We start from the raw sequence: 57,671 nt of genomic DNA on the forward strand, positions 1-57,671 counted from the left end.
GGGAAGAATTCGATGGCGCGATTAAAGAATTTCTCAACACGTGCCTGAAACTTTTCATTCTTAAGAGATTCAAATTTAAAATCTAATTCAAATTTATTAGATTTAGTAATCTTATAAGTTGTTAAAGTGTGAGCATTATCAAGTGTCACACTCAGTGAAGGATTAGAAGGCAGTTGCTCCCCATATTTCCCCCAGTACTTGATTAATGCAATATTTGAAGGGCTCTTTACTGTGAAAGAGCGGCCTTCATTTAATTTTTCTATATTATAATTCGTTAACTTGAAATTAGTGGACATTATTAGCTTCAACTTTTGGATCATTATCGACAATTAAATCACGGTAAGGAATGATAACCTTTAGGCCTTTTTCCTCAAAGTAATTTGAAACGTACTTTCTATTATTCATTGTTGAAGCAAGAATGAAATCTCCACCCCATGCACCAAGTGATTTGATTTCTCCATCAAAGTCACTAAACGCCTCTTGCTTAATAGGTTTAAGCTTTAACTGCTTTCCAATGATTTCTTCGTGAGCACGAATTAAGAAATTAAACTCTTCTTGTGTCTTTGCCGCAGCAATCTGATTTGAAAGTTCACTAATTGTATTAATTACTTCCGGTGAATGCGGACGTAATTGATTATAATATTCAATAGCGTCACGAGAATTTTTCTTATGACCTAGATAAATAAAGTATAAATTATTTTTAAATGATGGATTAAATTCTACAGGTGACCACTTTGGCCCATCACCACTTTTTTGATAGATAATTGGATCATCACTTTGCGCACAAGCAATGTCATAACCTGATCCACCTAAAGTATTAAATGCTAACTCAAATGGTGAAACCATCGCCCAATCAGCGATATTATGAATTAATGTCGATGAAGACCCAAGTCCCCATTCTAGAGGGAATCCAAGTTGTGTTACAACATGAACATCAACACCATCTCTTAGAAAGTGCTTATTCTGTCTTCTGGCCTGTCTAAGCATTTGCTGTAGAACCATCATCTCTTTCGTTGGGTTTTCATTTAAGATATTGAAGTGCCAAAACTCAAAGATAACTTCAAACCATAATTTTCCGGCCGGATCATATGACTTCCAATATAACTTTGGGTCAAAAGAAGCCGAATATTGTACGCGAAGAGATTGTCCAACAGTTGTTGGTAGACCAAGTGCTTGAGCACCATCTAAAACAAAATACTCTCCAGATAGAAGTAGTTTTCCATGTCCAAAATATAATTGGCCATTCTTTGGAAGTTCAAGAAATTGCTCTCCTTCCAAATACTTTAAAATTGTGTTGCTTGTGTGTGTTGTGTTCATAATTTAGTTTCTTAAACTCTCTAGTTGTTCTCTCACTGCACTAAACGAAACAACCTTGTCCGCAAAGTATTCAGCAATCTTTTCTTTCTCTTCATTATTAGCTTCAAGTTGTCCCAATATATTCATTAGGTGCATTTTCATGTGTCCTTTTTGAATACCACTTGTCACTAAACTCTTTAGAGCTGCAAAGTTTTGAGCAAGTCCTACACTTGCTGTAATCATCATTAGCTCATTTGCACTTGGACGCTCTAATATATCAAGAGACATCTTCGCTAGAGGATGTAGCTTTGTTAATCCACCAACAGTTCCCAATGCTAATGGAATTTCAATTTCAAATAAGAACTTATCCCCTTCAACCTTACAATTAGTTAATGAGCGATACTGTCCATCTCTTGCAGCATATGTGTGCCCACAGGCTTCAACTGCTCTAAAATCATTTCCTGTCGCAATAACAACTCCGTCAATACCATTGAAGATACCTTTGTTATGAGTTGTTGCACGATGCGGATCGATATGAGCGATGCGAACTGCACGTGAAAATTTTTGTACAAAAGTCTTTGCATCCATTCCAAGACTCTTTTCATTTAAGTCTTCAATTGGACACTCTACCCATGCACGGGCCTTACAATTAGGCGTATAATTAGAAAGGATACACATAATAACTTGTACATGCTCTCCTAGCTTTTCTTCTAAATATTTACCAACAGCTTCTAAAACAGAATTAATGAAGTTTGCCCCCATTGCATCACAAGTTTCAAATGCCATTTTGATTTGGTAGTAATTCTCTTCTTTATCAGTTAGATCAACTAATTCAATCGAGCGAATTCCACCACCTCTCTTATCCATATTAATTGTTAATGGAGTCAGAGAGTTTAAAATATCGATTTTTCCGTTTTCAAAGAACTCTTTAAGTTGCGCCTTCTCACCTTCGTAAACAAAGTGCACTTGTCCTATCTTTTCACTTCCAATAATTTCGGCCTTGAAACCACCACGAGAACTCCAAAATTTTGCAGCTTTTGAAAGAGCAGCAACAACAGAGCTTTCCTCAATAACCATTGGAACGTTATAAACTTTTTGATTTAATACAAAATTTGGAACCACACCATATGGTAGGTAGAAATTTGAGATGGTATTCTCAGAGAATTCATCAAAAGTATTTTGTAATTTTTGATCCTGATGCCAGAAAGAGAGAATTTGTTCCTTTGAACCTGTCTCGAGATTTTTGGAGATAAAATCAACTTTCTGCTCTTTTGTTAGTTTTGAAAAACCTTGAATCAATTTCAATTTTCACTCCTTACACTAAGGTATGAATTAGCAAATGCTAGACCTGCTTTAATTTGTGTAACTTGACGACTTACACTTTCATAGTCAACCATGGCCGTCTTTAAAAATTCACTGGCCATACCAAAAATGGCATTTCCTTTTGAGAGTTTACAAAGGTAGAAACCATCAAGATATGACTTAATTCCACCTGAGATAATAAAGTTCTTACACCTTACTTGCTCTCCTAATTGATCGATAATCTGATTGCTCATTTTTACCATTTCTAGGGCAGTATGGCCAACATGACACAGAGGTTCATGAATAGATAAGTCATTGGAATTTCTAATATATTCAAGTTTAGAAAAATTTGTTCCACCAAAGGCAGCAAATTCTATTGCGGCCAGATCCATTTGCATAAGGGCGGCCAAAGATTTTGGTCCCATTCCCTGTCCAACTTCTTTAACAATGATAGGAAAATCAAACTCTTCTAAACATATTTTTATAATTTCTAACGGCGAGCGCTTGATGATATCGCCTTCCGGCTGGAACCATTCTTGTGCAGGATTAACGTGAATAATTAAACCATTTGCACCAAGAGATGAGACCACATCACTTGCTTTATTAAGTGCACCTTCATCAATCAACTCTTCTAGTTGTGCCACACCAAGATTTGCATAGAAAGGAGAATTTCCACAGTGTTTTGCAATATCAAAATCACTGAAGAACTGACTACGACTGTCTTTTGAAAGAAGCTTTCGACAAGAGCCAAGTCCGATACCAATTCCAAACTCTCCACAAGCACGTGCTAAATTTTCATTAATTTTTGCAGCGATGCCCGTTCCTCCAGTCATAGAAGAAACCCAAATAGGTAGATCTAACTTATGACCTGCAAAGTCTAGACTAAGATCGGGCACTTCTCTATTTCCACTAAAAAGAGGTTCATAGTAAAAGCGCTTATCAGCTAAGATGTGAGCTGTCTGTGCAGCATCTGTTAATTTGATATGCTCAAGCTTACGATCGCTTGTTGCCTGAGCGTCTAAATTGTCTTTTTTCATGTACATACCTAATGATTTAGGCAATTTAGCAGATTTTATTCGAAGCAACAACATTCCATTTATGCTTTGGAAAAATCTATCTGATTTGCTTGGCCTCTAAACAATTACTTTATGATAAGAATGAACTCTTTCTTTAAACCAGAAACTTCTTTGAGTAATTTCGACAACTTACCATATTTTAATTCTTCTTCCTCACCATTAAGTTCCATCCCAACAAAGCCAAGACGCTCACCAAATACTTCAACAGACTCTTCAAGAAGTCTTGTTAAGCGATAGGGAGTATCCATTAGTATCTTAGGCATATCGACTTTTGCTAATTTCTTTAGAAATTCTTTGCGCTCCTCTGGTCTTCGAGGAGGGAAACCAGCAAAGGTGAAATTTGCACAATCAATACCAGATAGCGCTACAGCTAGTGAAATAGAATTACTATGAGGCGTACAAGTGACACGAATACCAAGTTCATGACACCTTTTAACTAGTTTTTGACCTGGGTCACAAAAGGCCGGAAGGCCTCCATCGCTCATTAAATAAGCGTCTTTACCGCTTTGGATCTTTGAGATGAGATCGTTTTCTATCTCAACTTGAGTGTGCTCATTGAAGAGAATAAAGTCTTCAATAATCTCTCGCTCAAGTCCAAATCTTATCCAACGTCTACGACAAGGCTTTAAGTCCTCGATTAGAAAAAGACTTTGCTCACGCTTTTCAATAGCAGACTTTAATAAATTTAAAGCTGTAGTCTCTAGCGGGTTTTGCTCATCAATAGGAGTTGCAATTAAATATAGAGTTCCGTATTTACTTTGTTTGGCCATATCATTTATATATGATCAATTGGTTATAAACTCAAGATCGTGTATATAAATAATATGCAAAAAGCTTCAAAAATTTACGAATTATTTCTCTCTGTTACTCCAGGACTAGAAGTCTTTGCCAAAGAAGAGATAAAAGACTTACTAAGTAGCGAATTCTTCAGTGAAGTTGAGCTTGATTTAGAAGATGGATTAACACTCAAATCCAGCGACTTGTTCGTGCTTCTTACCATTATTAAATTTTTAAAAATTCCAACGAGAGCACTTCTTAGAATTGAAGAATTTAAAGCAAGAGATCTTCCTAAACTTTATAAGAAACTTACTAAAATAAATTGGAATGATTATATACCGACAACTGAGATTGACTTTAAAGTTAGCTCTCATAACTCGCGTTTATTTGATGATCGCAAAATCATTAAGGCCACAAAAGATGCAATAAGTGACTATCAAAAGGCCCAGCCTTTTAAAGCGAAGTACTCACAATTAGAATGGAGTCATCCACCGATAATCTTTTTACGCTTTGAAGAAGATATGTGCCAATTATCAATCGATTGTTCAGGTGAAAGATTAGATAAGAGAGGACATAAAATCCTCAGTGCCAAAGCACCGATGAGAGAATCTCTTGGAGCCGCCTTAATCCGTTTTATCAACGAAAATGAAGACAGTGACTATCCCCTGCTTGATCCAATGGCCGGCTCTGGCACAATTGTCAGTGAATACCTCTTACAAGACGAGCTTAATAATAAGAGAGCTTATAATTTTGAGAACTTTCCAATCTTTAGAAAACTTCCAGCAAAGAAGATAGAGATGGCACCTATTGAAATTGCCAGGAAGGCCTTTGCGAATGATATAAACCAAGACAATATCAAGGCGATCAAAAAGAATCTAGAGCAATATAATCTAGAGGTTACTCATGGCGATTTCTTTAAGATGAAAGAACTTAATCATGACAATATCATTATTGCTTGTAATCTTCCGTACGGAAAAAGAATTAAAACACAAAAAAATATCCACGACTTTGTGAATGACTTTTTCTCAAAAGCACAACAAATTGGCGCCAAAAGCGCCTATGCTGTTATCCCAGAGACATTTATCATTGATAAGAAATTTAAGATTCTAAGATCACAAAGGATCAACAATGGCGGAATCTGGATTCAATTTGTAAGAGCTAGCTTTATTTAATTTTTATAGGCCATTGTCTTAACACTTACACCACTAACGTGCGCAACAAGAATTAAGTCTCCAGTCTTAGCAAACTCTGTTTCTGTTCCATTAGTATGTGTAATTTTATGAACTCTAGTTGTTTTAACTTTTCCATCAGGCGTTGTTAAACGAAGCTCATCTCCTACACTTAGGGCGCGATCCTGCCCACGCATTCCCTTAATAAGAATGGCCATATGAGACTTTTTCACAACATCAACGACTTCACCTAAAAAGCCTTCGTCTTGACGTTGAGTGCGCTTATTTTTTAGCTTCTTAAAAAGTACATCAGACTTATTTACGTGAAAGAAACCACGAGTAGTAGAGTTGCCAAATTGTTCTTTAATTTCTTTTGCTTTATTCTTATCGAAGTCATTTACTAAAGAGATAACATCAGAAAGAAGATTATTATTTTCAAGATGGCGCGTATCCACTCTTAAATCATTAACTCCACACTCTTTCAGTTCATCAATATATTCTAATAGAAATTGATCCTTCGTATTAAACATAAATGTTCCATGTTGATTTTCAACAATTGGAAAACCTTTATGCGGAGATTCTTCACTAGAGCCACTCACTTCAATATAGTCGTCTTCTAGTTTCTCATCTGAATACAAAGGAGAGACAAGATTACGAGGTGTATAGAAAAGTAAAATGCGACCAAATACAAGAAGCTCAGTTTCTACGCCCCAAGATTTAATTTCTGAGCAAAACTCTTTAACCACACCACTTGATAACTCAATTGATAAAACAATCTTTCTTAAACGCTCACCAATTAGTTTCTTCCAAACCTTGATTGAATGTAGGTTATGATGTCCCCCCGTATCGAGAAGAAGATCAATATCAAGTTCTGGATATTCATTTAGACAAAAATTGATTGCTCCAGGATCTCTTAAGCGAATACTTTTAAATTCAAGATCAGCATATTTTCTAAATTGTTCTTTATACATGCTAAAGCGAGATTCAGTCATTAGAATATCCCACTCAAGACAATAAGAGATTCCTTCAGACTTTAAAGAATCGATGGCCTGGGACATCTCTTCAATTGTTAGTTTCCCAACTTGAGAAAACAGACGAGTCGCTAGAATAACTTCACTAATTGTTGCCTTATTAGCGATAATATTAGGAAGATCATTTAAATTATTTAGGTATGTTGTTGTCTTCATTAGCTAACAACCTTTGCACGTACAAGGTTGTTTACCTCAACACCTGCAACATAAGGGATTTTAAAAAGTGCACCAGGACGTGTACGTTCAAAATTCTCCCCCGCAAGATTTGAAATATGATCAACTCTTACATCAACATGAGCATTAGAAAAAGGCATAATCTCAAGAGACTCTCCTAGTTCAAATGCACTTCTAACATCAACGACGATAAATTCGTTATCGACAACTTGAGCAACTTTACCAATTGCCCTGTATGTTTTGTCCTCGTGTTCACGATCGTTATATATTGATGTTTCATCAGCTTCATCAACTAAAGAAGCTTGCGTATAAGCACGGTGAGTAACTTTCGTAAGTTCCTCTTCCCATTTTAAAAGATCATCACTTAAGAAGTTTCCATGCTCTTTGTAATAAGCAAGGGCCCCTGAATAAACCATAGAAATCGTTCCAGCATACATAGGAGACTTCATACGTCCTTCTACTTTTAGCGAATCGATTCCTGCATCAATAAAGTCTTGTAAAAGTCTAATACCTTCAAGATCTTTAGAACTCATGAAATAACTATTAAGCTCTTTTTTACCGTCTTCGATTTTGTATTCAAAGCGACAACTGTGAGCACAACCACCACGATTAGAGTCACGTCCTTGCGTATAATTTGAAATGACACAATTTCCGGAATAGGCCATACACATTGAACCGTGCACGAACATCTCGATTTCAACACCGGCTTCTTCTTTGATCTTCTTGGCATCCGCAATTGAAACTTCACGGCCAAGAACAATCCTAGTTACGCCAAGTTTTTTCCAAAGCTTTGCACTTTCAACGTTTAAACAGCTTGCTTGTGTTGATAAGTGAACCTCGAGATTAGTATTTTCCGCGATATAATTAATAACGCCAGGATCAGAAACGATTACCGCATCAACGCCAACATCATCGAGCTCTTTGATAAAATCAAGTAGGCCGTCAAAATCCTTATCATGGAAGAATGAGTTTAAGACGACGTAGACAAGAGCGCCACGCTCGTGAGCAAACTCAACCCCTTCACGTATCTCATCAATAGTGAAGTTATCGGCCGCTTGGCGAAGTCCATATTTTTGACCACCAAGATAAACGGCATTTGCACCGTAACTAATGGCCACTTTCAATTTTTCTAGGCTACCTGCTGGAGCTAAAAGCTCGGGTACCCATCTGGTGTTTTTTGCATCTTTCATAAGGTCTTCTATGTACCAGAAATTACGTATATAATAAAGTCATAGGGAAATCTTGATTAGTTTTTATGAAAAAAATATTTAACATCATATTTTATTTGGCCTGTGCGTTCATTATCACAATTTTGGGACTTCTAAGTTACCATTATCACGAAGCACCTCTGCGTGAAACGCCAGCACCTTATGTCATGGCCCCTGGAGTCTTTGGCCCAGATGAAGTTGCATCAAATGCAGATGTACTTATTGTTGGCGATGAGATGGGTGTCTCAATAGGTCCATTTATTAACGATATTACGACTCAGCTTTCAAAGAAGCTTGCTCGTCCGTTATCAATTTATAATATTTCCACTAAAGGTGAATCACTTTATCGCACGATTGAGCGAGTTGCTGCTTTAAAAAAAGTTCCAAAAATTCTCATTCTTGCTTCTGGATATTCTGAATTACAAGAAGATATTTATCCGACTAAAAAAGATGCCATAAAAGTAAATAATCAGAATTTTAAATTATTTAGAAATCTGTACATCCAAAGTTTAATAAAATTACACCCTAATCTTTCAAGATTAATATTTTTAAACGAAAATCTTAAGCAGTTAACCTCAGAGATTGAACAAATTGATTTCGAGAACCTTTCACCTGAGAGATTTAGAAGTATTCTAGAAAAAGAGCTACTACTCTATGATATTCGCCTGGAAAAATTCTTCAGAAACTTAAAATCACAGGGAATCAACATCCTGACAATAATCCCTCCAATTAATATGGAAGTTAACGATTTAAAAATTTGTCAGGATACAACAAGTGTTCTATTTGAAGATGCCCTAAGTAAGCTTGAGACATTACTGTCAGAGTCAAAAACAAAAGAGGCCCATGTCCTTGTACAATCACTTGATAAGAATATTTTGGCCAACACAAAGTTTCATCAACTGAAACAAGAATTTTTTGAGAAGCAAGGTGAAATTACAAAGGCATATGATCAGGCATTACAAAAGGTTGCCTTTGCATGTGAAGTAAAGTCATCACATCCTCTTTTTATAAAACAGTTAGAAAAGATAGCGGCCCATCAAAATGTCGACATCGTAGATTTTAACGAAGTTCTTAAGCAAAATTATACAAGAAACCCTTTATTTATTTCTAATAAAGCCCCACAATCTATCTATTACCCTAAGCTTGTAAGTGAATTAGTCATTAAGCTCAAGCAAATTACTCAATTAAAATAAGAGGCCATATGAGAATTGTTCATAATGAAAATACTATCATCATTAAACAAGGAGACTCTTCGGACACAATCTATCTAGTGGAGGAAGGAGAATTACTTGTCTTTGTTGTTGATGGCAATAAGGTAAGTCCAGTTGCAATAGTTGGCCCAGGGGAGATGATTGGAGAGATGGCCTTTTTTGCAGGCACTCACCGCGCAGCTTATGTCATGGCAAAGTCAAAGGTAACCCTTATGGAAATCGATAGTGAAACGATCAAAGAACAACTACCTGATTGGCTATTTAAGATGACAAAGAATGTGGTTGATCGTATTCATCATCTCGATAAAGTTATTGCTAAAAGTGGAATCAAAAGAAAAAAAGCTGACACGATTAAACCACTTAGTATTGAAGAACAAAGAGAGATTCTAACTCTCATAAAATAAATTCAAGAAGGGCGAGTATATGAAAAAATACAATAGCCTATTCTATTCTAAATGCAGTGACATCGATGTTTCAACTTTACTTGAAACTGATATTGAAAAAGGTCTCACACATCAAGAGGCCCAAAAGAGACTACGTCTCTATGGACCAAATGAACTCTCTGTAAAAGTAAGTACATCCAAAATTACAATACTCATTCGCCAATTAAAAAGTATCATCGTTTTATTACTACTAATTGCGGCCCTAATATCTTTCTTTATTGGTCATATTGTAGAAGGCTTCACTGTCGTTGCAGTCTTAATTATCAATACAGCTTTGGGATTCTTCACAGAACTTAAGGCCATACGCTCAATGGAGGCCTTAAAGAAGATTGGTGTAACGAGATGTGGAGTAATACGAGAAGCACAATCGTTACATCTTAATACGAAAGAGTTGGTACCAGGTGATATTGTCTTGTTTGAAGCAGGAGATATTCTGGGAGCAGACCTTAGAATAGTTCAAGCAAATAACTTAAATGTAAATGAGTCTCTTTTAACGGGTGAGTCCGTACCAGTAGATAAAATAAGCGAAGCTCTCCAAGACGACATGATTATTGCCGAGAGAAAAAATATTCTCTTTAAAGGAACCTCCATAACAAGAGGATCAGGTCGCGGTATTGTTATAGCTACGGCAATGGATACTGAAGTTGGTATAATTGCAAAAGAAGTAGAAAAAGATAGAAAAGATAATGATGAGACCACCCCACTTGAGAAACGACTAAATAAACTAGCAGGTCAAATTGTTTGGTTCTCATTAGTCATTGCCGCCGTCATTGCAATTAGTGGTATTACAGCAGGAAAGCCGCCTATTCTGATGCTTGAGACGGCCATAGCACTTGCCATCGCAACAATACCTGAAGGACTTCCTATTGTTGCAACTCTTGCCCTGGCAAAAGGTATGTGGAGAATGGCAAATAACAATGCTCTTATTAACAAGCTTGCTGCTGTTGAAACACTAGGTGCTACCTCAATTATCTTCACCGATAAAACCGGAACTCTAACTGAAAATAAAATGACTGTGCAGCTCTATAAGTCTCAAAACAAGAGCTATGATATGAACGAAGTGGAAAATCAATTCATTGATGATGAATTAAAACGACTTCTCCAAATTGGAGTTCTTTGTAACAACTCAGAAATTAATCGCAAGCAGAAGGGCCATAATATTGGAGACCCAATGGAGATCGCTCTACTTGAAGTAGCGGCCAAGTTTAAAATTAAAAGAGCTGAAATGATCCAGCAGATGCCTGAACTAAAAGAGGTCCCCTTTGATAGCTCAACTCTTATGATGGCCACATATCATCAAGTGGCCAATTCAATACTCGTGGCAGTTAAGGGTGCCCCTGAAGCAGTTTTAAAGGCGTGTACGTCTATTCGAAATATTGATGGAGTAATTGAGTTTAATGAAGAATTAAAAAAAGAATGGAATCAAGAAAATCATAAGCTTGCCAGTGAAGGTCTTCGAATCTTAGCACTTGCGACAAAGGATGTTGAGAATATAGATAACTTTCCCTACGATCAACTCACCTTCTTAGGACTTGTTGCTTTACTTGACCCAGCACGCTCGGATGTTAAAGATGCTATCGAAAAATCGAAACAGGCCGGAATTAGAACAATTATGGTTACTGGAGATCAAGAAGGTACGGCCCTAAAAATTGCAAAGGATATTGGCCTAATTGAAAGTGATAATTTCTTTTCAATTAATGGAAAAATTTTGGGGCAAAGAAAAGATTGGAACAAAGAAATCGAAGAGAAGATAAATCGTGGACAGGTTTTTAGTCGAGTTGGGCCATTACAAAAACTTGATCTCATTAAACACTTTCAAGAAAAGAATGCTGTTGTTGCTATGACGGGTGATGGTGTTAATGATGCCGCGGCCTTAAATCATGCTGATATTGGAATTGCAATGGGAAAAAGAGGAACTCAAATTGCAAAAGAGGCTTCAGATATGATCCTACAAGACGATCAGTTTAATACAATTATCTTGGCCATCAAGCAAGGACGTATCATCTATAGTAATATTCAGCGTTTTGTTGTGTATCTACTCTCATGTAATATAAGTGAAATTCTTATTGTATCAATTGCATCACTTATGAATATGCCATTACCTCTACTACCACTACAGATTCTCTTTTTAAATCTAGTAACAGATGTTTTCCCGGCCCTTGCCTTGGGAATGGGAGAAGGAGATCAAAATTATCTAAAAGCAGCTCCAAGGCCAAGAGACGAACAAATTATAACAAAGAGAAAATGGGCCCTAATATCACTATACGGATTCATTTTAACAACGAGTGTCCTTACAGGATTCTTCTATACCCTATCAACAACTCAAGATAGTCAAAGCGCCTTATCAGTCTCCTTTCTAAGCCTAGGTCTTGGTCAAGTCTTTCATGTATTCAACATGAGACTTGAGAGTTCAAATATATTAATTAATGAAATAACGAAGAATATTCACGTATGGGGAGCTGTACTTCTTTGTATCATACTATTGTTAGCTACAATTTATATTCCAGGATTAAGAAGTATCTTGAACTTAAAAGTGATTGGTTCAAAAGAATGGACTATTGTCGCTTACTCTTCTTTAGCGCCACTTATAATTATTCAATTATTAGCGAAATTAAAATTGGGGATAAGGATTTAGGATATAAGGTGCCCGCAAGATCTCAAGCAGGCACCTTAATATAATTAAACTAGACCTAGTTCTTTTACAGTATTTCTTTCAGCGCGAAGCTCTTCAAGAGTTGCATTAAACTTTTCTTGTCCAAATGCATTGTGCTCTTGTCCTTCAACAACTTTAAGCTCACCGTTTTCAACACGACATGGGAATGAGAAGATTAGCCCTTCATCAACACCGTATTGTCCCTTAGATGCAAGACACATAGAGAATGTCTCACCTGCAGGAGTATCGTGAGTTAAAGCGTAAACACCGTTTACACAAGCATTTGCAGCAGAAGCAGCAGAAGATGCTCCACGTGCTTTAATGATAGCTGCACCTCTTTTTTGTACAGTTTCAATAAACTCACCTTTTAGGTAATCTTCATCAGTGATAACTTCAGCCGCTGACTTTCCACCAATTTTAGCATTGTAGAAATCTGGATATTGAGTTGCTGAGTGGTTACCCCAAATTGTCATATTTGTAACTTCTGTTACATCAACACCTGCTTTTTGAGCCAGTTGAGTCTTAGCTCTCTTCTCATCAAGAGTCGTCATTGCAAAGAAACGAGACTTATCAAGTCCTGAAGCTTCCATTGCGATGTAACAATTTGTGTTACATGGGTTACCAACTACGAATAATTTTGAATCTGGCGCAGAGTGAGCGGCCATGGCCTTACCAAGTGGACCAAAAATTCCACCGTTCACCTTTAGAAGGTCAGCTCTTTCCATTCCGTCTTTTCTTGGAACGGCACCGATAGCAAGAATCCAGTTTGCATCTTTAAATGCAACTTCCATTTTATCTGTGCAAACAATATTTTTTAATAATGGAAATGCACAGTCATCAAGTTCCATTTTTACACCTTCAAGTGCACCTAGAGCTTGTGGAAGTTCAAGAAGTTGTAATTCTACTTCTGTTTCTGGACCAAACATTTGACCAGAAGCAATTCTAAAAAGAATCGCGTAACCAATTTGTCCCGCTGCACCTGTAACTGCAACTTTAACTCTTTTAGTCATATAATTTCCCCTTTTTAAAAAATTAGAGAGTTGTTCAATTGAAATTGGCCAATTTTATCATAGGTGTTAGACAAGTTGTAGCTTTACTTAGCAATATTAGGGGCTATAATTAAAATTAAATCTAAAAGTTAATAATCTAAGGAATCATAATGGAGCAAGGCAACAAGAACGCCTCAAATTCATCATCAGCATCTTCAGACAAGCCGCAAAATCGTGGGAACAGAAGTCGCTCGAATAATCGCAGACGTCGTAAGCGTCCAGCAAATGCAAGTGCAGCGAATCCTAATAAAGCTCAACAGCCTCAACAAGGGGCAAACAAGAGTGCTCAATCGGGACAAGCAACAAATAAAAAGCCGTCTAATAAATCTTCTAACCGAAATCGTAGACGTCGTGGACCAAGCAAGAATCGTCGACCGAATCCACAACATTTAAGTGGCGAAGACTTTGTCATTGTAAAATACTTCAATTTACTTGAGCAGCACATTATGGCCAGACGCAAGTACTTTGATAACTTTGAGCGCGTTGGTGAGAAGCAAAGAGAAAAGCTTGAGCGCAATTTTATTGAAACACAAAAGACTTTCTTGGCCTTTAAAGAAAGACTTAAAGAAGAAGATCTAAAAGTATTTGAAGAAAAATTTGAATCGTTAAAAATGGATCTAACTTACTCTTCAAATCACGAACTTCCAGTTGGTGAAGTTGAGCCAGAGGTTACAGAAGAAGAAATTGAAGATCCACACTATCTTCAAACTCAAGTTGAAGCAAATTATGCAGATGATACTGAAGAGTCTGTTGGTTCACTTGAAGATTACAAGGCATATAAAGGTTTATAATTAAATTTACTACCATTTGAGGAAGGACTCTGTCGGCTTCGGCTCCTGCCTCTCGCCGACATACTGTTCATCCTGAACATAAAAAAAGGGAGCTTTCGCTCCCTCTTTTTTTATCAATATTTTCTAACTAACAACCTTCGAAAAGGTAATCAGATTAGTAAACGAAGTTTGAAGTCGTCGTTGCTTCAGCACCAGTTGTTGCACCAACAACACCTGATCCATCCTTTAGATAATTATCTAAAGTTTCTTCGTGATCTTTAATGATAGCGTCTTTTAATTCAGCTTCATTAATGTCTAAGATTTCACAAACTCTACGTAACATCTTTAGTGGGATGTTGCAAAGAGCACGTTCAACGTTAGAAATGAATTGACCATTCTTGTAACCAAGAAGGTGTGATAATTCTGATTGAGAATATCCTTTTGGATGTGCTGTTCTCTTTTCTTTAATTAGTTTCGCGATGTGACTAAAACTTCTCATGTATTTCTCCTAAGTATTATATTCAAGCACTTACGATTCGTATCTTAATATATTCTAAAGCAATAAAATATTTTTGTAAACATATTAACAGATTTGTAAGAAAACTTTTTACAATTTTCTCGTAATTTTATTGTCGATAGCCGATATTGTTCAACATCATCGATTTAGCCAGCTTAACTGTCTGAAATCACATTGCCGTTATAATACGTCGCTTCAATCAAATCCACGTATAAGGCCCTATCTTTGTTAGGCCTCTTAATCAATTTCTTAAGTTTTTCCTCAGTCGTTAAGCTCGCGCTCATTTTTTTGTCACCAAGGCTCACAAAATGTAGCTTTTTCCCAACTTCGAAATTCCCACTTTCTTGTTCTAATTTAAGGGAATTTGCTCCAGCAAGCGTCGCGCGGTAGAGACCTTGAGTGTAGGAAGTATCGCGGTGGCCTCTTTTATGGTTTTGCATAACAAATGAATTGATTACATCAAGCATCGAAAGGAAAGGTCCACCACCAATATCACTGGCAAGCGCCCAGTGAACGTTGTAACGATTTGCTCTCTTATAATCAAAAAGTCCCGAACCTAGCCCTAGCTCCTTTATTGGAGCATTGCTTGTTGGGCAATGTGCAATCATCGTTTTCTTTTCACCTAAAAGTTTTAACTCTTTTGGAGAAAGATAAATACCATGCCCCATGATTGTCTTAGGAGTTAGAAGTCCAACTTTGTCGTAGATTTCAGTATAAGTTTTTACTTTTTCAAATCCCTTAATGTCCTTATAGATACTAAGTACAAAGTCGATTTCATTTTGTGTTTCACTTAAGTGAGTTTGAATAAAAGAGCGATGTTTCTTAGCAGTTTTACCACCTGCGGCCATTGTTACAGGATCTGTTGTAATGGCAAATCGAGGTGTCACTGCATATTTATCTTTGTATTCTTTTGCAAGAGCTTCAGTTTGTGCAATTGTCTCCTCTACGCCCATTGTTAGGTACTCTGGCGAGTTCATCGTCATTTGAACATTACCTAGAATATAATCACCCTTAAAATTTTTAAGTGCTTCTGAGACAGAGTGTGAATGAATTGAGCCATAACATGCTCCACCAATCGTTCCGTTATTAGCAATCTTTGAAGTAAATTCTTTTGCTTTTTTACGTGCAAAAGCTAGCTTCTTAAAATTTGCTTCATAAGGCCAAGTGTAATTTTCAAGCCAGTTAAGAAGATTGGCCTTTGGCATTTCACAAACGGCATCTTGTACCCAGTGAAAGTGCGTATCATAAAGACCAGGGATAATATATTGGCCACTCTTGTCGATCACTTCAACATTCTTCTTACGCGCTAAATAGTCCGTAAGCTCTTTCTTAGGCATACGATCGATGATTTTGTAATCACCTTTTGTCGTGCGCTTTGCAACAATTGCATAATCTTCTAAAAATTCACATTTTTTATCATTTATAGGATTAAAAAAATGAGCGATAATTACTTTATAAGTAATATTATTTGATGACATGAAATCTCCTTTAATAAGCAGGTCAACATATATGAAGAAGCATATCATTACAAGTTTTGTAGTACTCTTTACTCTATTTTTAACGTCATTCGGCGCAGTTGCAGCGGATAGCTTTAACCAAGCCAAAGAAGTTAATATCAATAAAATCGTTGCGGTTAATATTGAAGAGGCCATCACTCCGGCCACTTTAAATTACCTTCAAAAAGCCTTTCAAAGTATTGAAGGCGAAAGAGAAAGCGCGATCTTAATTAAGATAAACACTCCCGGCGGATTAGTTAGTGTTACTAAAGAGATCATGCACCTAATTGCAAATAGCGAAAACCTAGTGATTGGATGGGTGGGGCCTAGTTCAGCATCAGCAACAAGTGCTGGAGCAATTATTGCAAGTAGCATCCCAGTACTCTACATGGCCGATGGAACGCGAATTGGTGCAGCAACTCCAATTTCAGGGACATCAGATATTAAAGAAGGCGATATGAAAAATAAAATCGTCAATGATCTAGTAGCTCTCGTAAAGTCTCAGGCTTCCGCAACTGGAAAAAATGAAGAAGTATTCACAAAGATGATTACTGAGGCCAAGAGCTATACTGAAACAGAAGCACTAAAAGAAAATGTCCACAACGGTATTGTTGATACAATTCAAGGTGTAGGCGGTCTTATCAGCACAATTAACAACAAAACTTTTCTTTCACATCATAAACCTTTTAAGGTTGTGATTGCTGATAACTATGTTCTTACGACAATGGAGAAAACACTTGGGCAAAAACTTTTAAGCTTCTTCGCTTCGCCAGATATGGCCTATATTCTTTTTCTCATTGGAGCGGCACTCATCTACGTAGAGTTCCAAGCTCCAGGTGGATTTATTGCAGGAAGTGTAGGGGCCGTGGCCATACTGATAGCAGGAATATCATTTAATATTCTTTCATTAAATACTGGCGCGTTTCTACTTATTATTGCGGCCTTTGTTCTCTTTATCTTAGAAATATATATTACAAGCTTTGGCCTTCTGACCTTGGCCGGGATAGCCAGTTTGATCTTTGGCTCCATGTTCTTATTTCAAACAGAGGAATCATATCTACAAATTTCATCAACTGTACTCTTCTCAAGTATTGGTGCGATTCTTGCCTTCATTGGTGTTATTGCCTATGTCTTTTATAAGTCCAGAAAAAGAATTTTCTCTGAACCAGAAGATCCGTACACAGGAGTTGAGATTACAGTAACAGATATTGATGGTGATAAATTCTTTTCACGCTACAATGGAGAATTGTGGCAACTTACGGCCACTGGCGATATGTCAAAGCTAAAAGTTGGTGATAAGGTAGAGGTCATAAAAAAAGACAACCTAAAGTTACAAGTAAAAATATAGAGGTATAAAATGAGTCAAAGAAAATCTTTTCGCCAATTAATGAGTTTAATCTTTTCAATGTGTCAGAATGAGCTACCAACTAAGAGCGATATTGACTGGGTAAGAAGAGAGATTAAAAAATTCTTGTGGCTTAAATAATTGAAATAAAAGAAGAAAAAACTAAGGGGACGTTGAGGGACGATTGATTTTTGACAAGGAAGAGAGAGAGTTTATTAAAAATCTCCCCTTAGTTTTCTTAATATAATATTAAACTCTCAGTTTTTTTTAGAGTCAGTTAAATGTAAAGTTTTTGTCAATTCAACGGAGGATATATGATTAATTTTGCGCCTTACTTACCATTTATAATTCTACTATTAATTTTATTGTTCAACACTGTTAAGGTTCTAAAAGAATACGAACGTGGTGTCATCTTCTTTCTAGGACGCTTCACAGCTGTTAGAGGGCCAGGTTTAATACTGCTAATTCCAGGTCTTGAGAAAATGCATAAAGTAGACTTAAGAACTGTCACAATGGATATTCCATCACAAGACATTATCTCAAAAGATAACGTTACACTTAAAGTTAATGGTGTTGTTTACTTTAGAGTTGAAGATCCAGAAAAGTCAGTTGTTGCAGTTGAGAACTATCTACTTGCAACAGGACAAATTGCTCAAACAACTCTACGTTCTGTTATTGGTCAATTTGAGCTAGATGAAATTCTATCTATGCGTGAGCAAATCAATGCACGTCTACAGTCTATTTTAGATGAGCATACAGAGCCATGGGGAATTAAAGTATCAACAGTTGAAGTCAAAGCAATTGACCTTCCAATTGAGATGCAAAGAGCGATGGCAAAGCAAGCAGAAGCGGAAAGAGATAAGAGAGCAAAAGTTATTTCAGCTCAAGGTGAATTTGATGCAGCATTAAAACTAGCAGAAGCTGCAAAGGTACTTAATGAATCACCAAATGCGATTACTCTTCGTTATCTAGATACAATGAAAGAAATTTCAAGCGGAGATGGTAAGTCGACAACTTTCTTCCCGCTACCTGTGGATTTTTTAACAAATATAATGGGTAAAGGTAACTAACAAATTAAGAACAAAGTCATTTATGATTTCAAAATATTTTAATTTAATTCCATTTGCTGAAAATGATCTTGATCTCGAAGCTTCTGCTGAGATCAAGGTCATTGACGGCCATGTTAACTTTCACTTCACACTAAAGGGAGACCTCTCTCCTATTTACATTCACCGTGACAATGGAAAGATGAACCGAGTTATCGGCCTTTGGACACAGACTTGTTTTGAATTCTTTATTCTCAATAAGACAGATGGTGAATATTTTGAATTTAACTTTGGGAGTGATTCAAGTTGGAATTGCTTTATCTTCAATTCATATCGCTCAGAACTTACCGAGTATAATGACATTGAACTTGATAATATTGTCATCAAATCAGAGGATGAACTCTTTACACTAAATTGTCGCTTTGAACTTAAGAAGCTTGGTCACAACTTTGAAGATCTTTCTAATCTAAGAGTATCTCCCACATGTGTATTGACGGCCGAAGGTGACAACACTTATTACTACTCAAATAAGCACCCAGATACTTCACCAAACTTTCACCACCCTGATAGTTTTGAGGATTTGATCTCTTAGTACTCGCTTAAATCGTCTTTTTCTTCTTTAACTTCGATATTCTTTAGAATGTAATCGAGCTTAGCATCGTCATCTTTGAAGTCGACTTCGCCAGATATTTGATAATCAGCAAGATCCCTCTCTTGCTTCTTTCTCTCTTTCTTCGTCTCTATTTCAATTTTTGCCTTGAGATCATCTTTTAAAACTTCATCACGATTTGAAAATGTTTTTCCAAACTTCTTCTTAGCAAAATCATAAAGACTAAATAGTTGAGCTGTTTTGTAATTACCTTTTTCAAGATAATAGATCATTTCACGATAGAAAGCTTCATTTTCAAGCTCATGTGACCAGGCACTATAAAGTAGTGCCATCCCCTTGTATTCAAACCTCTTCTCATACTTAAGCTTTCTAAACTCATTATACATCGCTAGAGAACTCTCCTCATCACGAGAAAGACTAAGCTTTAAATTCTTAACAAGTTTATCAAGGACAACATTATGATCTGGATGATTCTTATTATAGCGAATTGTTTGATGGTACAGACGTCCCTTTTCATAGAAGTAGTTTTTTAGAATACCAGAATTCTTTGGGCCATCGAAAAATTGCATTATATGGAAAGGACCATTTTGCACAATCTTCTTTGCATCTTTTGAAAAAATTTGATTACGAATCTTATAGATATAAAGAAAATAACCAAGCTTTGGAAGTGAGTAATTCGAAAGAAGATACTTAATATTTTTATAACTATATAGATTTAATTTTTTTATTTTAATATTAAGGTTTAAAACATCTAGCCAAACAGCTTGATTTGAAGAAGATTTGATAAATTGAGTAACTACCGGAAGATTAAAAATTGGGTCCATCGGTATAGCGGCCTTAAATTTTTCAATTTCAAAATCATAAACACTCAACACACGTCTATTCTTGTGATCAACAATATCAAAATACGGTAAAGCACTTAACTTATCGACATTTGGACGTGGAAATAGCTTAAAGCTTACATCATCAAAAGGAATATCAAATTGAAAGTTTTGAAAGTGTATCGGTTTCCAAAATAAAGTCGCACCTCGAGATTTTTCATAGGGAGATAGTCCACGATAGAGCCACTCATATCGATTAGTGGCAATAAAGTAGTCCGATTGAATCCCTTCATCTTGGAAGGTATAATAAAATCGGTACGGCATCGTAATGACAAGATAAACACTTGATAATACGAGTACTAGAATGGTCATTAGGAAGATAAGCTTCTTCATTATGAGATTTATCGGTTAATTGACCATTAAACTACATGAAAAAATTAATATTTTTTCAAAATTACCGATAAGTTAGGTGATTAATTCGGAGAATTGAATGAAAAAACTAATTTTTATCACAGCAATCATGGCCCTTACTTCTTGTGTAGCACCAAGAGAGACACGCTCAATCTATGATACGAATAGCTCTGGTTCAGGCTCTAGTGTTGGATCAGGAGGAGGCTCTTCAGTCATTGATATTGATGATTCAGGAAGTTCAACTTCAAATGGTTCAAATGCAAATATTCCAAGTGCAATTGCTCACTGTAGCTGGTCTCTTGATGGTCAGACAGGATTTGCAAATACTTCAAATAGTCACCTTGGACCAAATACAATTTGTCAGTCTCGCACTAACGAAACTCAAATCTATGTCCAACTAAAAAACCCTGATACAAATTCTAGAGTTTGTGTCATACCAACTTCAGAGGCCTCAGGAAATTCAATTTATCTTGGTTCTGCCCAATGTAAGTACATTAATAGCTCTGGGACAATTTCATTATTTAACTTAACTAAGAATCGTGATTACGGACGCTATCAACAATTTAGAATCAACGGTGTAATGGTCATGAAGGAGAAAAGCTATGAATTCCCTTCTCCATTTAATCGTGAGCTAATCTCTTACGATGCCTACTTCATGTGTTCAATCAATGTTGATCTATACAACGATAGAACATATTGTGACGCCTTTAAATCTAAGGGCGAATATTTCTACAAATCATTCTAAAAAAAATAATTTAATTAATGGGCAAGCTTATTTCCATCAACGAGCTTGCCTGTTTTATATGAATTCGACAAATCCCCATCAATCGTTGGAAATGAAATAATTGGAACAATCAAGCTTTGCTCTTCTTTTTCTATTTTTGTACAAAGTGCAATATAGAAGAAGCTAACACCACTTTTTTCGAAGGCCTTAAAGTATGCAAAGGCCTCTTCATCATCTTCGTCTTTGAAAACGTAAAGCTCATCGTAAGACTCAATTGTAGGCTTTAAATAGTCCATATAAAGAGTGAAATCTTCAAATGGTATATCGAACTCTTTTCGATGAATCATCATCTCAGCGAGTAATTTAGACTTTTTAAGTTCAATATGCTCAAAATCTTCTGAGTCTAAAATTGAATTACTCTCTATTTCACGGTGGTAATCTTCAAGTGATTCAACCTCTTCTCCAACTTGAAAGTCTTGCACAAAATAATCATTGGCAGTTGCCGTTAATGCCAACACGAATGAAGGCGTATGATCAAAAACAAAGCAAATGGCCATTAAATGGATATCTTCACCTTTATGATTAACTTTAGAAATAAAAGTAAAAATTTCTTCTTTAAGATCATTTTCTAAGCGCCATATCTCATCAGGTTTATGTAGCACACGATCAACAAAAGCAGGATTTTCAAGGGCCTCTAAAGCAGGCTCATCAACGATATTAAGATCTTTTCTCTTCTTTTCAATCTTACCTGTGAAGTAGTCAATTAGCGGTGAATAAAATTTTTCTATACATGCTTCACTACAAAAACTTAGATTAGAACCATCTTCAACAAAGAGTAAATCTTCGATAGATGGAACAACTTTTTTACAATTCTTGCAGTAGTAAATATTATCTGAAATTAACAATGAAGTATCCTATTTTTAAATTGATAAATTAAGCCCAGCAAATAGCGTATTCCCGTACAATACAGGAAGATCCCAAAGTTTAGTCGTTTCATTTAAAACAGAAGTATCTGGACGACTCACCTGAAAACCTGCTCCCATATTTAAACGAACAGAACGTGACATACGAAGAAACATTTGAGGCATTAAGTATGAATATTTTAAGTCAGAATTTAGAGAATTAGCAGTAAAGAAATCACTTGAAGAGACCTTTACTTCCCCATAAGTCAAAAGGAATTGAATTTCATGTGAAACCATAATTCCAAGGTTGGCCTTAATATGTGAGATGTCACCAACGGCCATTTCTTCGTCATTATCAAGAGTGTCTGCAAAAACTCTTTCATAATCAACACCAAGCGCAACGGCACCAAAGCGTTTTTCTGTAGAAACTCCTAAAAGACGATCATTTCTTTGTGTTGAAAATTCACTATCACCTTTAAATCTCATCCCTAGGTATGTATCGATAATGAGCTTATTATAATCATTACCAATTTCAAGCCAATTGAAGCCAAGCTTAACACCTGAATTGGCCTGTTCAAATTCAGAAGTTTCTAAAGACTGAGCTCCCCTAGCAGATAAGTCGATAAAGATGCCGTGAGCAAATCCCATCTTTAAATTAAAATTTACAAAATTTATATTTTCATCAGTAATGAATGATTTATTTGCAACATAGCCTAGTGAGAAATCATAATACTCTGGTAAAAAGGCCCAAAAATCAGAGCTAGAGCTAGATGTTTGTGCACGAGAAACACTTCTTTCACTTCTAGCAGGAGCACTAGGTCTTGTTGTCACAGGATTATAAGAGCCACCATTACTAGATGATGACTTTGGTGAATAGTCCACCAATGCGAGAGCAGAAAAGTTGAATAAAATTGCCAGGGTTGCAGCTGTTAAGATATTCATCAAAAACATTCCTTGTTCATTGAAAATTTAACGCCTTCTTAGCGTCTACTTAATTGTATCTTTATATTTTCTTAATTTCAATGCGTGCATAACCTACCGCAAGCATCAAGTACTTTAAAAATAACAGTAACTTGCCCGAGCGCGTTCATAAATTAACCTGAAAATACGTATAGCATCAAAGGAAATGTATGCCGTCTGCCAAATAGTCCCTAAAATTTATAAAATAACTCTAGAGATTTTCACGAAAAATTTCAAAGCGAAATTCAGGAGGAATGAGTTGATCGAGTTAGGATTTTTAAAACGCTATGATTCAATTAAGAGATTAATCGACTTTGGTGCAAATGGATATTTCCCATTATTTGAAGATATTGCAATGGGAAGTGATTTCGAAGAGATTCGAATGACAAAAGCTCAACGCCTTAAAGCAAAGTCCCTGCTTAAGAAAATTTCATCACACAATAACCTAGAAAAACAACGCGTTCTCTTTTCAACATTTGATGAGATTGACCAATACATCGTCGCTCGTGCATTAGTTGAAATGGTAGAAGGAAAGATCTTAGATGCTAACCCACAGCTTCAATAAGCTATTAATCATTGCAACAATCGCTCTAAGCGCTAATGCTGAATACCGAGTCTATCAGTACATGGTCTCTTCACGTCTAAATCCGAGAGGGCCAGCGAGTGTGATCATTACTTCAACACTTGATCCAAATTCATATGTAAAGTACCACGGAGGCAATCGCTCTATTCGCGTCAACCTCCTTAACACTTGGATGTGTAAAGGTCATACTGGTGGCGATCCAGTTTGTGCAGCACCGCTTGCCAAGCTAATGGATGTAACAAATCCAGAAGAAGCACAAGAGCAAGGAAATAACGGCGCACTATGAGAATTGAAGATAGCAACCAATTTAGTAAGCAGAACTTAAAGCTTAAAAATGAGCGCGAACGCCTTATTAAAGATAAAAAACAAGAAATTGAATCAATCCGTAAAAACTATAATCAGATGGCAAGTGATCAAAGAATTATCGGAGAAGAAAAACTAGATTCAGTACGTGATCAAAACCAAGTAGCTATCATCGAATCACTCAATCATAAAGAGGCCAGGCTTAATGAAATAAAAAATAGTCTTGAAAAAACTGGTCAACAATTTGCAAAGCAAGAAAAACATACAAAACTTCAAACAGATGCCAATATTGCTGCCATTAGAGACAACTATCAGCAACAATTAGAATATGTCCATCAAAGAGGTCGTGACGATCTTGAGGATACATCAAATACTGTCAACGAATTGGCCCAAAAGGTTAAGTACGACAATGAAGAGTTCATTATTGACGAGACAGCAAAGGCCAAGAATCTCGCCAATGAAATTTCCGTTAGAAATGATGGCTTTATTCAACGAATTAATAAACAATTCGATCAACGTGTTGATAAATTATCAAAAGAAAATTCGACAACCGTTAAAGACCTTGAAAGAGAGCAACGCAAAGAGATGTCTAAGCTAAAAAGCGATCACCATTTCAAGCTAACTCAAACAGATGTTTTTCAACAAAATGAGCTAAAAAGCCAAAAAGCATTCCACGAGGATACTGTAAAAAGCAGAAAAGATGCCTTCGAAAAAAAGTATGCGGATCTTCAAAAGGAACACCAAGGCAGAATGGGGCGCCTTAAAACAAAAATAGATGAAGAGTTAAATGCTCTTAAGAGTTATTATACAAAGGCCAAGGAAACGATCCAAGAAAAAGGCCAAGATAGCTTTTACAATATTACAAAGCTAGAGCCTAACATTAAAAGTGATCAGAACTTTTACTACTTCTCTATTGAAGTGCCTAAGCACGAAGAAGAAACTATTCATATCAATGCTCAAGAGCGTGGCATTACAGTTACACAGAATAGAAAATTCGATCAGCGTGTTGAAGAAAATGGAAACACTTTCAAGTCAAAACGTTCAGAGAGTTTAGTTAGACAATTTGATGTACCAGAAATTCTCGATGGAACTAAGGTAAGTCGAAATTACGATCTTGAAACTTCGACTCTTACCTATCGTATTGCAAAAAGATAATTCTTATAAAATATCACGATCTCTTTGGTGAAACTCAACCTTATTCACACGAATGAGCGTTTTAATTTCACGCTTAATCGGAGCAACCCAACGAGGGTGAAGCTGAACATTTAAAGTTAGAAGTCTTTCGTCTGATACAGCATCAAGAACTTCTTCACTTACAATTTCAATATCCTCAACTCTTGAGTATAGAATCTCCTTAACATGTCCACGAATTCGACCATTTGAAAGCACTTCAATATAGAAGTTTTGCTTGGCCTTCTCAGACTCAAGCATACGATAAACTGGGTTAATAAGACGCAGAACTGCAAAAAGTGAAATTGTAATCAAACTAGCAATCACAGGATAACCAAATCCAACAGTCATCCCAATAGCAGCAACAACCCATACAGTAGCTGCAGTCGTCATCCCTACAACATTACCACGGCCTTGTATAATGGCCCCTGCACCCAAGAAACCGATACCACTTACAATTTGCGCGGCCATCCGATTGGGATCGGCCACCGTGCCCATATGCTCACTCATGGTCAGAACACTAAGAGATGTATATGTTGCTGCCCCTAGACAGATCAACATATTCGTCTTTATCCCAGCAGATTTCATCTTCTGTTCACGGTCATATCCGATAAAGCCACCTAGAAAGATTGAGCAAACAACTTTGATGCCCATCGAAATATAAACTGGTTGCTCTCCAATGAATTCAATATACATATAACCTCTTGTGGAATAAAATAAACTAAAGTCTATTTTAACAAGGATTTATCAGTTGAAAAGGGCCAAGGCCGTAAATTTTTTAGCTATTCAGACGAATAACTACCTTAATCTCAAGGCAGACTTCACAATGAGTGAAAATTTGTATTCGAAGAATAAGGACTTTGAAAAATTTGAAGCGCGTTTTCCTATTCAAGCTTATAAATTACTTAGGGCATATGAGTTCGAAATTAAGGTTGTGGCCTTAGATCAAAATAACAAAGAACTCTTCACAAAGAACTTAGAAACAGATTCATATGGAGGCCTGCTTGCCAAGATACCTCTTCCTAGAGATTGCAAGGATTGCTTGGCAAAGATTGAAGCCTACGAAATTTCTAAATACCCAGGGCTTGAGTTACATCTTGGGACCTTCATCCCATTAAAGATTACAGATAATCGAAAAATTATTATCTGTGACTTTGATAAGACGCTTGTTGAAACAAAATACTCGAAGCCAAGTGAAATCTATGACTCGTTAACAAGTCCTTTAAAGAATTATCCAACATTAGATAATTCAGTGAAACTTCTTAAGTCATATATTGAAATGGGATATCACCCATTTATTCTTTCAGCATCTCCACACTTTTATGAAGATGCAATTCGTGACTGGCTATACGCTAATGAAATTTTCACGGCCGGTATCTTTCTAAAAGATTATCGCCGCATTCTTTCTATATTAGAAAATGACCTAACTCCAAAAGATATCAAGACTCAAGGAATTTATAAGCTAGGCCACTTACTCGATATCGTTAACATGACAGATATTCCATCTTCTGTTGTTTTAATGGGAGATAATTTTGAGTCAGACCCATTAATTTATCTAACATTCTCTGAGCTGTTATCCGGCCGAGTTGAGCCGAGACAGCTTTGGAATGAGCTAAAAAGAGTGGAAGACTTTAAAGTTACAGCACGTCAAAACGGACTTTTCTTAAATAAGATTTTTCAAATCAAGGATAATGTAAAACACCATGGGCTTGATAAAGAAGTGAAGATTTACATTAGAAAAAAAGGCAATGAATCGCAGCTAAATATTCGCGCTCCGTTCAACTCTTACCATGGAAAGATTGAGTTATATGATGGAAATCTTCTAGCAAATGAAAGTGAGACTAAGAAGCAAATAGAAGCTCAGGGGCCCACAAAATAATTTGTCCAATACAAATATATAGACCTACTTTATGAAACCTTTGAGTGAAATCTTCACCAAAGTTTTTAGAAAATTGTTTTGAAATAGGCCAGTTGGCCGGTGAGAATCTAGTTAACTCAATGGCCACTCTAAGACCAGACAAGGCAACACATACGGCAATAAAAGTTTGATTGCTAGGATTAACAAGTGAACTTAAAATATTAGACATGAGCGCTCCATTTAAAGAAAATTCTCCACTATACATAGAACTCTTCGACAATTTAGAGGAATCAATTTACCAATTGGCCGCCCTCGATAAGGAAGATGTAAAACTTGCCTGGAGTAATTTGAGAGAAAGCTCATATTTTGGGCCAAATATTTTAAAAGGCGCAATTCACAAACTCTTTAGTCAGGTATTTGCCCACCAAAGTACTTTTTTAAAAGACCATTCGGATGAATACTATAGAAAGTCGTATCATAAGCTAATAACTAGCTACGCTCAAGGCCTAGGTATCAGTCCAAAAGACGCACTTTATTTAAGCTTTATGCATGAGTACTTAAATAACCCAAGTGCTGTCTTTGAAGGGATAAAAGATTATCACTTAGAAGCGAACTCTCCAATTGAGTTAATCAATACTCCAATCCAAGAGACTTTCAATGACAAAATTAGATTTGTTCATTTCAAGTCCGGACAAAACCTTGAGGCCATCGTTATTCAAAACCTAATGTCACCTTTTGCAACATATGGTGGTGTTAATGAAGCGGGATTAAGTGTCCAACTAGTGCAAAGAGATGCATTAAAGATCAACTATAAGGGAATGAGCGCAAGCTACTTGGCCCTAGTTGTTTTATTAGGTTTCAACGATATTAATGAGGCCGTAAAATTCTTAAAAGAACAAGAGCTTGTTTTCCACTGGGAGTTCCATATAAAGGATGCTGGTGGTAATTACCGAGTTGTTGCTATTGATGGCCAAGAAGTTCATGTTTATGACGGCAAAGAAAGGACTGAAAAAGATTATTTTAAATACCATCTTGATACATTTAAGAAGAAACATTGGCCGACGACAATCTCGGCCTTAACGATTAATTCAGGTGATATTTATCTTTCAATTTTTGATTCAAAGAAATTTGAAATAAAGCAAATTCACTACTGTGATCTCTTTAAATCGACTTTCACAGTTGTTTCAAAGAAACAAAAAGTTACAAAAGTTTTTAAAGAAATATTTACGATAAAAAACTACCTCAACAACGCGCAAGTAGCTTTTAACAATAATCTTTCGGAAGAGTGTTATCATCAATTGCAACTGGCCATTGTTTTTGCCAAAAAGATGTCAGGAAATGGAAATCAAAAGAAGCTTATCTCAAAGCTTGAACTTACTTTTATGGCCTGCCAGTATATTTTTGAGTCGCATAAAGAAACACAACAATACATTCTACAAAATTTGATAAAATTATATCCATCCTTAGATGACTACCATAGAGATTTAGCACTTATACTAATGCAAAGGCTGCAGATCCTTATGGACGAAAAAATTCATTTAATCGATGGCCCAAAAGAGCTTAAAAGAGTGATTTTTACGGAATCAAAACTTGGAAAATTCCCACACCAGGCCCTAAAGAAAACAACTTTACTAAGGCCAAACCACCTTGATTTCTGCCCGACATCAGGACTGTAGTGGCGCACAAAGAAATTAGAGAATATTTAGCCTTCTGATGGCCTCATTCATCTTCTCTTTTTTGTCTTTTAGCTTCTTTTTCACAGAGCGTTTGCGTTCGTAGAGCTCCTCTACAAAGCTTTTTATCAATGACATACGCTTACTATCATTATTGCTCTCATCAAAATTTTTTGATCCATCACAACCTTTATGAAGCCGCTTCACACGTGTCTGATCTGAGCTTATTTGATCAGTTGGACGCACGGGATTTTCGAGTTTTTTGATATTTAACGCCATGTTCTTATTATAACCTTGTTTAAATTAGACAAAGACTAAATATTATAAAAACTACCTAAGATAAATTACTGAAATTATTCAGTTTTTAAAGATAATTATAATTGTGATTAGGTTGACATTAAAAAACTGTCTTATTCATGCTAAAAGAGCGTAATTTCAAAATGTTAGATTTTTTTAGATTTCTATATATTAGGATTCAATATACGAGGAGAACAACAAATGAAACACACAATTGTTGCGGTAATGAGCATTGTACTAGCAATAACGACAGGGATCTCTTGTAAGAGAGATATGAAACTAGGAAGTAAAGATAATCCTGTTAAACTTTACTTTACACCATCAGTTGATGCAGACACTATTGCGTCGAATTCAGTTCACTTTATCAAATTCTTAGAGAAAGAAACTGGTCTTTACTTCAAGACAGGTATTCCAACAAACTATATCTCAGTTGTTGAATCTTTTGGTTCAAAAAGAGCTGATATTGCTGTCATGAACTCTTTCGGTTACCTAATGGCAAATGAAAAATATGGTGCAAGTGCAAAGCTAAAAGTTCTTCGTTATGGACACGACTACTACCAAGGGCAAATCATTGCTCACGTAGACAGTGGAATTAACTCAATTAAAGATCTTGAAGGTAAGAAATTTGCATACACTGACCCTTCATCAACTTCAGGATACATGTTCCCACTAAAAATCATGATGGAAAACAATGTAAAACCAGGAAACACAACTTTTGCTATTAAGCACGACAACGTTGTAACAATGGTATACCAAAGACAAGTAGATGCTGGTGCAACTTACTACTCTGCTCCTTCAGAAGATGGAACAATCCGTGACGCTCGTTCACGCGTAAAAACTCAATTCCCAGATGTTGAAGATAAAGTAAAAATCGTTCAAATCACTGAAAAAATTCCTAACGATCCATTCGTATTTAGAAAAGATCTACCAGCTGACGTAACAGCAAGCTTTATTGCTGCAGTTAAGAAATACATCGCTACTCCAGATGGAAAAGATGTATTCGAAAATATTTACAGTGTAGGTGGCCTAGTTGATACAACTGATGCAGATTACGATGGACTAAGAAACGTAATTAAAACACTAAATATCAATCTTGAAGAACAACTTAACAAGAAATAGTAGTTTTTTACTTTATTAAATAAAGAGAGAATAAAAATGATTCTAGAAGTTAAAAATGTTAACAAAGTTTATCCGAACGGATGCCACGCCCTAAACAACGTTAGCTTCAACGTTAACAAAGGCGAGTTCCTAGTAATTATCGGTCTATCAGGTTCTGGGAAATCGACAATGCTAAGATGTATGAATCGTCTTCACGACGTTACTAGTGGAGAGATCATCTTCGAAGGACAAGACATCACTAAACTTAAGGGTAGTGCAATGAGAACTGCACGCTCACACATCGGGATGATCTTCCAACACTTTAACTTAATCCCAAGAAGAACTGTTATGACTAACGTTCTTTCTGGAACACTTGCAAGAACAGGAGTTATCAAGTCGGTACTTGGTATCTACTCTGAAGAAGATAAGAAAAAAGCAATGGAATACATCAAGATTGTTGGTCTTGAAGGTAAAGAAAACGTACGTGCAGACAATCTTTCAGGTGGTCAGCAACAACGTGTAGCTATTGCTCGTGCTCTTATGCAAAACCCTAAGGTTCTTCTTGCTGATGAGCCAGTTGCGTCTCTTGACCCTGCAACTTCTCACTCTGTTATGCAATACCTTAAAAAAGTTAACGAAGAACTTGGTGTTACAGTTATCTGTAACCTTCACTTCTTATCACTTGTTAGAGAATACGCATCACGCGTAGTAGCTCTAAAAGGTGGAAAGCTGATCTATGAAGGTCAACCACTTGATATTAACGAAGAATGGTTCCAGACAATTTATGGCGAAGACGCTGTAGAAGTAACAATTAACTAAGTTTTTTGGATATAGGATTAAATAATGACAACGACGACTCAAACGGCAGATACGCAAGTTAATAACTTACCAAAACCAAGAGAAGAGTACACATCATACAAAGTTAAGATGAATTTCTTTTCTTTCTTAATCGATTTTCTTCTTTGGTCATACATGATTCTTGTTTCATGGAAGATCGTATGGGAGAGACTAATTCTTGGTCTACGTTACCCAGATTTTTCTTGGAACCAACCACTAATCGCTCTTGGGGCAGGTTTTGTAGTAGCAGCAGCTCTTTACACAACTAAAATGTCTCTTGGACGCGGATTAACTGGTATTATGAAAAGAGATGAGAACACTCTATTTATGAAAGAGCCATTCTCATTCGTACTTATTGCAACAGTAGCACTAACATTTATTGCTAGTATTTATGTTTCACAAATTTCAATTTATGAATTCCTTTCTGAATCAGGAATGACTGGTGCTAAGAGAATCTTTACAGCTCTTTTAACACCAAACTTTGCAATTTTTGAAGAAGCTCTTTTTGCAGCAATTGAAACGATCTACATGGCCTTCATTGCAACGGCCGTAGCACTTCCAATTGCATTTGTTCTAGCGTTCTTTGCAGCTAGAAACCTAATGAATGGATCTCGTCTAACAATGACAATTTACTCTGTTGTTAGATTCTTTCTAAACGTTTCACGCTCAATTGAGCCACTAGTATGGGCGATTATCTTCTCTGTATGGGTTGGTATTGGACCTTTCGCTGGTATGATGGCACTTTGTCTTCACTCTGTATCTTCACTTTCGAAGCTATACTCTGAGCAAATTGAAAACGTTTCTAATGGACCGATTGAAGCAATGATGGCAACAGGTGCACACCCAGTTCAAGTAATCTGGTTTGGTGTTGTTCCACAAATCGTTCTTCCATACCTATCTTTCTCAATCTACCGTTGGGACATCAACGTACGTATGGCCACAGTAATTGGTCTAGTTGGTGGTGGTGGTATTGGTACAATGCTAATGCAGTACCAAGGTCTAGCGAAATGGAATGAAGTTGGTCTTCTAGTAATCGTTATTGCAGCGATTGTTTGGATCATGGACTGGCTATCTTCTAAGATTCGTGAAGCAATCAAGTAGAACTGATAAATCAATATTTCAATACAAAAGAAGGCCCGCATCCGCGGGCCTTTTTATTTCTCTCCCTAAATAATTAAATCTTAGTTTTCACACATTCCTTTTTTAGAAAATGAGTCTTGAATCTTAAGCGCATCACCTTTTGTATACCAAAACTGGCTATGAGGTTTATCGTTTATCAAGATACGATAATGATTCTTAGCTGGATGCTTTTGTAGTGAGCAAGCACCCTCTACCGATGCAATGTCTCGCTGGGGGGATGTCCCACAAGAAGCGAGCGTAAGCCCTAATACGGCCATGGCCATTAACTTTTTCATAATTCCTCCTACGTCCTAATCACGTAGTAAAATTATCGGATAATCTTAAGAATAACTTTAGCGTATTACTCAACTATTATTGTATTTAAAAAAGAACCGCTTTCATGTATGCTTTATAAAAGGAGAAAAAATGAAAGGAAATCAAGAAGTTATCACTATTTTTAATGAGTTACTAACACAAGAGCTATCGGCCATTGATCTCTATTTCCTTCATTCACGCCTTTTTCAAGACATGGGACTGACTAAATTATATGAGCGCATTGATCATGAAAAAGATGATGAAACAATTCACGCAACCAAGCTAATTGAAAGAATTATCTTCTTAGAGGGCCTACCTGAGTTAGGAACGCGTCTTCCATACAAGCCAAGTCGTGATGTGAAGCAATTATTATCTGATGAGCTTCAGTATGAAGTTGAAAATAGTAAATTACTTAGAAAGGCAATCGCCCTCTGTGAGTCTGTTAATGACTATGTTTCAAGAGACCTACTATTGGGACTACTTTCAGATACTGAAAATGATCATATCGATTGGCTAGAAACTCAACTTTCACTAATTGATAAAATTGGTTTACAAAATTATCTACAGACTGCATCTGAATCTGTTTAAAGAAAGTAAAAAAAAGTAAACATTCACCTGTTTTTTATTTATAATTAGATAAATTAATTAAACACGGATGTTTACTTTTATGAATCTAATTAAAATATCATTTCTCTTAATTTCTTTGAGTTTTATTCAATCCAATGCAATTGCCGCCTTTGCAAAAGTTGTAAATATACGAGGAGAAGTTTCACAACTTCCACCTGGTGCCATGCAAGCAACTTGGATCAAGAAGGGACAATTACTAAAAGAAAATACTTCTATTGTAACTAGACTTCGCTCATTTGTGAAAATTGAGATTCTAGATGACGGAAGTTATATTGTTGTTGGGCCAAATTCTAAAATCGAACTCACAAAAGTGGAAAAGAAATCAGGAAGTATTATTCAGGTTCTAAACGGAAAGATGCGATCTAAGATTGTTCCGGCCAAAAAGTCTAAGGGCCATAGCGCATTTAATAAAGTCTATATCAAAACAAAAACAATGGCCTTAGGTGTTCGAGGAACTGAGTTTGTTACAGTCGTCAGCCAAGAAAACCAAGCAACTTCTGTTGTCACTCTTGAGGGAGAAGTAGCTGTTAAGAAAATTAATAGTGAGAGTATTGATCCTGAAAAAACCGTTAGAGACAATCTTGACCGCGATGATGTTACGATTGTTAAAAAAGGGACTGCATCAACAACATATGCACACCTATATGACGAAACTCCACCACAAAAAGTTAACCCAAGCCAGCTTATAGCACTTGAAAAGAATGAGAATTTAGAAAGTGTGAAAAGAAGCGATATCCAAAAAGCAACGACAGAGGATCTTAGTAAGAAACAGATCACAGATCTTTATGGCAAGGATGTTGAAGAAGACGAAGTTCCAAAAAATGGTGCTATCGTCGATCTTGATTCTGCGATTTTTATTCCAGCGATCCAAGACGAGTCACTTGATGTTGGGAGTGTTGATAAGAACACAGGGCAATTTGTTGCTGCCAATGGAATCGAGCTAGACAAAAAGAAAGGCTTTGTTGCAACTAAGCAAGATGATGAGACAAAAGAAGTTGTCAAAAAACTTAATGACAAAATTGAATACAAAGAAGTTCAAGGTCATGAAGTTGTAGACCACCGCCCTTATACAGGTGCTGCCAAATTAGCAGGTATGCAAAATTCTTGGGGACTTAAAACAGGAATTAGTGCCAAGCAAATGAATTATGCGACGATGGGAAATATGAATGGAAGTGATGATGACAATTATATCGGACTTGGTGCTGATATTATTGGACATTACCGTCATGTTTTAAATCAACAACTATACCTTGATTACATCTTTGGAATTCATGCCTATTTCATGGATCGAGATAAACTAGAACCGGAAGAAATGGATGATGATATTCTGACATTTGAGCTAGGAATTCAAGCTTATTACCGATTAAATAATCGCTTCAGACTTACAGCAGGTTATTTTATGAATGACGAAATGTTTCTAGTTGCACGATTTGAAACAAGCCTAACTCCAGTAATGGATCAAAGAACACAATTTGCACCTTATGTTAAATTTGGTGCTGAATATGACTACAGTGATAATTGGACATTCCTAACAAATTACCGCTCATATATTGTTGATACTCATCATCCAAATATTGCCATCTACTCAGGAAAAGGTTTTGAACTAGGAGCGAGAAGACATCTTTCGAAGTCTACTGCCCTCTTATTTAATTTCTTACACCGCGAATTTATTGCACAAGATATTATCGTTAAAAATAAAGACTTTAGCGTCTTATATGAAATGGAGTTTTAATGAGAGCGCTATTATTAATTACAGTACTTTTTAGTTTATCATCATGTTTTAAAACAGATGCTGATGGTAATGCCTACCTTTTTGAAAATGACAATAGGGCCGTACTCTCTTTTGAATTTTTCAATGCAGATACAACTTTAAACTGGTACTTTGGAATTCAAAACCAAGTTGGGACAAGTGCAACAGATGTGGAAGGCTTTAATTCCTCACAGTACTGGTGTATTGAGAATGTTTATATTCGACTGGACTCAGGAGATGTATCTTCTGCGACATTTGATGTTGTCTTAAATAACTCTCTAATTACAGCAGGAATTCCATTTCCTGGTGGTAATGTAAATGTTTCGATAGCTCCCGGTGATCAGGTTAAGGCATATATGACCTGCTCGACTTGCATAAACGGATACGGAACAATTAATTTTGAACTTGGAAAGTGTAACTAGCTCAATTTCTTTCTGCTGAATTTTATGAGTGCGAGGTAAATTATAAGATCAGCGAGATAAAAAATTGGAATCCAGTACTTGTGAAAAACAATAAAGTTTAAAAAGAAATACGAATAATAAATGATATTGACACAAAGGCCGACAAGTAAGAATTTGTCGGCTTTTTTGTATGCAAGATAAGCAAAGCGAATATAGACTAATAAACTCAAAAAAGCGACGACACGATAAGATGCTGTTAAGAGTTTACTCATATTAAATGGCATGATTAATTTTGTGAGCTCATTAGTTGTCTTTGAAAGTACATCATCACTTATACAACATGCACCACTGCCCTCAATTAAATACAGAAAGAAATGAATCCCAAAAATAAAAAGGGCCAAGTAAACCACTATCTTATACATCGTTATAAGTAGACTATGTTCTTTTAGAATATTGCTTAAGATACTCCACAAATCTAGACGAGCAAGAAAAATGAAGAAGAAAATAAGAAGAGTAACTCCAATCTTATAATCAGAATACATGGGAACAAAAACCAAAGAAGTAATAAGAAAACAAATCATCCCTTGATAAAAAGGCATTCTTTCAATTGGCAAAGTCGATTTAAAAATTAGCTTAACTCGTAAAGCATGAAAGCTTAATGCAAGATAGTACAGAGCAGCTAAAAGAGTAAAAGCTACATATATAATTACATTTAGATCAGAGAGTGAATATTCCATAAATTTTCTTAAGATCATCATAATTCAAGCAAGCTAATTTTACTATATTAAAACAATATATTTTATTCAACGACCTACCCTTTACACAGTCCCAAGTTAAATATAAATACTTGACATTAGACAATAGTTAATAATAAATATTGATAAAAATTTACTTTTTACGGATGGGCCATGAATATTGAAACCTTCAATTTTAATGATGGTAGTGAATACAAATTTGCATTTATTGAGAAAACACAAGCTGATAACTCGACTCCTGTTTTGTATATAGGAGGAGCTCTCCAAAATATCAAAAATATTGAATCAGCTTTAAAAGAATTCACAAAGAAGCAAAATACAATCATATTTGAATTTTCGAAAATACCAGATAAGTATTTTACTAATAAACAAATCGATATAGATGAAGTTACCAAGAGAATATCAGATATACTTTCCGATCTTGGTTATAAGAATATTAACCTAATCTGTTCGAGCTTTGGTGGGATTTACGCAAACTCCATTACTCAATCGAAATTGAATATCAAAAAATGTGTTCTAGCAGCATTTGGGCCAATAAGCCAACGAGGTCACGAATATATCGATAATATCATTAATAGTTCATTTATTAATGATAAAGAAGTTTTAAAGAATCAAACTCTGGAAACCTTATTAAACCATGGAGAGAAGAGTAATATAAAAAACTTTTTTTTCGTTAGAAAGTTACTTAGCTATACACTTAGCAAGTTAAACGAAGATGATTTTAAAAGACAATTACTTAGTTGTTACACTCTAAAAAATAAAACGAAAGAGCTTAAAGTACCTACCTGCAAGACCCTCTGTTTTACGGGTGAATATGATATCTTTACACCTTACTCAAATATACAAGACCTAATATCAATTAATGACAACCTTTCAATTCATAAAATAAAAAATACGGATCACTTCTGTCATATTCAAGATAGAAAGTATGTGGCCAACCTCACAAGTGATTTCTTTGATGAAAAATGAGGACATTATTAAATGAATAATATCAGTGCAAACCAAATAATCATTTTAACGATATACCTATCAACATTATATGTGATCGAAAGAAGAAAGATAATTGACTACAATGATGAATATAAGAAAGAGGCCAAATGTTCTCTCATTGTTATGTCGGGTTCACTATTAACAAAATTCATCGGTAGTCCTCTTCTATTTTTAATTGCATCACATATAGAAAAGTATAAATTCTTTGATTTTCAAATGCCTGCTTTAGTAAGGCTAATCTTAGTTTTTATCTTGGTCGATTTCGCATATTATGTTTTTCATCGTACAGCACATCAAGTAAGGCTTCTATGGGCAAGCCATTCTGTACATCACACTCCTAATGTAATGCAAGTAACAGCAGCTTTAAGACTAGGCTGGGGCGCAGTTATTCCAGGGCAAATAATATTCCTATCTCCTTTATTATTGATTGGAATAAGAGCAGATGAAATTTTCGGAATTCTATCGTTAAATCTATTCTATCAATATTGGCTACACACAGAAGTCATACGAAAACTTCCTAACTTTATCGAGTATCTTTTCAATACACCAAGTCACCACAGAGTTCATCATGGTAGAAACGATATCTATAAGAATAAAAACTTTGGTGGAATATTGATTATTTTTGATCGTCTATTTGGAAGTTTTCAAAAAGAAGAAGAATCGATAAAAATTAAATATGGCAGGTCTGTCCCTATAAAAAGCTATAATCCTTTTTTCGTCGCATTTCACGAATGGATTAGTATTTATAAGGACACAACAAACTACCTTACTCGCAAAGTAAAAAGAATTTCTAATTAACTACTTTACGTATAAGAATTGAACCGGCCACCATTGATAGAACAAAGACAATAATTGGTGCTGATAGGTTAATAAGGTTTACGATTGCTGGCCCAGGACAAATCCCGGCAATCCCCCAACCGATACCAAATAAAGCGGCACCTGTAACAAGCTTTTTATCAACAATCTTATTTGTCGGAAGATGAAATTGAGTGTCACAGATTGGTGCACCACGCTTTGTAATTAACTTGGTTGCAATTACACCGATAACAACAGCTCCACCCATTACAAATGCAAGAGAAGCATCCCATCCTCCCTGTAAAGAGAAGATATCAAGGAAGCCAATAACTTTCTTCGGATTCACCATACCAGAAACAGTAAGCCCAATTCCAAATATGATTCCAGCTAGTAAACTTGTAAATTTTTTCATTATAGTAACCCCACTAAAGAAACAACTGCTATTGCAACGGCCATAAAAGTTAAAGTTGCAACAAATGAGCGCTTAGAAAAACGTGATAATCCACACACACCGTGACCACTTGTACAACCAGAACCAAGTTGTGTTCCTGCTCCAACAAATAATCCTGCGATAATTGCCTTAGGATATGAGAGCTCTAGTGCGTAAGAGAAGAAATCAGGATTAACAAACTTAACGATCAGTCCACCTGCCAACAGACCGAGGACGAAGAAAACTCTCCAAAACCCGCCATCATTCTTCTTATGGAAGTTAAAAAATATTCCAGAAATACCCGCAACTCGCCCATTAAAATAGAGCAAAAATGCTGCAGCTACTCCAATTAAAATTCCGCCCACAAGCGGCCATGTAAAGTTAGTCATATACTCACCTTTTTGTTAAATATCGTTACTTTGTATTACTTCTTAAGAGTCTTCTAAGACTTTCAAAGTTAAATTAATTATATATAATGATTATAAATTAACATTGATCGCCATCAAACTTGGAAAAACATGATTAAGGAAATCTTAAACAATATTGAACAACCTATTTATCGCCAATATCAAAAAGGTGAAGTTATATACAGAGAGTCAGAATTCCCACAATATCTCTATATTGTAGAAGAAGGCATTATTGGTCTCTACTACAATAGTGAAAATGGAAAAGAGAGCTTCCTAAGAGTTTACGGGCCAGGGGAAATCTTTGGCCATCGTTCATACTTTCTAGAAACTCCTTATCATGCAAACTCAGTTAGCTTGACGAAAGCTAAGCTTATGCTCATCGATCGTAAGCAGTGTGACAATATATGTCTTGAAAGCCCTGCCCTCTTGAAGAATATGACAAAGATTCTCGCAAGAGAGCTAGGAAATGCAGAGAGAAGACTGGCCGGAATGGCAGATAAATCAGCTAAGGCCAGAATTGTTGAGGCACTTGTCTACTTGAAACTTAAGCATCCTGAACACAATTGGACGAGAAAAGAGATCGCTGACTTTGCGGTATCAACTTTTGAAAGTGTGACAAGAATCTTAAGTGAATTAGAGGCGCAAGGTTTAATCACTAAAAGTGGCAGAAGTATTGAGATCGTTGATGAGCAGAAGCTACTAAAATTCGCAAATGAGAATTATTAAGATCTTGTTAATTTCTTAGCAAATTTTACATTTAAAATCTCTAGAGCTTGTCTATATCACCCTATTTAGATAGGATGCGGCCAACTGTAACCCACACAAAGGCCATTTTATGAAATTAGCAATTACTCTTTTATCGTTTATCTCATGTCTAGCAATTAGCTCAAACGTAATCGCTTGTGACAATGCCGTAAGTAAGCAACTTGAAAGAAAGATTAGAGCAGATCGCCCTCTAGAAGTGAAGTATCTAATGTACCTTACTCAAGGTAGCGAACTTCTAAATGAAAGAGGAAATAAGCTAGCACAATTCAACGAAGATAAGCTTATCTACTCTGCAATTGGTTCTGAACACTCAGGTTGGTTTAATGCTGCAATTGCTGTTGATCCAGACACATGTTCGGTAGATTACATTGGCTACTTTGCAGCTGAATAAGTCAAAATTATATATTTAAAAATATTCAAGGCCCAGTCTCATCTGGGCCTTTCTATTTCCCAAACAAAATCTATGTAAAAACCTTAAGAAATTCTATAGATTTTTTGAAACTAAAAGCATTTAGTTTAACTAATTAACTTTATAAGGCCTTGAAATCTCATCTTAGAATTTTGAAAGTCCACAAAAAATTGCCACAAAATTAAATATTACCCTTAGAAAGCCGATATAAGTAACTGAATTTAGTGATCTGTTCATTAAATGCTTTAATACTAAAGAAATATTATATTAAGTCGAAAATATTTAAGAACAAATTTTATTCACCATCGACTAAATATTAAGAAAGTTGTGAGGGACTTTGAAAAAACCAATACTCTACGTCGGACTAGCGCTGGCATCACTATTTAGCTTTAGCTATATCTTCTTTGCAGACGATACAGCGAAGACAAATAGCTACAGTGAGATTGCGAAAGAGATTGGTATTGAATATGAACTAGTTAAACCAAAAGTTAAAGCAAGGCTAAACTCAAATGTAGCTACGTTCAGTAAAAGAAGTCCATCTTCAGTTGCACAAGAAAGTGTAGACGAAGCAGTTGAACCGAGTAAAAAAAGAGCAGATTTTCAAATCTCAAAACTTGCTGTTAATAAAAAGAAAAATAATTCAACACAAGTATTCTTAAACGATTCAGATTACTCTAGGCCATATTATTCGAATAATACATTTGAAAGGATGCCTGCAAAAGCAATTGAAAAAATAGAGAAGCAAGAAGAAAGTAAACAAATTGTTTACTCCATCCCAACTCCTCCAAATGATATTGAAGATAATGATGAAGAAATAGATACTAAGCAACAAAACACTGGTTCAAGCAATACAGTTATAGTTACTCCGGCCATTGAAGGGCGAATCCCTCCTCTATCAGGACTAATAACACAAACAAATAAAAGTATCTTCATTGATAGTGCCTATGCAGCAACAACTTGTGACAATCCAAAGGTAGAACTTTTTGATCTTGTGACAATGACAGTCCTTGAAGATAACCCGATTACATTTGAAGGAATCAACACTTCAACTTATTTTAATTTTGATGCAAAGAAGTTGGCCCTCGATCTGACAGCTCCTGCTCGTTACAAAGTTAAAGTATCTGGTTGTAGTGATGAGCTAGAAAAAGTTGTAACTAGTTACTTTACTCCACAAGATATTACTCCGGTTTCAACATTACTAGCAAAAATCACGAATACAGATTTTGAGTATACTCCAACGAAAGAGCTTGCTGATTATCTCGATCGCACAGAAGCTTTAATTGAAGCAAGTATCGATAATCAAACAATAGACTATGACTTAATTTACAGTGAGCTTGCGAATAATACAGAGGCAAGCAACATCTTCACAGAATTAACGAATGGTGAAACTGCTGCAATTTTAAAAGATGCTGCACCAAAGTTAAAAACTCTTGAAACACCGACTTCATTAAAAGAAGGAATTTCTAGTGACTTTAAAACAAGTGCAGTTCACTGGGATTCATCATATCCTGTTGCCTATCAATGGATACTTAATGGAGCGACTGTTTCAAATGCTAGTACATGGAGCTACACTCCACCAGCTGATACTGCAGCAAGTGCTGAGATAATTGTTAGAATTGGTAAGAAGAATGATGGTGACGACAATGTAAACACAGCAATACCTCATCATCAATTTATCTATACTCTCGATGTAGAACAAATTAACGATGCTCCTACTCTTGTAGCATCTCAAAGTGTAAATGTAATAGAAGATACTATTCACAACTTCTTTCTGACAACTGGTGATGATGTGGACTCGCCAAGTCTATCTTATATTACAACTTCACTACCAACAAACGGAACACTTACTTGTGTAGGAACAACTAATGAATGTACGTATACACCAAACGCAGATTTTGTAGGTGTTGATACTTTTACATATAAAGTTAATGATGGAGAGCTAGACTCAACTGAAGCGACTGTGACTTTAAATGTCTCAAATGTTAATGATAGGCCAGTTATTGGTGCAGATCAAAGTCTGACTTTAGCTGAAGATAACACACTTGCAATCACTCTCAACCAGGCTACGGATGTTGATAATTCACAAGCATCCCTTACATATAAAATTGTAAGTTCTCCGAATAATGGAACTCTTTCAAATTGTATTACAACAGGTACATATGGAAATGATTTAACTTGTGATTATACTCCAAATACAAATTTTTATGGAAATGATAGCTTTAGTTATATTGCAAATGACGGGTCTCTAGATTCTGCAGGTGTAGCAACTGTATCACTAACCATTACTCCAGTTAACGATGCTCCTACACTTGCAGCTACTCAAGCAGAAACGACAAATGAGGATACAGTCATTAACTTCAATCTAGCGGCCGGAAGTGATATTGAAGCAACACCTCTCAATTATACTATTATTTCATCAACGACTAGTGGTGTACTTAATTGTACACAGGGAACATCGACAGCTTGTAGCTATAATCCAAATTTAAACTTTTATGGAACTGATACATTTACGTATAAAGTTGATGACGGAGAGCTTGATTCAACAACGGCCACTGTGACAATTACTGTTAACACAGTAAATGATGCTCCAGTAATGGGAGCAAATCAATCAGAGACGACTAATGAAGATACTGCAATTAATTTCACGTTAAATACTGCAACAGACGTGGATCTTCCTGCCCAAACAATCTCATACAAACTTTTGTCAGCTCCTACTAACGGTACTCTATCAAATTGTATAACGACTGCGACTTATATCAATGATAGAGACTGTACATATACTCCAAATGCCAATTACAACGGATCAGACTCATTTACATATATTGCAAATGATACTGTCACAGATGCAGTCACTTTTGCGACGGTAACTCTAACAATTAACGCTATTAATGATGCTCCGACACTTGCTCTAACTCAAACAGTTAGTACAAATGAAGATACAGCACTTAACTTTACTCTAAATGCTGGAGCAGATATTGAAGGAGACACACTTTCATATATAATCGTTTCAGACCCTGCAAAAGGTACCTTAACTTGTACTGGTGGTACATCTAGAGATTGTACATATACACCAGACCTAAATGATAACGGATCAACTACTTTCACATATAAAGTAAATGATGGACAACTTGATTCATCAGTAGCAACAGTTACCGTGAACATTACTTCAGAAAATGATGCTCCTGTAATGGCCGGAAACCAATCTGAAACGATTGCAGAGGATAATACTCTTAGCTTCACTCTTTCAGGTGCTACGGATGTTGATATCCCTGCACAAACAATTCAATATAAACTAATTACAGCTCCAGCAAATGGTACTCTTTCAAACTGTATTAATACATCAACGTACTCTACTGATATTATTTGTGACTATACGCCAGGAGCAAATTTCAACGGAAGTGACTCTTTTACATATAGAGCAAATGACACACTAACAGACTCTGCAACGGATTCAACAGTATCAATTACAATCACTCCTGTAAACGATGCTCCAACTCTTGCGGCCACTCAAAGTGTATCAACAAATGAAGATACAGTACTTAACTTTAACCTAACTGCAGGTTCAGATATTGAGGCGGATACACTTTCATACATAATCGTTTCAACTCCAGCAAATGGGAGCCTTAGCTGTACAGGTGGTACATCTACGGCCTGTACATTCACACCTGATTTAAACTTTAATGGTTCAACGACATTTACCTATAAAGTAAATGATGGTGCACTTGATTCGACTCTTGCAACAGTTACAATTAACGTTTCGGCAGTGAATGATGTACCTGTTATGGCAGCAGATCAAGCACATTCAACAAATGAAGATACTGCTGTAAACTTCACACTTAATGGTGCGACAGATGTTGATCTTCCAGCTCAGACATTAAGTTATAAGATCATTACTTCTCCTACAAACGGTACTATTTCAAATTGTATTACAACTGGCAGCTATGGAACTGATATCTCGTGTACTTACACACCGAATGCAAACTTCTATGGAAGTGATTCATTTACTTATACTGCAACTGATAGTGTTGGGGTTGCTGTAACAAATGCGACAGTTTCATTAACAATCAATAGTGTAAACGATGCTCCTACTCTTGCTGGAGACTGGTCATTTTCAACAAATGAAGATACAGCCCATAGCTTTAATCTAACAGCGGCCACTGATATTGAAAATGATGCGCTTTCATATCTTATTGTATCAAATCCAACAAACGGAACTCTTTCATGTACAGGTGGAACGTCAACAGCATGTACATATACACCAAGTCTTAATTTTGAAGGAAGTGACTCATTTACTTATAAAGCAAATGACGGAGCACTTGATTCAAATACTGTTACAGTAAATATCACAGTTAATGCAATCAATGATGCACCAGTAATGATTGCAGATCAAAGTGAAGTAACTAATGAAGATACTCCATTTAGTATAACTTTAAATGGAGCTACTGATGTTGACCTACCAGCGCAGACTATTAGTTATAAAATAATAAACTCTCCAACAAATGGTACAATTACAGACTGTATTACAACAGGCTCTTACGGAACTGATATCATATGTACTTATACACCAAATGCAAATTTCAATGGTTCCGATTCATTTACATATCTAGCAAATGATGGGCTACTAGATTCAGCAACAAGCTCAACTGTTAACCTTACAATTAACGCTGTAAATGATGTGCCAACTCTTGCAGCAACTCAAACTGTTTCAACAAATGAAGACACAATACTAAACTTCAACTTAAATGCTGGCTCAGATATTGACGGTGACACACTTTCATATATCAAGCTTACAGACCCAGCGACAGGAACATTAAGTTGCACAGGAGGGACTTCACGTGCCTGTACTTATACGCCTGCAACAAACTTTAATGGTACAACTACTTTTACATATAGAGTAAATGACGGCTCAGCTAATTCAACAGTTGCAACAGTTACGATTATTGTAAACTCTATTAATGATGCACCAGTTATGGCAGCTGATCAGTCATTTACGACAAATGATAATACGGCACTGGCAATTACATTAAGCAATGCTACAGACGTCGATGGTGATGCTCTTACTTATAAAATTGTTACGCCACCATCTAATGGAACTCTTTCAAATTGTATCACAACAGGTAGTTATGGAACTGATCTTACATGTACATATACTAGTAATGTTAATTTCCATGGTAGCGAAACATTCACATTCATTGCAAATGATGGAACTATTGATGCGGCTTCTGTTGAAACTGTAACGATTAACGTAACAGATAAAACACCTTCAGCTGCGCCGACTATTGCACTTACATCTGCGACTTATACGAACTCAACTGCAAATACTATGACAGTAAGTAGCTGTAGCGATATTTCTTCTGTGATCATTAACGAAGGAAGCCAGCCGGCCGCTGGTGATGCATGGGTAGCATGTTCAACAGTTGCAAATGCTACAACATACACTCTTGCAAGTGCAACTCAAGGACTTCATACACTTAGAGCTTGGTCAAAAGATCCACACGGAAATATTTCCACATCATCAACTAATATAAGTGTTTACTACGATACAATTAACCCAAGTCTTTCACTAACAACTCCTTCGATCCAAAAAGGCGGAAATAATATTAATCTTGCATGGAGCGCTACTGATGCCAGTACATCGACGGCACAAAACTTCCAAGTAGATTTCTACAACGGAAGTAGTTGGTCTTCAATTGGCACAACTGCGGCCATTAATGGACCAATTAGTTCACAATCTTTTACAAGAGCGTGGAGTGTTCCATCTATTAATACATCAAACGCTAAGTTTAGAGTTTCATTTACAGACCTAGCTGGAAACTCTGCAACAGTTGAGTCAGCTGCATTTGTGATTGACTCTATTGCACCAGCACTAAGTTATACATCACCAGCAAATAACTCTTACCACTTATCAAGTACGACGATTAACGGAAATTGTGAAAGTGGATTAAATATTAATATCTCTGGTGATATTCAAGCTGCATTTTCGATTGCTTGTTCTGGGGGGACTTTCTCACAAACAGTAAACTTCTCAGACAACGATGGAGCAAAGAATATAACAATCAATCAAGTCGATGCAGCGGGTAACTCGACTTCTGTTACAAGAACTTTCATACGTGATGAGGTCGCTCCAATTCTTACTAAAACGGCTGGTATCTCACCAGACTTTACAAATGCTAACACACCAAACGCATGGTCAGGTACTTGTGAAGGAACATATACGATATATGTTACAGGTGATGAAACAACTTCATTTAATTGTTCTTCTGGGACATGGAGCTGGACACCTTCACCAAAAACAACAGATGGCACATTTGTTTATAACTTAGTTCAAACTGATGCTGCAGGAAATACATCTTCTCCGGCCCTATCTCTTTCTTGGCAACGTGACGCTACAGCTCCGGCATTTAATGCGACAGCACCAATCCAAATCGAGATCGGAGAAAACCAATCAGAAACAGTTCTGAGAGACAGCATAACAGTATCTGGTATTTGTGAAGGAACAAATGTTATCTCTATCTCTGGAACAGAGTCAGCAAGTATTACTTGTTCAGCGTCATCTTGGACATGGACATCGGCAAATTACACTACAGATGCCACGAGAGCATTCACATTCACACAATCTGACTCAGCAGGAAATACATCAGCACTAACATATACTTGGACAAGAGACTCTAATTTCCCTGCTCTAGCGATCGATGTTAACGCGATAAAAAATAATGGTTCTACTGCCACATTCACAGGAACGTGTGAAAATGGATTAACGATCAATATTACTGGAGCACAAACGACGACAACAACTTGTACTTCAGGTGTATGGTCATGGACAACAGCATCAACTGCATCAGATGTTAACAATACATATAATTTTGCTCAAACGAACGCTGCCTCTAATACGACAACGGTTTCAGGTAACTGGTATCGTGAAACAGGCCTTCCCGTTATAAATACGATATCTGCAGGAGTTGCGGATCCATCACCAACTAACTTTATTCCATATTCGTTAACAGCTAGTTCTCAAAATGCGAATGTTTATCTAACTCATATTTGTCTTCAATCAAATACAACGACTCAACCTGCAAGTGACGATGCTTGTTGGATTGCAGTGAACTCGACTTCGATTGGAATAACTCCAGCACAAAATATCACTGTAACAGACTACTCTTATCTTCTTGGTTGGGAGCCTGCTTTATACGATGTTTATGCTTGGGTAAAAGATGAAGCTGGAAATATTTCATCAAACACACAAGTGCTAAGTACTGACTACGATCAAATTGTATATAGTAAAGATGCTCCTCCACTAATTTGGGACGTAGCTGCTGCTAATAATGATTTATCATCAATTCCTCCAACAAGAGCAGAATCCTCTGTTCCAACAGGTACTGACCTTTATATTCGTTGGAAGGTAGACGATGCTGTTGGTCTTTCGACTACGGCAATTAATCTTTTCTATACACAAGATGAACAAACATTTACGGCAATTGCTGGAGCACAAGGAATTTCACCACATACTAATCACGGTTGTCCTAGCATCACTTTAGCTGCAAATGAAGGTTGTTTTAAGTGGACAGGTGGTTCACCTCTGGCAACTGCATACAAGATCAGAGTTAAGGTAACAAATATCTCAGGTATTAGTACACAGCTTACTTCAACTCCATTAAATGCTGATCGTATTAAGATTATTGCAGGAAATACTGAAGCAGGTCTAGGTGGGGATGCGAGATCGGCCCTATTCTTTAACAAGCGCGTTGGAGACTCTTCTGATATCCACACTCTTGTCTTTACTGATGATGGTAATATTTATTTTGCAGATTATAAAAGAGGTATTATCACAGTTGACCCTGCAGATGGTAAGCAGAAACTCTTCATTGCAAAAACTGGAACGTCAACTGGAGATGGTGGGCCGGCCGAGAGTGCAACTCTACGCTACCCTATGAAAATCACTCTTGATTATCAAGGGAGACTATTAATCCTTGATTATAACAGAATTAGAAGAGTTGACTTAAATCTTGAAAACCCAACAATTGAAACGATTATTGGTGGTGGCTCTAGCACTGCAGACACTGTAGCAAACCCACTAGATCTTCAAATGCGAGGATTATCAAGCTCTGATTACCGTACGAATGCTGTGTTATTCACACCACTACCAAATGGTGATATCTGGTTTAATGCTGAAAGATCAGAAAGTATTGAAACAGACGGCAACTTCAAAGTGCGTATCTACAGAGCAGCAACAGGGCAAGTTGAATCATTCTATCTTGGTGGTACAGGAAATGGTTGGCAGGCATCTCAAGACCTATCTAAGTGTCGAGTTGGATATACTGGTATCAAATTTAATCAAGCGACATCTCAGATTCAAGGAATCACTGGAACGGCCTATCACCATAAGAATTTTCCAGGCTGTGATATGTATGGATCAACTTCTGACTATACTTATGCAAGAATTTATTTTGATCCAACAACTGGTCAATCTATTACACCACTAGATAATAGCTACCGTTGGTATCACTACTATAACTATACAGGTATGGATGGTAACTCATATGTAACAGTAGCAAGAAGTTACATGAATCGTAATAATTTTGATGGAACATACACAAGAATCCTAGGTTCTGGAACGCTTGGAGAATGTGCAGATGGTACTCTGGCCACTGCATGTAATATGGATATCTATTCGGTTTTCGTTGATAAGAATGGAAAAATTTATTTCAGTGACCGCGGTAAAATTAGAACCCTAGATAACGAAGGGAAAGTTGTTACAATCTTTGGCCAAGGTCAGTCTTACGGAGATAATGTAAATGCCGTTAATGCCCGCTTTAGTAATATTAGCCGTGTCACAAGATTAAATAACGGAAAGATTGTTGTAAATGACACTTCATCTTACTATCTAAAAGAATTTACTATCGAAGGGAATATTCACAGTATCGCAGGTAATGGTACAGTGGCCACAGCTTCAACTGCTGCAGCTGCAACAACACAGCCAGTAAGAAACCCATATTGGACCGTAGTTGATCGTGCAACGGGAAATATCTATATGGACCGTGTAGAATGGCACTATGGACGTTTTTCAATGCTTAACCGCTCAACAGGTATGTGGGAAGATGTCTTTAGCAATACAAGTGGTACAGCTTATTATGACCCGACTTCTGATGGAAAAATTGGCAGTGACATTGATGTTGCCGGTGATCAAAACAGGGCCCTACCTCTTGGTTTTGCCAATGGTAAGCTATTCTTAAATAGAATGAGATATAACTCAACAGACCTAAGATACGAAGACTTTATGCTTAAGGCATATGATTCGGCCGATAGCTACAGACAAGAACACGTCTGGGGTGTTCTTGGATACAATAGTACAGAAGAAGGTTGTACAGAACTAAGAACTGCACCAACTTCTGGTAGCACTTGTGAATATGAGTACTGGGATAATTACAGAAATATCTACTACGATAGTGTTGATGCGAAGTATGTAACAGCGAAGATGTATCGTGGTGCTCAGCGCAGAATTATTGCCTTTAAAGACGGAAACGTTGAGCAAATAGCCTATACAGCTAGAAATATTGATGACGGTTTCGTTTACACTAGAAGAGGCGGAACGCAATATCTCTACTACTGCTATGCTAGCAGACTATATGCTCACAATATCGATACTGACACTGATCTTGGTGCCCTGAGTTGGACAATGCCTCAACTTTCATGTCGTGGTGTGGAGTTTGATTACAATCCAACTAATGACTCAATCATCTTCCCATTTGAGCAAAACGGACTCTATGGAGTTGCAGAATACTTTCTCTAAACAAGTTTAGGTTACCTAACGTTTGTTTCCATAAAATACTGATTTTACTCATGTACAAAAGACATACATAGTTATAAATAATGCTCAACAATGAATATTTTCATCTTATTTAAGCTAAGATGTGAGCATTATGAAGAAGATAAAAACTACGCTTTCCCTATTCGTTTTTTTCATCAATTTACTAGTACTAGGAAGTGAACTAGATATTAGTATGCTTCCAGACAAGAGTGTTCTTCCAGGTGAAGTTGCCATACAAGTTCTTCCGATAAAATCAGTATCAAATGCCACGTATAAAATTACAATTGAAAGTAATCAGCAGTGGCGTGCCGAAGGCCCAGAAGAAGCAAACCTAATTGCTGGCGATCTAACTTATTTAACTTTTTATACATACACTCCAAGCTTTGTTGATGCAGGAACAATTCATGAATTGAAAATTGTTTTTACCAATACACAGACACAAGAAAAGATTGAAAACAATATTAGCTTTGTTGTTGCCAAGAAACATAATCTCGATTTTTTTGATGCTGATCAAAATATTGAAACAAATAAGAAAAATCACTCTCTTAACTTAAAGGTTAAAAATACTGGTAACTCAAGTGAAGTTTATAACTTCTCAATAAGAAATTTAACACCTGAAGTAAGTGTGAGTGTAAACAGCTCCCCTATTACCATTGCTGCAAATGAAGTAAAGCTTCTTCCTGTAAGAGTTAACTTTAAAAATAGTACTTCAACTTATGCGGCCTTTGAAGTGAGCGCAAAAGTTGGAACAATTACAAAATTTCAAAAAAAATTCCAGGTAAAATTTGTTAGCTCAACAAATAACCAGGATAGACAAGGTAATTACCTCGATACAACACTAACTATTACTAATGACTACATGAGTGTGGAAGGTAAAGACTCAAATCTAAGTTCAGTAGTCTTAAATTCTAACGGGGCCCTATCAGACTATGTTTCTTTATCGAGCTACGTACAAGCAAATATGGTCAATGGACAAGCACAAGATGCACGTGGCACATTCCACTTTGATGGTGATAGCTGGCGATTTAGTGCTGGAAATAATGTCGATCTAGACGTTGATACAAATGTTGGTAACGAGGCCCGTGATGGTGTTGCCTATTCAAGAGATATATTGCCTAACCTAAAAGTTGGAACGCTAGTAGGTGTTGACGAAAATGATGAATTTAATACAGCGGCCATGGTTCAATATGACCCAAAACCAGGACAACGAACTTTTGTTATCATCAACCAGAATACAGACTCTGGTGAAACATCTGGCTCAATTGGCTATCGTGGAAATTTTAATCCTAATGATAAATTATCATTTGCACCATCCCTAACTGTTTCCGATGACCCTCAACGTGGAGTAATACAAGATTACCGTACAGCTATTCGTTACATGGTAAGAAAGAACCTCCCTATTGCAATAACTTCTGGTTATAGAAGAGATCGTTTTCAAGAAGTTATCTATAATAATACTTCTCTATCTTACGATTTTGATGGTGTTCTTCTCGAACTTAGTAGAAATGACGAACTAAACAAAGACACTTTCGAAACAAATGAGCAGAGTAGATCACATCGCAGCTCTAATAATGTTCGTGTAAGCTTTCCAATGGGAGGAGGCTTGTCGGCCAGTGTTAACTACCAAGATCAAACTAGCTCAAGTGAAAGTGAACAAAGAAAGTTCATCACATTCGCCTACCAGAACAAGCAATTATATGCCGCAATGAGAGCTGGTGTTGCAAGCAAGAATTATACAGATGCAAATATTCAAGACTATACTAACGAACCTTTCATATCTGTTGATTTAAGCTACAAAGCACCAAAGTTCACAATAAGATCGCATTTTGAGTATGAATCATATGGGGATGACTCATATCGTACACGTACTAGTGTAGGCGTAAATTATAATATCAACAATAACCACTTTAATGGTGATGCCTACGTTAGAATTGGACATGATGAAGGCCAAAGAAACGATTACGTAACACAAACACAAACTGATCTTGATTATATCGAAGCAGGTATTCGAACAGGAGCAGACAGTAATTATTCATTCGAAATTTATACAAGAGCAGAAGATAATCATCAATATGATGATATCGATTATCAAATAGGTATTCGTTTTCAATACCGTTTTGGAGCAAAGACGCCAAGAGGTGTCGAAGATGCTTTTGGTGGAAAACGCACAGGTAGTATTGCTGGCCGAATCTGTATTGATCGAAACCTAAATGGCCTATGTGAAGATTTTGAGCCGGGTGTTGAAGGCCTTAATATTTATAGCGTAACAGGAAGCACTACAACCGACAAAAATGGCAAATATATCATTAATGAGCTTAAACCAGATATTGATCACATCTCTCTTATTGAGCGACAAGTTACTGCGAAGTCTTTGGAGTCAGCGCAATACTATAAGGGGACAAAGGTCATAAAGAATCAAACTGTATATGTGGACTTTGCACTAAAGGAAATATCATCAATCAATGTCTTCTCTTATAATGATATTAACAAGAATGGACGTTTTGAAAAAGACTTCGATACTCTAATTGGAGATATCACATACCAATTAATAAATAAGAATGGTGAGATTATTCCAATAAGCGCCCGTTCTTTAAATGGAATTAATTACTCACGTCTTAAAAACGGAAATTACAAGTTAATTGCGACAGCAAACTCTCCTATTTACCAAGAGATCCAGAAAGAAGTTACATTAGAGCTACCTAAAGACAATATGCAGACAATATCATTTGGGTTCGAAATCATTAATGCAGACACTCTGCCGACACAGGAGCTTATTGTTTCAGAGTTTGACAGCAGTATAATTAGTTCGCCTAAATTTAGCGCCTTATTAATATTAGACTCATCTGAAACTGAATACACAATTCTTTCAAATATTTCCGTAGAACTTGATGGCTATCAAGTTGATATAGAAATCGAAGAAGTATATTCTGGCATGTGGGATATTAATATCGACTTGAAAAATCTTATTTCATTGCTAAGTCAAAAAAACGAGATCACTATTGATATTGAGTTAGAAAATGAAAATGGTGAAGAACTACAAATCAGAAGAACTAGAAACCTCTTCTACAATAATTAAGGCCAATAAGAGATGAAAATATTTTTAACTATCATTCTACTTTGTGCAAACCTTTCAGCTTCGGCCTGTCTCGTTCTACAAAAGGACGATAATGGCAAAAAGTCACATCCTGCAATCAAACACTATGTTGAAGATGGAGACAAGAAGAGAGAAATCGTTGTAAAAAACACTAGTGACAGTATTTGTCGCTACACTATTATCAAAACAGAGCTTATCCAATCAAGAGATGGTAGTTATAGCTATCTTCCATATAGAATTGGTCAAGATGTAAGTTATTCATTAGCGCCATATATGTCACTTTTAGATGAAAAAGGGATTGAAAGCTTTTCTATTGAACAAAGTTTAGCTCCTGGAGAGACAAGGCACTATGGACTACAAATTAACATTGCCTCTGACTTAAAGACAGGTAGTTTTCAGGCCGGATTTAAAATTGATTATATGAGTGGAGCAACAAGCTTCATCGTTGGTGAAATTTATTACTCAACTAAAGAGGCTCAAGTATCACCACAATTGAGATTCTTAAAATTTGACAAGAAAAAGAACAAGCTTACTTATGCACTTGCAAATAAAGGAAACGCTTACACATTCTTTGAGATGAATCTAATCTATACTGATCCGATATCAGGGTTTGAGTCTCATGGTGTAACTGTAGATAACGAACTGCACTTATTTAAGGCCAATATAAAAAACCACCTCCTGCCAGGAGGTAAGACAATTTTATCGGAAATTAGTCTTAAATCACACCTAAGAAATTTAAGAAAACAATTTGCGCAACAATACCCTGGACTGGACTTTCCAGAAGTATTAAATCTTACGGCCGTTCCGCTATACGGGATTGACTACGAGAACTGGACAAATCACAAAAACTTACCATTAGGATTCAAATCAGTAATGATTCAAACTAATTTATAAATTTAAGGAGAAGACAATGAAATTAATTAAGCTAGCAACACTTGCAACAGCATTAAGCTTCAATTCATTTGCAGCAGATTCAACAGCAAATGGATCAATTACATTATCAGGTGGATTTTCACCAAAAGTTAGCAGTGTTTCGATTGCACTTGTTGATTGTGGAAAAGACGTAACATTTAATGACTGTGATGCAACTCTAAGTTCAACAAGCTTTGGATCACACACACAAGATGCAACATTAAACCTAGGTACTTTTGATGGAGAATCAAATACACGTTATATAAAATTTGAAATCAAATCAAAAATGTTACTTTTCAAAGGTGACTACCTGAAAATTTCAAAATCTCTAACATCTTCTTCAAATGATGTATCTGTAGCACTTGAAAAAATGATTTTTGTATCTGCAGGCCTAGATACATATGGACAACAGACTCTTGGTGGAGCGACTTCTAGCCTAGTATCAGGCGATATCATGGTAGACACTAAAAAAGCTATTACTGATGTTGCATCAGAAGTATACAACTCTGCAGCAGCTAACCCAGGTGAAGCAAACGCTAAAGTTCTATCTGCCTTAGCAGATAACACAGCACTTACAGTTAGAGGAATTATCGCTCTTGAAGCTGGTGATGAAGCGACTTCAGACAACTTCCAAGCTGTAATCAATGTTGGTTTCACTGGTGTTGACGGCCTATAATGATTAAAAATATAGCTCTCACATTCATAACTCTTATTGCTTTCAGCATTTATGCTTCTTGTAATATGGGTGGCTCTTTTGGATGTGAGAGCTATTCTGATATTGGCCTTAATGGTCTAACTCTTGATCCATGGCAAGTGTATGAAGGTAGCTACTCTTGTTCATCACCGAGTAATTCAAATTACTACTATGATATCCAAGACATTAGTATAAAAGCTGGAATGACACTGGAGATTAGTTTTAAGACTGATACAAGTGCAGAACTCGACTTAAAGGCCATCACTTCAAAAGGGATTAGACATATCCAACGAGTGAAAAATCAGCTGATGTATGATGCTATTGATGGAGATCGCTGGTATTGGCAGACATACCAGTTTACTAGCACTGGAAAAGCGACAACGCTAACTCAACTTAGAATTAAGCTTCCTGCATATACAAATATTGATGATTTCCAGTGGACTATTGAGGACTCATCAGGTTCTGGGACGAATGGACGTTATTTACAATTAAATGATCAAATACATTTCAACTACACTATTTCAGAAGATGACTTTTTCTCTCCAGTTCCAAAGGTATGGAATATAGAGCTCGAAGGTGTCTTTGGAGCAAATGATGAAGCATTAATAGGATTTGCACCTCGTAGTACTAACCCAATATTTCTTCCAAGTTGTGAATCTATCATAGATTCACTTATTGTTGTTACTGCGCAAGAAAGTGGTAATGACTCATTTTCAATAGAGTGTGATCAGTTAATATTCCCACTTAGTGCACGAATCCCCTATTTAAGATTAAAAAATAACACGACAAAGAGTTATTGTTCGGCAATAAATTTTTCGATTCAAACTCGATTTAGACTATCTATCTCAGATGATATTCAATCAACTGATTACAACGAAGTATTCGATATTATTACAGAATTTAAGTAAGAAATAATTTCAGGGATACTTGGCCTGCCTTGCATTTCCAGATGTAAAATGCGATTTAGTAAACAAATATACAAACAAAAAATAGATAGTGAGGATAATATGAAAAAAGCACTTTTATCACTAGTGTGTCTACTTACACTTAATGCACAGGCAGGTATCTCTATTGGACTACCTCCAGGAATGAGTATGCCAGACTTTGATTCAATTGAGCAATCTCAACGTGTTTTTGAAGAAACAGTTGAAGAGCTAATGGCAAATGAAGAAGTTAAATCAATAGTTAGAACTGTTGAAGAAGACTACCTAGCAGCTTGTACTGCACAGCCAGAAAAAGCTTCTGCATCACTATTTAATATGTACCTTCGTTATAACTGTGAAGGTGCAACAGATGTTAAACTTGTTATTACAGCAAAGATCAAAAAAGGCGTTGTAAAAGTAAAAAACTATAAAGTTAAGTTCTAAGAAATAAAATAATTGGGCCAGCCTAGCTGGCCTTTTTATTTGCCCTTTTAATTATATTAATGTAATTAATACCAAAATTTATACAAGGGAGCTGCACCATAATGTGGCTGAGAATAGCGGAATTGGCCGTAAAACCTTCTAACTTGATCCAGGTAATGCTGGCGTAAGGAGATTCAGATGAAAATACTGATACTAGTATTTATTTCCCAACTAATTCATGCTCAAACAAAAACAGTAGATTCAGACAATGCAATCTATATCTATGGTCTTTTTGAAAAGAAAGAATATTACAGTGATGCTAATAGTATTTCTTTAAAGACGCAAAAAGATTTTTCGCAACAACAATCAACAGATATCAGTGAGACCTTTAAGGCGATTCCAAACCTAAATATGGCAAATGGTAGCTCTCGCTCAAGCTTCTTTCAAATAAGAGGTATTGGAGAGCGCTCAGCATATGAAGGGATTTCGAATTATTCAGTTGGTTTAATGGTAGATGAAATAGACTATACGGGAGTTTCTGGAACAACAAACCTTAACGGAGTTAAGCAACTTGAGATCTATAAAGGACCTCAAGCAACACGTTTTGGTCCAAGTGCAATGGCAGGAATGATTCATGTAAAATCTCTTACACCTTCACAAAAATCCCAAATAAATACATATCTTTCATATGAATCATTTAACACTTGGGAAGAAAGTATCAGTTATTCAGGAATGCTAAGTAAAACGACAGGGCTAGCACTCGCTATTAGTAAAAGAGATAGCGATGGTTATATGAACAATGATTACTTAAGTCGCAAGGATACAAATGGACAAGACGAAATAAATCTACGCACTAATCTGACGATGGACTTTAACACGGCAACTCTAACGACAGGGTTACACTACTTTGATAAAAACAACGGATACGATGCGTTTGTTCAAGACAACGGTTTCACGACACGCTCAGATAAACCAGGTAAAGATGAAAGTAGAACATTTGGACAATACATAAAACTTGAAAAAGATTTGAATGCAAACCTGACGAGTACATCGATATTAACTCACTTCGAAAACAAATCTTATTATAGCTACGATGAAGACTGGGGAAATAATCCATACTGGAATTCAATCCCAGGATGGAACGCAGACTACGACTACAATATTGAGTTCCCAAGAGAGCGAGAGGATTTCACATTGGATCAACGTCTCTCATCAAAGGCCACGACAGCTGGTATTTACCTAAAATCATCTAACGAAGATTTCAAGGAAGTTGGTTATGAAGACTCAGCAGTAAGAAAAAATATAAGTGGAGAAGTCGATACAAAATTAGTTTCAATTTACGCTGAAAGTAGAAATAAGCTAAGTGAAAAATTGAGCTTAGACTATGGTGCACGTCTAGAATATCGCAAGGTAGAATTTGAATCATTAGAAGGCGGTATTAAAACAAATCTTACACCAGAAGATCTGATGTATGGCCTTAATATCACGCTATCTAAAAAAGAACTTCTTGGTGATCTTGCATACGCTAAATTATCTAAAGGATATAAGCCTGGTGGTATAAACACACAGTCGGCCGTACCAAATTCGAGAAAAGAGTTTCAACCTGAAGACCTCTATTCATTAGAAATTGGACAGAAATATCTGATAAAAGAAAAAGGGATTTCAATAAATAGCTCTCTTTTCTTTATGTATCGAAATAATGCTCAAGTTAAAACATCATTTCAAGATGATCCAATGGATCCAAGTTCGTTCACATTCTACACAGATAACGCTGCAAGTGGGTTCAATTATGGAGCAGAGATTGAAGCTAGTCTTGAAAAACCATATGGCCTAAACCTCTCTTCAGGACTTGGTCTACTTGGAACGCGCTACGGAGACTACAATATTGGTACACGTGATCTTGAAGGAAGACAAATGCCTCATGCTCCAAACTACCAAGTTAATTTAAACCTTAACTATAAATATAGAAATGGACTGTATTGGGATATCAACTTCTACGCTTCAGATGATTTCTACTACTCAAATTCACACGATTTGAAATCTGACCCGTATCAGATAGTTGATACTAAGATAGGATATCGCTACAAGTCTTTAGACGTCTCAATTTGGTGCAAGAATGTATTTGATGAAACATATTCTCTGCGTGGTTATTACTTTGCGAATATGCCTCCAACTTGGCAAGATGAGCTATATACTCAAAACGAGGCCCCAAGAAGCTATGGGCTTAGCTTAAAGTATGAATTTTAA

Annotated in this window: 52 protein-coding genes and 1 riboswitch (1 of these 53 cut by a window edge); of the genes, 32 read left to right on the plus strand and 20 right to left on the minus strand. The window is 36.3% G+C overall.

Going from position 1 to position 57,671, the window contains the following annotated elements; all coding sequences use genetic code 11:
- The 5 genes from mvaD to ABMA70_RS02125 all read right to left on the minus strand — a co-directional run.
- Positions 1-296 carry the start of a diphosphomevalonate decarboxylase gene (gene mvaD / locus ABMA70_RS02105; protein WP_158246823.1) on the minus strand. It extends 790 nt beyond the left edge of the window, so the window shows 296 of its 1,086 coding nt (coding positions 1-296); its start codon is at positions 294-296; its stop codon lies off the left edge, out of view.
- Positions 286-1,317: a GYDIA family GHMP kinase gene (locus ABMA70_RS02110; protein ID WP_103217328.1), complete on the minus strand. Its 1,032-nt coding sequence runs from the start codon at positions 1,315-1,317 to the stop codon at positions 286-288. The genes mvaD and ABMA70_RS02110 overlap by 11 nt, the downstream gene beginning before the upstream one ends.
- A gap of 3 nt (positions 1,318-1,320) precedes the next feature.
- Entirely contained in the window at positions 1,321-2,601 is a 1,281-nt protein-coding gene (locus tag ABMA70_RS02115; RefSeq protein ID WP_103217329.1) for a hydroxymethylglutaryl-CoA reductase, degradative, read from the minus strand.
- Positions 2,598-3,635, minus strand: coding sequence for an isopentenyl-diphosphate delta-isomerase (locus ABMA70_RS02120; protein WP_392991827.1), 1,038 nt, complete (start codon positions 3,633-3,635; stop codon positions 2,598-2,600). The genes ABMA70_RS02115 and ABMA70_RS02120 overlap by 4 nt, the downstream gene beginning before the upstream one ends.
- A 104-nt stretch (positions 3,636-3,739) precedes the next feature.
- A complete protein-coding gene (locus ABMA70_RS02125) occupies positions 3,740-4,444 on the minus strand; it encodes an SAM-dependent methyltransferase (protein ID WP_392991825.1) in 705 nt (234 codons plus the stop codon).
- A 54-nt stretch (positions 4,445-4,498) separates the two neighbouring features.
- Here ABMA70_RS02125 and ABMA70_RS02130 point away from each other — a divergent pair, with 54 nt between their 5' ends.
- Positions 4,499-5,623, plus strand: coding sequence for a THUMP domain-containing protein (locus ABMA70_RS02130; protein ID WP_392991823.1), 1,125 nt, complete (start codon positions 4,499-4,501; stop codon positions 5,621-5,623).
- Here the strand turns inward: ABMA70_RS02130 and ABMA70_RS02135 are convergent.
- Together ABMA70_RS02135 and ABMA70_RS02140 are read right to left on the minus strand one after the other, a co-directional pair.
- On the minus strand, positions 5,620-6,807 hold the full coding sequence (locus ABMA70_RS02135; RefSeq protein ID WP_392991822.1) for a peptidase U32 family protein: 1,188 nt from the start codon (positions 6,805-6,807) through the stop codon (positions 5,620-5,622). The genes ABMA70_RS02130 and ABMA70_RS02135 overlap by 4 nt on opposite strands.
- Positions 6,807-8,015 carry a U32 family peptidase gene (locus ABMA70_RS02140; protein WP_103217334.1) on the minus strand — a complete coding sequence of 403 codons (1,209 nt, stop codon included), beginning with the start codon at positions 8,013-8,015 and terminating at the stop codon, positions 6,807-6,809. Before ABMA70_RS02140 ends, ABMA70_RS02135 begins: the two co-directional genes overlap by 1 nt.
- Positions 8,016-8,080: 65 nt before the next feature.
- Between ABMA70_RS02140 and ABMA70_RS02145 the strand changes: the two genes are divergently transcribed.
- Genes ABMA70_RS02145 through ABMA70_RS02155 form a run of 3 tightly spaced genes read left to right on the plus strand, consistent with a single transcriptional unit; the run spans position 8,081 to position 12,322 of the window.
- Positions 8,081-9,226: a hypothetical protein gene (locus tag ABMA70_RS02145; protein WP_392991819.1), complete on the plus strand. Its 1,146-nt coding sequence runs from the start codon at positions 8,081-8,083 to the stop codon at positions 9,224-9,226.
- An 8-nt stretch (positions 9,227-9,234) separates the two neighbouring features.
- Complete coding sequence (locus ABMA70_RS02150) at positions 9,235-9,648, plus strand: cyclic nucleotide-binding domain-containing protein (protein ID WP_392991817.1); 414 nt, start codon at positions 9,235-9,237, stop codon at positions 9,646-9,648.
- A gap of 19 nt (positions 9,649-9,667) precedes the next feature.
- The gene (locus ABMA70_RS02155) at positions 9,668-12,322 is read left to right on the plus strand and encodes a cation-translocating P-type ATPase (RefSeq protein ID WP_392991816.1); all 2,655 of its coding nucleotides are present in this window, start codon (positions 9,668-9,670) and stop codon (positions 12,320-12,322) included.
- A gap of 44 nt (positions 12,323-12,366) precedes the next feature.
- On the opposite strand, the gene ABMA70_RS02160 is transcribed toward ABMA70_RS02155, so the two are convergent.
- Entirely contained in the window at positions 12,367-13,350 is a 984-nt protein-coding gene (locus ABMA70_RS02160; RefSeq protein ID WP_103217338.1) for a malate dehydrogenase, read from the minus strand.
- 149 nt (positions 13,351-13,499) lie between these two features.
- Between ABMA70_RS02160 and ABMA70_RS02165 the strand changes: the two genes are divergently transcribed.
- Complete coding sequence (locus tag ABMA70_RS02165) at positions 13,500-14,180, plus strand: hypothetical protein (RefSeq protein ID WP_392991814.1); 681 nt, start codon at positions 13,500-13,502, stop codon at positions 14,178-14,180.
- 154 nt (positions 14,181-14,334) lie between these two features.
- Here the strand turns inward: ABMA70_RS02165 and ABMA70_RS02170 are convergent, their stop codons facing one another.
- Both ABMA70_RS02170 and ABMA70_RS02175 read right to left on the minus strand, forming a co-directional pair.
- Positions 14,335-14,658, minus strand: a complete 324-nt coding sequence (locus ABMA70_RS02170) for a helix-turn-helix domain-containing protein (RefSeq protein WP_103217340.1) — start codon at positions 14,656-14,658, stop codon at positions 14,335-14,337.
- A 173-nt stretch (positions 14,659-14,831) separates the two neighbouring features.
- Positions 14,832-16,154 (minus strand): amidohydrolase family protein, encoded by a 1,323-nt coding sequence (locus ABMA70_RS02175; RefSeq protein ID WP_158246824.1) that lies wholly within the window; start codon positions 16,152-16,154, stop codon positions 14,832-14,834.
- A 31-nt stretch (positions 16,155-16,185) separates the two neighbouring features.
- On the opposite strand from ABMA70_RS02175, the gene ABMA70_RS02180 reads away from it, so the two are divergent.
- The 4 genes from ABMA70_RS02180 to ABMA70_RS02195 all read left to right on the plus strand — a co-directional run bounded on the left by ABMA70_RS02180 (position 16,186) and on the right by ABMA70_RS02195 (position 19,155).
- The gene (locus ABMA70_RS02180; protein ID WP_158246825.1) at positions 16,186-17,520 is read left to right on the plus strand and encodes a nodulation protein NfeD; all 1,335 of its coding nucleotides are present in this window, start codon (positions 16,186-16,188) and stop codon (positions 17,518-17,520) included.
- 9 nt (positions 17,521-17,529) lie between these two features.
- Positions 17,530-17,658, plus strand: a complete 129-nt coding sequence (locus ABMA70_RS02185) for a hypothetical protein (protein ID WP_255407610.1) — start codon at positions 17,530-17,532, stop codon at positions 17,656-17,658.
- Between the two features lie 173 nt (positions 17,659-17,831).
- A complete protein-coding gene (locus tag ABMA70_RS02190; RefSeq protein WP_103217343.1) occupies positions 17,832-18,587 on the plus strand; it encodes a slipin family protein in 756 nt (251 codons plus the stop codon).
- A gap of 22 nt (positions 18,588-18,609) precedes the next feature.
- The gene (locus ABMA70_RS02195; RefSeq protein ID WP_103217344.1) at positions 18,610-19,155 is read left to right on the plus strand and encodes a hypothetical protein; all 546 of its coding nucleotides are present in this window, start codon (positions 18,610-18,612) and stop codon (positions 19,153-19,155) included.
- Here ABMA70_RS02195 and ABMA70_RS02200 read toward each other — a convergent pair.
- Entirely contained in the window at positions 19,152-20,387 is a 1,236-nt protein-coding gene (locus ABMA70_RS02200; protein ID WP_392991810.1) for a hypothetical protein, read from the minus strand. The two genes, ABMA70_RS02195 and ABMA70_RS02200, sit on opposite strands and share 4 nt — an antisense overlap.
- 97 nt (positions 20,388-20,484) lie before the next feature.
- On the opposite strand from ABMA70_RS02200, the gene ABMA70_RS02205 reads away from it, so the two are divergent.
- Positions 20,485-21,150, plus strand: coding sequence for a hypothetical protein (locus tag ABMA70_RS02205; protein ID WP_103217346.1), 666 nt, complete (start codon positions 20,485-20,487; stop codon positions 21,148-21,150).
- Positions 21,151-21,164: 14 nt separating this feature from the next.
- Here the strand turns inward: ABMA70_RS02205 and ABMA70_RS02210 are convergent, their stop codons facing one another.
- Positions 21,165-22,034 carry a hypothetical protein gene (locus tag ABMA70_RS02210; protein WP_392991808.1) on the minus strand — a complete coding sequence of 290 codons (870 nt, stop codon included), beginning with the start codon at positions 22,032-22,034 and terminating at the stop codon, positions 21,165-21,167.
- 15 nt (positions 22,035-22,049) lie between these two features.
- Positions 22,050-22,973, minus strand: coding sequence for a hypothetical protein (locus ABMA70_RS02215; protein ID WP_392991806.1), 924 nt, complete (start codon positions 22,971-22,973; stop codon positions 22,050-22,052).
- A 277-nt stretch (positions 22,974-23,250) separates the two neighbouring features.
- On the opposite strand from ABMA70_RS02215, the gene ABMA70_RS02220 reads away from it, so the two are divergent.
- Genes ABMA70_RS02220 through ABMA70_RS02230 form a run of 3 tightly spaced genes read left to right on the plus strand, consistent with a single transcriptional unit; the run spans position 23,251 to position 25,032 of the window.
- Complete coding sequence (locus ABMA70_RS02220) at positions 23,251-23,556, plus strand: hypothetical protein (RefSeq protein WP_103217349.1); 306 nt, start codon at positions 23,251-23,253, stop codon at positions 23,554-23,556.
- Positions 23,534-23,860: a hypothetical protein gene (locus ABMA70_RS02225; protein WP_392991804.1), complete on the plus strand. Its 327-nt coding sequence runs from the start codon at positions 23,534-23,536 to the stop codon at positions 23,858-23,860. The genes ABMA70_RS02220 and ABMA70_RS02225 overlap by 23 nt, the downstream gene beginning before the upstream one ends.
- Entirely contained in the window at positions 23,857-25,032 is a 1,176-nt protein-coding gene (locus tag ABMA70_RS02230; protein WP_392991802.1) for a hypothetical protein, read from the plus strand. The genes ABMA70_RS02225 and ABMA70_RS02230 overlap by 4 nt, the downstream gene beginning before the upstream one ends.
- A gap of 3 nt (positions 25,033-25,035) precedes the next feature.
- On the opposite strand, the gene ABMA70_RS02235 is transcribed toward ABMA70_RS02230, so the two are convergent.
- Positions 25,036-25,743, minus strand: coding sequence for an MgtC/SapB family protein (locus tag ABMA70_RS02235; protein ID WP_103217352.1), 708 nt, complete (start codon positions 25,741-25,743; stop codon positions 25,036-25,038).
- 130 nt (positions 25,744-25,873) lie between these two features.
- Here ABMA70_RS02235 and ABMA70_RS02240 point away from each other — a divergent pair, with 130 nt between their 5' ends.
- A complete protein-coding gene (locus ABMA70_RS02240; protein WP_146037808.1) occupies positions 25,874-26,926 on the plus strand; it encodes a phosphatase domain-containing protein in 1,053 nt (350 codons plus the stop codon).
- On the opposite strand, the gene ABMA70_RS02245 is transcribed toward ABMA70_RS02240, so the two are convergent.
- Positions 26,889-27,134: a hypothetical protein gene (locus ABMA70_RS02245; protein WP_103217354.1), complete on the minus strand. Its 246-nt coding sequence runs from the start codon at positions 27,132-27,134 to the stop codon at positions 26,889-26,891. The two genes, ABMA70_RS02240 and ABMA70_RS02245, sit on opposite strands and share 38 nt — an antisense overlap.
- Between ABMA70_RS02245 and ABMA70_RS02250 the strand changes: the two genes are divergently transcribed.
- A complete protein-coding gene (locus ABMA70_RS02250) occupies positions 27,133-28,581 on the plus strand; it encodes a hypothetical protein (RefSeq protein ID WP_392991799.1) in 1,449 nt (482 codons plus the stop codon). The two genes, ABMA70_RS02245 and ABMA70_RS02250, sit on opposite strands and share 2 nt — an antisense overlap.
- 15 nt (positions 28,582-28,596) lie before the next feature.
- Here ABMA70_RS02250 and ABMA70_RS02255 read toward each other — a convergent pair whose 3' ends face one another.
- The gene (locus ABMA70_RS02255) at positions 28,597-28,857 is read right to left on the minus strand and encodes a hypothetical protein (RefSeq protein ID WP_103217356.1); all 261 of its coding nucleotides are present in this window, start codon (positions 28,855-28,857) and stop codon (positions 28,597-28,599) included.
- Between the two features lie 219 nt (positions 28,858-29,076).
- Between ABMA70_RS02255 and ABMA70_RS02260 the strand changes: the two genes are divergently transcribed.
- From ABMA70_RS02260 to phnE, 3 genes are read left to right on the plus strand one after another with little or no spacing between them, the layout of a single operon-like run.
- On the plus strand, positions 29,077-29,994 hold the full coding sequence (locus ABMA70_RS02260) for a phosphate/phosphite/phosphonate ABC transporter substrate-binding protein (protein WP_392991797.1): 918 nt from the start codon (positions 29,077-29,079) through the stop codon (positions 29,992-29,994).
- 36 nt (positions 29,995-30,030) lie between these two features.
- Positions 30,031-30,792: a phosphonate ABC transporter ATP-binding protein gene (gene phnC, locus ABMA70_RS02265; protein WP_103217358.1), complete on the plus strand. Its 762-nt coding sequence runs from the start codon at positions 30,031-30,033 to the stop codon at positions 30,790-30,792.
- Between the two features lie 24 nt (positions 30,793-30,816).
- Complete coding sequence (gene phnE / locus ABMA70_RS02270; RefSeq protein ID WP_103217359.1) at positions 30,817-31,911, plus strand: phosphonate ABC transporter, permease protein PhnE; 1,095 nt, start codon at positions 30,817-30,819, stop codon at positions 31,909-31,911.
- Between the two features lie 80 nt (positions 31,912-31,991).
- Here the strand turns inward: phnE and ABMA70_RS02275 are convergent, their stop codons facing one another.
- The gene (locus ABMA70_RS02275) at positions 31,992-32,225 is read right to left on the minus strand and encodes a hypothetical protein (RefSeq protein ID WP_392991795.1); all 234 of its coding nucleotides are present in this window, start codon (positions 32,223-32,225) and stop codon (positions 31,992-31,994) included.
- A gap of 130 nt (positions 32,226-32,355) precedes the next feature.
- Between ABMA70_RS02275 and bfr the strand changes: the two genes are divergently transcribed.
- From bfr to ABMA70_RS02290, 3 genes are all read left to right on the plus strand, one after another.
- The gene (gene bfr, locus ABMA70_RS02280; RefSeq protein ID WP_103217361.1) at positions 32,356-32,832 is read left to right on the plus strand and encodes a bacterioferritin; all 477 of its coding nucleotides are present in this window, start codon (positions 32,356-32,358) and stop codon (positions 32,830-32,832) included.
- Between the two features lie 79 nt (positions 32,833-32,911).
- Complete coding sequence (locus ABMA70_RS02285) at positions 32,912-34,603, plus strand: FecR domain-containing protein (protein ID WP_392991793.1); 1,692 nt, start codon at positions 32,912-32,914, stop codon at positions 34,601-34,603.
- A complete protein-coding gene (locus ABMA70_RS02290; protein WP_392991792.1) occupies positions 34,603-35,043 on the plus strand; it encodes a hypothetical protein in 441 nt (146 codons plus the stop codon). Before ABMA70_RS02285 ends, ABMA70_RS02290 begins: the two co-directional genes overlap by 1 nt.
- On the opposite strand, the gene ABMA70_RS02295 is transcribed toward ABMA70_RS02290, so the two are convergent.
- Entirely contained in the window at positions 35,040-35,759 is a 720-nt protein-coding gene (locus ABMA70_RS02295) for a hypothetical protein (protein ID WP_392991790.1), read from the minus strand. The two genes, ABMA70_RS02290 and ABMA70_RS02295, sit on opposite strands and share 4 nt — an antisense overlap.
- Positions 35,760-35,930: 171 nt before the next feature.
- Between ABMA70_RS02295 and ABMA70_RS02300 the strand changes: the two genes are divergently transcribed.
- Together ABMA70_RS02300 and ABMA70_RS02305 are read left to right on the plus strand one after the other, a co-directional pair.
- Positions 35,931-36,746, plus strand: a complete 816-nt coding sequence (locus ABMA70_RS02300; RefSeq protein WP_392991789.1) for an alpha/beta fold hydrolase — start codon at positions 35,931-35,933, stop codon at positions 36,744-36,746.
- A 12-nt stretch (positions 36,747-36,758) separates the two neighbouring features.
- Positions 36,759-37,565: a sterol desaturase family protein gene (locus tag ABMA70_RS02305; protein WP_392991787.1), complete on the plus strand. Its 807-nt coding sequence runs from the start codon at positions 36,759-36,761 to the stop codon at positions 37,563-37,565.
- Here the strand turns inward: ABMA70_RS02305 and ABMA70_RS02310 are convergent.
- Positions 37,558-37,974, minus strand: a complete 417-nt coding sequence (locus tag ABMA70_RS02310; protein ID WP_392991785.1) for a DUF6691 family protein — start codon at positions 37,972-37,974, stop codon at positions 37,558-37,560. The two genes, ABMA70_RS02305 and ABMA70_RS02310, sit on opposite strands and share 8 nt — an antisense overlap.
- Positions 37,974-38,381 (minus strand): YeeE/YedE family protein, encoded by a 408-nt coding sequence (locus ABMA70_RS02315; RefSeq protein ID WP_392991783.1) that lies wholly within the window; start codon positions 38,379-38,381, stop codon positions 37,974-37,976. Before ABMA70_RS02315 ends, ABMA70_RS02310 begins: the two co-directional genes overlap by 1 nt.
- Before the next feature lie 129 nt (positions 38,382-38,510).
- Here ABMA70_RS02315 and ABMA70_RS02320 point away from each other — a divergent pair, with 129 nt between their 5' ends.
- From ABMA70_RS02320 to ABMA70_RS02360, 9 genes are all read left to right on the plus strand, one after another.
- Positions 38,511-39,125, plus strand: coding sequence for a Crp/Fnr family transcriptional regulator (locus ABMA70_RS02320; protein ID WP_392991781.1), 615 nt, complete (start codon positions 38,511-38,513; stop codon positions 39,123-39,125).
- 109 nt (positions 39,126-39,234) lie between these two features.
- Positions 39,235-39,555, plus strand: coding sequence for a hypothetical protein (locus ABMA70_RS02325; protein WP_103217369.1), 321 nt, complete (start codon positions 39,235-39,237; stop codon positions 39,553-39,555).
- A 355-nt stretch (positions 39,556-39,910) separates the two neighbouring features.
- On the plus strand, positions 39,911-49,360 hold the full coding sequence (locus tag ABMA70_RS02330) for a tandem-95 repeat protein (protein WP_392991779.1): 9,450 nt from the start codon (positions 39,911-39,913) through the stop codon (positions 49,358-49,360).
- A 130-nt stretch (positions 49,361-49,490) separates the two neighbouring features.
- The gene (locus ABMA70_RS02335; protein ID WP_392991778.1) at positions 49,491-52,454 is read left to right on the plus strand and encodes a hypothetical protein; all 2,964 of its coding nucleotides are present in this window, start codon (positions 49,491-49,493) and stop codon (positions 52,452-52,454) included.
- 12 nt (positions 52,455-52,466) lie between these two features.
- Positions 52,467-53,366 carry a hypothetical protein gene (locus ABMA70_RS02340; RefSeq protein ID WP_392991776.1) on the plus strand — a complete coding sequence of 300 codons (900 nt, stop codon included), beginning with the start codon at positions 52,467-52,469 and terminating at the stop codon, positions 53,364-53,366.
- A gap of 16 nt (positions 53,367-53,382) precedes the next feature.
- The gene (locus ABMA70_RS02345) at positions 53,383-54,060 is read left to right on the plus strand and encodes a hypothetical protein (RefSeq protein ID WP_392991774.1); all 678 of its coding nucleotides are present in this window, start codon (positions 53,383-53,385) and stop codon (positions 54,058-54,060) included.
- Positions 54,060-54,986, plus strand: coding sequence for a hypothetical protein (locus tag ABMA70_RS02350; protein ID WP_392991773.1), 927 nt, complete (start codon positions 54,060-54,062; stop codon positions 54,984-54,986). The genes ABMA70_RS02345 and ABMA70_RS02350 overlap by 1 nt, the downstream gene beginning before the upstream one ends.
- 99 nt (positions 54,987-55,085) lie before the next feature.
- Entirely contained in the window at positions 55,086-55,445 is a 360-nt protein-coding gene (locus ABMA70_RS02355; RefSeq protein ID WP_392991771.1) for a hypothetical protein, read from the plus strand.
- A gap of 74 nt (positions 55,446-55,519) precedes the next feature.
- A riboswitch (TPP riboswitch) is annotated at positions 55,520-55,632 on the plus strand.
- A complete protein-coding gene (locus ABMA70_RS02360) occupies positions 55,623-57,671 on the plus strand; it encodes a TonB-dependent receptor (protein ID WP_392991769.1) in 2,049 nt (682 codons plus the stop codon). It overlaps the preceding riboswitch by 10 nt.

This window comes from Halobacteriovorax sp. XZX-3, from assembly GCF_043196495.1.
Classification (GTDB): Bacteria; Bdellovibrionota; Bacteriovoracia; order Bacteriovoracales; family Bacteriovoracaceae; genus Halobacteriovorax_A.

Bases quoted from the DNA above. Each gene is read 5' to 3' on its own strand.
- ABMA70_RS02110 (WP_103217328.1), bottom strand. From the start codon at position 1,317: ATGAACACAACACACACAAGCAACACAATTTTAAAGTATTTGGAAGGA.
- ABMA70_RS02120 (WP_392991827.1), bottom strand. From the start codon at position 3,635: ATGAAAAAAGACAATTTAGACGCTCAGGCAACAAGCGATCGTAAGCTT.
- ABMA70_RS02125 (WP_392991825.1), bottom strand. From the start codon at position 4,444: ATGGCCAAACAAAGTAAATACGGAACTCTATATTTAATTGCAACTCCT.
- ABMA70_RS02130 (WP_392991823.1), top strand. From the start codon at position 4,499: ATGCAAAAAGCTTCAAAAATTTACGAATTATTTCTCTCTGTTACTCCA.
- ABMA70_RS02135 (WP_392991822.1), bottom strand. From the start codon at position 6,807: ATGAAGACAACAACATACCTAAATAATTTAAATGATCTTCCTAATATT.
- ABMA70_RS02140 (WP_103217334.1), bottom strand. From the start codon at position 8,015: ATGAAAGATGCAAAAAACACCAGATGGGTACCCGAGCTTTTAGCTCCA.
- ABMA70_RS02145 (WP_392991819.1), top strand. From the start codon at position 8,081: ATGAAAAAAATATTTAACATCATATTTTATTTGGCCTGTGCGTTCATT.
- ABMA70_RS02150 (WP_392991817.1), top strand. From the start codon at position 9,235: ATGAGAATTGTTCATAATGAAAATACTATCATCATTAAACAAGGAGAC.
- ABMA70_RS02155 (WP_392991816.1), top strand. From the start codon at position 9,668: ATGAAAAAATACAATAGCCTATTCTATTCTAAATGCAGTGACATCGAT.
- ABMA70_RS02160 (WP_103217338.1), bottom strand. From the start codon at position 13,350: ATGACTAAAAGAGTTAAAGTTGCAGTTACAGGTGCAGCGGGACAAATT.
- ABMA70_RS02165 (WP_392991814.1), top strand. From the start codon at position 13,500: ATGGAGCAAGGCAACAAGAACGCCTCAAATTCATCATCAGCATCTTCA.
- ABMA70_RS02170 (WP_103217340.1), bottom strand. From the start codon at position 14,658: ATGAGAAGTTTTAGTCACATCGCGAAACTAATTAAAGAAAAGAGAACA.
- ABMA70_RS02175 (WP_158246824.1), bottom strand. From the start codon at position 16,154: ATGTCATCAAATAATATTACTTATAAAGTAATTATCGCTCATTTTTTT.
- ABMA70_RS02180 (WP_158246825.1), top strand. From the start codon at position 16,186: ATGAAGAAGCATATCATTACAAGTTTTGTAGTACTCTTTACTCTATTT.
- ABMA70_RS02185 (WP_255407610.1), top strand. From the start codon at position 17,530: ATGAGTCAAAGAAAATCTTTTCGCCAATTAATGAGTTTAATCTTTTCA.
- ABMA70_RS02190 (WP_103217343.1), top strand. From the start codon at position 17,832: ATGATTAATTTTGCGCCTTACTTACCATTTATAATTCTACTATTAATT.
- ABMA70_RS02195 (WP_103217344.1), top strand. From the start codon at position 18,610: ATGATTTCAAAATATTTTAATTTAATTCCATTTGCTGAAAATGATCTT.
- ABMA70_RS02200 (WP_392991810.1), bottom strand. From the start codon at position 20,387: ATGAAGAAGCTTATCTTCCTAATGACCATTCTAGTACTCGTATTATCA.
- ABMA70_RS02205 (WP_103217346.1), top strand. From the start codon at position 20,485: ATGAAAAAACTAATTTTTATCACAGCAATCATGGCCCTTACTTCTTGT.
- ABMA70_RS02215 (WP_392991806.1), bottom strand. From the start codon at position 22,973: ATGAATATCTTAACAGCTGCAACCCTGGCAATTTTATTCAACTTTTCT.
- ABMA70_RS02225 (WP_392991804.1), top strand. From the start codon at position 23,534: ATGCTAACCCACAGCTTCAATAAGCTATTAATCATTGCAACAATCGCT.
- ABMA70_RS02230 (WP_392991802.1), top strand. From the start codon at position 23,857: ATGAGAATTGAAGATAGCAACCAATTTAGTAAGCAGAACTTAAAGCTT.
- ABMA70_RS02235 (WP_103217352.1), bottom strand. From the start codon at position 25,743: ATGTATATTGAATTCATTGGAGAGCAACCAGTTTATATTTCGATGGGC.
- ABMA70_RS02240 (WP_146037808.1), top strand. From the start codon at position 25,874: ATGAGTGAAAATTTGTATTCGAAGAATAAGGACTTTGAAAAATTTGAA.
- ABMA70_RS02250 (WP_392991799.1), top strand. From the start codon at position 27,133: ATGAGCGCTCCATTTAAAGAAAATTCTCCACTATACATAGAACTCTTC.
- ABMA70_RS02245 (WP_103217354.1), bottom strand. From the start codon at position 27,134: ATGTCTAATATTTTAAGTTCACTTGTTAATCCTAGCAATCAAACTTTT.
- ABMA70_RS02255 (WP_103217356.1), bottom strand. From the start codon at position 28,857: ATGGCGTTAAATATCAAAAAACTCGAAAATCCCGTGCGTCCAACTGAT.
- ABMA70_RS02260 (WP_392991797.1), top strand. From the start codon at position 29,077: ATGAAACACACAATTGTTGCGGTAATGAGCATTGTACTAGCAATAACG.
- phnC (WP_103217358.1), top strand. From the start codon at position 30,031: ATGATTCTAGAAGTTAAAAATGTTAACAAAGTTTATCCGAACGGATGC.
- phnE (WP_103217359.1), top strand. From the start codon at position 30,817: ATGACAACGACGACTCAAACGGCAGATACGCAAGTTAATAACTTACCA.
- ABMA70_RS02275 (WP_392991795.1), bottom strand. From the start codon at position 32,225: ATGAAAAAGTTAATGGCCATGGCCGTATTAGGGCTTACGCTCGCTTCT.
- bfr (WP_103217361.1), top strand. From the start codon at position 32,356: ATGAAAGGAAATCAAGAAGTTATCACTATTTTTAATGAGTTACTAACA.
- ABMA70_RS02285 (WP_392991793.1), top strand. From the start codon at position 32,912: ATGAATCTAATTAAAATATCATTTCTCTTAATTTCTTTGAGTTTTATT.
- ABMA70_RS02290 (WP_392991792.1), top strand. From the start codon at position 34,603: ATGAGAGCGCTATTATTAATTACAGTACTTTTTAGTTTATCATCATGT.
- ABMA70_RS02295 (WP_392991790.1), bottom strand. From the start codon at position 35,759: ATGGAATATTCACTCTCTGATCTAAATGTAATTATATATGTAGCTTTT.
- ABMA70_RS02300 (WP_392991789.1), top strand. From the start codon at position 35,931: ATGAATATTGAAACCTTCAATTTTAATGATGGTAGTGAATACAAATTT.
- ABMA70_RS02305 (WP_392991787.1), top strand. From the start codon at position 36,759: ATGAATAATATCAGTGCAAACCAAATAATCATTTTAACGATATACCTA.
- ABMA70_RS02310 (WP_392991785.1), bottom strand. From the start codon at position 37,974: ATGAAAAAATTTACAAGTTTACTAGCTGGAATCATATTTGGAATTGGG.
- ABMA70_RS02315 (WP_392991783.1), bottom strand. From the start codon at position 38,381: ATGACTAACTTTACATGGCCGCTTGTGGGCGGAATTTTAATTGGAGTA.
- ABMA70_RS02320 (WP_392991781.1), top strand. From the start codon at position 38,511: ATGATTAAGGAAATCTTAAACAATATTGAACAACCTATTTATCGCCAA.
- ABMA70_RS02325 (WP_103217369.1), top strand. From the start codon at position 39,235: ATGAAATTAGCAATTACTCTTTTATCGTTTATCTCATGTCTAGCAATT.
- ABMA70_RS02335 (WP_392991778.1), top strand. From the start codon at position 49,491: ATGAAGAAGATAAAAACTACGCTTTCCCTATTCGTTTTTTTCATCAAT.
- ABMA70_RS02340 (WP_392991776.1), top strand. From the start codon at position 52,467: ATGAAAATATTTTTAACTATCATTCTACTTTGTGCAAACCTTTCAGCT.
- ABMA70_RS02345 (WP_392991774.1), top strand. From the start codon at position 53,383: ATGAAATTAATTAAGCTAGCAACACTTGCAACAGCATTAAGCTTCAAT.
- ABMA70_RS02350 (WP_392991773.1), top strand. From the start codon at position 54,060: ATGATTAAAAATATAGCTCTCACATTCATAACTCTTATTGCTTTCAGC.
- ABMA70_RS02355 (WP_392991771.1), top strand. From the start codon at position 55,086: ATGAAAAAAGCACTTTTATCACTAGTGTGTCTACTTACACTTAATGCA.
- ABMA70_RS02360 (WP_392991769.1), top strand. From the start codon at position 55,623: ATGAAAATACTGATACTAGTATTTATTTCCCAACTAATTCATGCTCAA.